Genomic DNA, 44,016 nt, shown 5'->3' with positions numbered 1-44,016 from the left:
GCTGGTTCGGCCACCAGTCACGGTTCGAGCGAACCTCAAAACCGGGACGCGATCCATGCGCTACCGGGCACTTGCCGATATTGGCGGCTTCGTTTCCATCCATGATTGTCTCCGTGCTTGTCATCGTTCGAATTGAAGTGGGCCGGCGCCAGGCCGAATTCGGCCTGGCCGGACAAGGCGTGTCGCCCTCTCCGGTTCTCGATGTGATGCCAACCCTCATAAACCTTGACCGGTGCGTGTAGATAGAACGCTGTCATTCCCGGCGCCGCCGAAGGCGGCGGGAAGGGAATCCAGAGCCAAATCTGTACTCGCTGGCTCCTGGATCCCCTTCCCCTCGCTACGCTCGGCCGGGGATGACAGGTCACGTATTCTGTCGGTTGGGATGAAAGATCCTTGCGTATTCCGGCCCGACGGCCGCGCGCTCAGGCACGGCCGAGTTTCTCGGCACCGCCTCCGAGGGCCGGGCCGGCGGTCGGATCCTCGTCCTCGGCGAGATCGCCCACCAGGGTCTCCGTGGTGAGGATCAGCTTAGCCACCGAGGCGGCGTTGGTCAGGGCCGCGCAGGTGACGCGGACGGGATCGATGATGCCCGCCTCGTACATGTTCTGGTATTCGCCGAGAGCGGCGTTGTAGCCGAAGCCGCCATTGACGCTCGATACCTTCGCCACCACCGCCTCGGGATCGCCGCCGGCATTGGCGACGATGCGCCAGAGTGGGCGCGTCAGCACCGATTTCACCAGGCGGACGCCCGCCGCAACGTCCCCGTCGAGCCTGGCAAGCAGGGGGTCGAGCACCGGCCCGATCTGGGCCAGGGCCGAGCCCCCGCCGGCGACCACCCCTTCGTCGAGCGCGGCCCGCACGGCGGAGAGGGAATCCTCGATCAATTGGATGGTGCGCTTTTGCTCGACCGGTGTGACGCCGCCGGCATAGAGCACGGCCGTTCCGCCGGAAAGCTTGGCGAGGCGTTCGCGCAATTTGTCCTGCTCGATATTGGGCGGCGCGTTTTCGAACTGATGCTGCACCTGGGTGCGGCGCGCGGCGATTTTCGCCTTGTCGCCGCCGCCATGGATGATGGCCGTATGGGTGGCGCTCGTGCGCACCCGTTCCGCGCTGCCAAGATCCGCCGCCTCGATCTGTTCGAGCTGGCCGCCAAGGTCACGGGCGACGACGCGCCCGCCGGTGATGATAGCCAAATCCTCCAGCAGAGCCTTGCGCCAATGGCCGTATTCCGGCGGATGCACGATCAGATATTTGCCGGCGCCGCTGCGCCCGAGCAGCGTCACGACCACCTCGGGCGAAACTTCCTCGGCCACGATCAGCAGTGGCCTGCCGGCCTTGTCGGCGATCGCCCTGACAGCATCGAGCGAGGCGGGATCCTTGATCTTCAGGTCGGTCAGCAGGATCAGGGGGCGCTCCAGCACCGCCTGCATCTTCTCCACATCGGTGACCATGTGATGGGAGATATAGCCACGGTCGAAGGACATGCCCTCGACGACATCGAGCGTGGTCTCGGTGGTGATGCTGAAATCGGTGGTGATGATGCCGTCGGCGCCCACCTTCTCGAAGGCTTCGGCCACCAAGCCGCCGAGCCGGGTATCCGTGGCGGCGATGTTGGCGACGGCCGCCAGGGCGCCGTTTTCACGGGCCGGGCGTGCGCTGGATCTCAGCGAAGACACCACGGCATCGACGGCGAGGTCGATGCCCTTCACCAGATCGACAGCCTTGGCGCCTTGCTCATTGGCCTCGACGCCCTTCTGGACCAGGGCATTGGCGAGCACGATGGCGGTGGTGGTGCCGTCGCCGGCGATCTCGTTGGTCTGCATCGAGACCTCGCGTACCACCTGCGCACCCATATTCTCGAAACGATCGTGCAATTCGATCTCCGAGGCGATGGAAACGCCGTCGCGCGTCACCATCGGGGTGCCGATGGGCCGGTCGATCATGGCATTCATACCCTTGGGGCCGAGTGTCGGCTCCACGGCGGCTGCGAGCTGGTGAACGCCACGGGCAAGGGCCCGACGGGCGTGCGAATTGTGAAGCATCAATTTGGGCATGGCTCCTCCTTCCGCCCTTGCGGGCGGTTGTTGTCGGCCTCGGGCGGCGAGGCCTCGGTTCAGCTGTTGACGGCGGGCGCGTTTCCGGCGGCGGGCGGCACGCGGTCGAGGATAAAGTCGACCAATGTCGGTTCGCCGTCCGTGAACTCGGCCTGCTTGTACCGGGTCTGCTTGAGGCCACGACACAGGGCCCCGTTGAACTCCATGTTGATCCGCAGGCTGCGCAGGTCTCCCAGATAGGAGGCCAGCGTGGCGGCGGCGAGGGGAGTGCCTTCCCAGGTCAGGAAGACGCCATCTCCGCGGCCGATATGGGGATGGCGCTCGAGCAGGGCCTGACGGTAGCGCGGCTTCTGCGCCACTGCGTCCTCTCCCGCGGGCTGCGCGGCATCGAAGGCCGGAAGATCCATGGCGAGGATGGCGTCGTCGCCGAGGCCGGCCTGCCGCAATCCTAGAAGCACGGCTTCCTGACGCCGCTTATAGGCCTTGGCACGAAAGGTCTCGCGCAGGGCCGTGAGATCGAGATCCCCCGTCATCTCTCCGAAGACCTGGCCGAAGCTCTTGCCCGCCGCGATGCCGCGATTGACCTCGTCGGCGAACATGTGATCCTGGAGCTGGATCCGGTAGGCCGGTTTCCAGGACAGTGCCTCGAGCGCTTCGCGCACACCATCGAGCATCAGGAAGGCGAAGTTGGGCGAGCACCAATAGGTGGGCAGCCTGAATTCGACCTCCACGCCAGCATGGTCCAGGATCTCGGCACGCTCGACGAAGCCCATATTGGTGACGGGTTCGTCGAGTTCGGGGTCGTTGACCTCGGACAGCCGCCGCCAGAGTTCGGCCTGGCGGCGACCGCGGAGCGGCGCGCTCATCATGCCCCTCACTCCGCCGCGATCGACAGCGGCGCCTTGGCCAGGGCCGCCTTCTTGGCCGCGATGTCGATGTCGTAGAGCCGCGCCGCGTTGAGGCCCAGGATCTTCTCCTTGATCTCGGGGGTGAGATCGACCCCGCGTTCGCGCTTGATGTCTTCGGGCAGTTCGAAGGCCCAGAATTTCTCCACCAGCCAGCGCGGCGTCCAGATCGCATAGTCGGAGCCGAACAGGATCTTGTCCGGGCCGAGCCAGAACAGGAGTTCGGCGATCACCTCGGCGAAATAGCGAGGGCGCGAATGGATGAAGGGCAGGGCAACGGCAAGCCCGCCATAGACATTGGTCTCCTGCACGGCGATCCAGCAGAAGTCGTCGAGGCGAGGCAGGCCGCAATGCTCGACGATCCAGTTCAGGTTCTGGAAGTCGGTGGCCGCGTCGTCGACGTCGCCCACGTTGAAGGCGTCCTTGCTGAGCGGGATGATCGTCGGGCCCTTATGCACGTGGACGTTGCGGATGCCGAGCTTCTCGCACAGTTCGAAGCAGCGATAGGCGTTGGGGTCGGTCAGTTTCCAGCCCCTGGAATCCCCGTGCCATTCGGCCGTGTACATCTTCACGCCCTTGATGTCGTAGGTCTCCTTCATGAAGTGGATGTATTCGAGGGCCGCCTCGCCGTCGCGCGGGTCGAAGGAGCCGTTGACGATGAAGCGTTCGGGATAGCGCTTGGCCATCTCGGCGTTGCGCTCGAGGGTGTTGAAGCCCTGCTTGTAGAAATCCTTCAGATAGGTCGACTGCACGATGGCGACGTCATCGGGGCCATCGACGAACAAGTCGCGATAGAGATCGTCGGCGCTGTATTTCTCGAACTTCTCCTTCGGCCAGAGCTGCTCCTTGGGGCTGAGCGCGGTGTGATAGGCATAGAAGCATTCCACGAACTGCTTGCCATGGATGTTGCGCTGGTTCTCCGGGCTGCCGTCCCAGAAATGGGTGTGGCCGTCGACGACGAAAATTTCCTTGCCTTCGGGCGTGATATACATGGCTTCCTCCGTTGGTATTTCGCTCTAAGATTTTGTTTCAACTCGATTGTTTCAGTATTTTCCGCGAGGTCAGGTCGGTGGCGCCGCGGCTCTGCCAGGTGTGTGGAAAGGCGGCAGCCGGGCCATCCGCGCGTTGCGCAACGGGCATCCCGTACATCCCTCGGATGCAGTGTCGCTGCAGGTGCGACCGTCCCGCGCGGCTGCTTCCGCATCTTCCGGACCGGCGCCTGGCTTACCCCTTTGCCCGCCCATTCTCGCGGTCGGAATGCCGGCTTCGGAACAGGGGCCAAATGAAGCATCGAGCATTGTTCTCTCTCCCATCGCTGCCGTGGTGGCCGGCGCTCCTCAGGTCGTGATGGCGACCTTCAGCACGCCGTCGCGCTGATTGGCGAAGAGGTCGTAGGCCTCCTCGATCTGGTCGAGCTTGAAGCGGTGGGTGACCAGCCCGCCCAGGTCCACCCGCCCCGAGCCGATGACGTCGAGCATGCGGCGCATGCGCTCCTTGCCGCCCGGACAGAGCGAGGTGCGGATCGATTTCTCGCCGAGGCCGGCGGCGAAGGCGTCGAGCGGGATCTTCAGGTCCGACGAGTAGACGCCAAGGCTCGACAGCACGCCGCCGGGCCTGAGAACCCGCAGGGCTGCTTCGAAGGTCGCCTGGGTGCCGAGTGCCTCGATCGCCACGTCGACGCCGCGGCCGTCGGTCAGGCGCATGATGGCTTCGACGGGATCTTCCTGCTTGAAGTCCACCACGATGTCGGCACCGAGGCGCCTGGCCATGGCCAGGCGGGCCGGCACCGTATCGACGGCGATGATGGTGGTCGCGCCCATCAGCTTGGCGCCGGCCGTGGCGCACAGGCCGATCGGGCCCTGCGCGAAGACGGCGACGATATCACCGATCCGGATGCCGCCGGTCTCGGCGCCGGCAAAGCCGGTCGACATGATGTCCGGGCACATCAGGACCTGTTCGTCGCTCACCTCGTCCGGAATGGGGGCGAGATTGGCCATGGCGTCCGGCACGCAGACGAATTCGGCCTGGCAGCCATCGATGGTGTTGCCGAACTTCCAGCCGCCGATGGCCTTCCAGCCATGCTTGGTGCCGGCGCCGTCCTGCGAACCGCAACCGCACAGGCAGGCATGGCTCCAGCCCGAGGGGGTGATGGCGCCGGCGACGACGCGCTGGCCCTCCCTGAAGCCGCGTACCGACGAGCCGAGCTTCTCGATCACGCCGACGGGCTCATGGCCGATGGTCAGGCCCTTGGCGACGGGATATTCCCCCTTCAGGATATGGACATCCGTTCCGCAGATCGTCGTGGTCGTGACCCGTATCAGGGCATCGTCAGGGCCGATCTCGGGGATCGGCTTGTCGTCGAGGACGATGCGCCCCTTCTCGACGAAGATCGCGGCCTTCATTTTGCTTGGCATGACTGGCTACTCGTTTTCGGCTCTGCATGGGCGGGAACGGGCGATACGCCGCTGCGTATCGCCCAAGACTTGCCGTCGCGCTCAGATATATTCGAAGACCTCGTCCATGTTGCCGAACAGGATCACCGTGTTGTCGTCGATCCTGACCATGCGGCCGTAATGGGTGGAGGTGTTGACTTCGAAGATCTCGGCCGTCATCTCGCGGCCGAGATACTCGCTGATCTCGTCCATCTTGAAGATGAGCTTGCCGTCGCCGTCGATGCGGATCAGCGCCGGCTGATAGGTGACGATCACACCTTCCTTCTTGCCCATGAATTCCGCGATGGCGCGAGCCTCCACCGAGTCGTTCATGGTGACCCCGCATTGGTGCGAGATGGTCTGCTCGAAGGTGATGTCCTTCATCGACTTGAAGATATTGGCGTGCGAGGAATCGCGTGCTGCCGTGGACATGGTCGTTTCTCCCTTGAGATGGTTGCCGGCCGGTCAGTCGTCGAGGCCGAGTTCGCGCAGGATCTGGCCGATCCGCTCCTGCGAGACGGCGCGGACATCCTCGAACGAGACCGGCTTGGAATGCGGCATCGACCAGATCGGCTGCAGCCCCAGCGCCGCCTTGTCGGCCAGGGCGCGGTGCTTCTTCAGCCAGCCCTTGAACAGCTGGCGGTTGGCCGCCGCATGTTTCTCGTCATGGGCGAGCAGGTAGATCAGGTCGATGGTATTGGCGAGATTGCGCTCATAGTCGGCTTCGGCGGCCGAGATCACCGGCGGGGTGATGAAGTCGTGGTTGGCGGCTGCCACCTGCATCAGGAAGCCCGAGCGGAAGAGCTCGCCCACCAGAGGCTCGAATACGATGTTGATGGCGAAATACTGCTCCAGATAGTCTTCGGAGCCCATGATGGTCTCGATGGCTTCACGGGTGCCTTGCCAGGCGCCGTCCTCCAGCCAGGTCTTCTTGCCGAGCTCGTCGTTCCAGCCGGGAATATCCATGCCGATCTCGGCCAGATAGAGCGTGATGTCCTGGGCCAGGCGCAGCTTGTAGGAGGAATTGGTCAGCGTGGCGTTGTTGATCATCTGGGTGTAGCCGTAGCGCTGGGCCTGCATCAGCGAGGTGCCCAGGCCGAATTCGGCGTGCTTCCAGGCACCCAGATGGTGCTGCAGGATGCTGATCCAGACCTTGTCGAAGCTCTTGGGGGCGCCGGACTTGCGGCCATTGGCGATCACGCTCTGCACCATGGTCTCGATCTTGGACTGGCGCTGGTAATGGGTGCGCTCCCATTCCTGGTCGGGCGCCCGGAAGGCATGCCAGTTCGAGCTCTGGGCCAGCGTGTTGCCCTTGACATAGGCGCCGTTGCCGTCAGCGAAATTGATGATCCAGTTCTGGATCAGATAGCGCTCGGGATCGGGCTGCACATCGACGGTGACGTCCTCGTAGTGGGTGGCGCGCTGCCCCCTGGGGTCGAAATAGCGATATTTGCGGCTGTCGGAATCGACGAAGATCGCCGCACCGGCTGCGCCGGACCCGACCGAACTCGAAATGGCAGGCATGGTATTCACTCCCTGGTTGTGGTGCGTTTCGACGATCCGCCCCTGGTGAGGGCGGTCCTTAGAGCGTTTTCCAGGAAATTTGACAGACTTTTCCATTAAGAAAACGCGTTAAAACAAAGACTTAGAGAGGAATTGCGGTTCAGAGAAATTGCACTTCCTCTAGTGGCCGGGCGAGGTCGCGCCCGACGAGGTGGTGAACTTGTCGAAGAAGACGTGCTCGGACTCGAAGCCGTTCATGAAGAGAACGGGCTGCAGCGCGTCGATCATCGGGGGCGGACCGCAGGCATAGACGTCGCCCTGTCCATCGATGGCGAGTTCCTTGAGCTTGGCCCCCACGCTTTCGTGCACGAAGCCGCGCTCGCCCTGCCAGGCGCCGTCTTCCCCGGCATGCGAAAGCACGGGGATGAAACTGACTTCCGGATGACGTTCCACCAGGGCCGAGATCCGGTCGAGATGGAAGAGGTCGTCCTGCGTACGGGCACCGTAGAAGAAATAAACCGGCCTTTGCTCGCCACTGGCCAAGTGGTCGTTGAGGATCGACCAGACCGGCGACATGCCCGACCCGGCGCCGACCAGGATCAGGGGTCCTTCGCGTTCTTCCCGTCGAAAGCAGGTTCCGTAGGGGCCGACGATGGCAACCTCGGCTCCGACCTGGATTCCCCCGGCATCGAGTTCTCCGGAGAATTTCCCCTCGGGGTATTTCTTGATGATGAAGGACAGGGCCTGGGTTTGGTCCGGCGTATTTGCCATGGAGAACGAGCGCGTAAGCGTCTCCCCCTTTTGCGTGGTGACCGTGATGTCGACATATTGGCCGGCCCAGAATTTCATCGGCGAATTGAGGCTGATCTCGATGCCACGGATGTCGTGGGTCAGCCGCTCGATGCGTGTGATGCGGCCCTGATAGGTCTTCACTGCGATCGATTTCGCCAGCACCTCCTCATCGTAGTTGAGGAGCTCTACCTCCATGTCGGAATAAGCGATCGTCCGGCATAACAGGACGTGGCCGCTGTCCTTCTCCATGTCGTTGAGCGCGAAGGTCGAATATTTGAGCATGTCGACTTCGCCATCCAGCAGGACGCATTTACAGGCCGAGCATTGTCCCTCCTTGCAGCCATGCGGCAGCGCTATGCCTTGACGGAATGCCGCATTCAGCACCGTCTCGCCGTGTTCCACTTCGAATTCGACGCCGACCGGCTCCAGACGCACAGTGTGGGCACCGCTCATCGGTCTTCTCCTCCCAATACTCTCCCGTTCCCCTTCCCGGCGCGGGAAGGGGGCAAGCGGGCCCAGTGGAGGCCGGTTCCCGGCCTCCATGGGGTTCGTTTCGTCAGTTGAACGGCGTGATGGTGAAGCCAGCGCGGTACTCGGCCAGGTGCTTCTCGCGGTCGGCCGGGTTCATCTCACGCAGCAGCGTGAGCGGAGACTGCAGGGTGTGGCCGCGTACGTCGTCGAGCGTCCACATGTCCTTGCTGTCGAAGCGCAGATGCGGCTGCGGCACCAGGGTCTTGCCGTCGGAGCGCACGAAGTTGAGATCCTTGATGGCATCGGCCAGGTCCCAGCCGTGATAGAGCGTTTCCCATTCGCGCTTGCCGCTGAAGCGGCCCATCGCCGGGGTCGGGCGGCCCTGATATTCGTCGGAGAAAGCCTCGACGGCGGTCCAGCGGTCGAGTTCATGGGCGAAGGTGTGCAACTGCCCATCGATCTCGTCCACCACCATGTCCTCGCGGATCAGGCAGGGCACCAGGCAACTCCAGCAGCGATGGGGGTAGACGTAGCCAACCTGCTCGTTGAACACGAGAACCTTCTCGCCGCGGTGGCTGAGCTTGTCGTACCATTTCCAGAAATCGCCGAACTGGGCATACCAGCCGGGATATTTGTGCTCGAACCACTCGAAGTCCTGCTCGCGCTGGGCCTCGATACGCCAGAAGTTCACCGGCCAGCCCACCGCGAAGAACTGCGCCACCTTGTGGACATAGAACTTCTCGGTGATGCGCTTCCAGGCCGTCTGCACGTCGTCGTGGTGGATCTTGATGCCGTATTTTTCCAGCGGCAGCATGTAGGTGCGATAGTAATCCTCGAAGATCCAGCGGTGCCACATTTCCGCGTAGGATTCCTTGTTCTTGTCGCGATTGGTGGTGCCGTATTCGATGAAGGTGCCGATGGCGGCATCGACGATGGCGTGGTTCTGCCAGAAGGCGTAGCGCAGGTCGCGCTCGAGCAGCAGGTGGTTTTCCGGCTCCTTGAGGGCGGCCATCAGCAGGGAGTGGCCGTTGCCGATATGGCGGCTCTCGTCCGACTGCACCGAAAGGAACACCGTCGGCAGGGCATAGTCGCCATTGCGGGCGGCCTCGGAGGGCATGGCGACGAACAGCGTGTTGGTGAAGGCCGTCTCGGCGACGACGGTCAGGTACATGCAGGCCGCGGTCATGGTATCGCCGGTGATGAAACCTTCACCGAACTGGCGGCCGATCGTGGTGGCGTAGCACTTGCCGAAGGCCTCTTCGGTGATGTCGAAGCCGGCCGGATCGATATAGTTCTCCATGTACCACTTCTTCAGATTCATCTGAATGGTGGAATGGCGGAACTCGTCGACCATCTGCATGGTGAAGCCGGTGCGCAGGTCCTCGCCGGGCGCCAGCCTCGCCACCATCGCCATCGAGCGGGCGGCCGAGATTTCCGGGAAGGGAATGATGGCGAGGAAGAGCTTCATCCACTCCACCCAGCGCGGCTCGACATTGCGGAACATGTCGCCGCGCAAGGCAGCGTCCAGCGCGCCGTAGACGCGGTTGTCCTTTTCCTCCTGCATCGGGAAATAGGAGCGCAACACCTGCTTCATCGGATCGCGCGGCGCCTTGCTGATCTTGTAGTCCGTCGGGAAGGTCATCGCTTCCTGGACATAGGTCGGGTTCCAGCCGAGATCGGATATCTTCTTGGTCGCCTCGCCGACGGAAATGCCGCGCTGCGAGGTTATCTTGTTGAGCGTCAAAGACGTCATAGCCATGAGCCTCCACCAGATTGCGCCACGAACCCCCATGGTCCGGGCGGGGAGCGGCAGGTATCGCCGCCGATGAGTGCGGGCGGTCCGCCTGGAAGCATGGATGCCTCCATCCGGCCGCTCGAGTGGATCACGGCAAAGGTATCTGGAGCGGTGCTGAAAGCCCGGTGCGCGCTGCGCAAGGCACGCGCGCCATGGCATTCCGACCTTGGGTTCCCCATTCCTTCGTTCTTTTGGCATCGCGCCGAAACGCGATGGGCTTCTTATGGAGAACGATACAGCAAGGACCGTGCCAACTCGCGACAAGCTCTAAATTGTGCAGCTTCAGGCGTCCTGAATGGCGTTGATATTCGCGCGGACGTCATTGGTGTAACATTATTTTACAGCTGTAATTTACAAATGTAATGCTATTTATCTATTTTGATATTTAACACATTTATTGATATCATTGATATTAGAACTTATAGACAACTTACTTTCATGGGTTATCCTGTCGGCACTATGACAACCCAATCATTCGGGGTCATGCCGATGTCTTCTTCCGACGATCCTCGATCACCATCGGCTTTCGAGGGGCCGGGCGAGAGCGAGGTCATCACCGACCTGCTGCGGCTGATGCCGCGCGACCTGATCTTCTCCATGCGCTTTCTGGGCGAAAGCCAGTTGCGCCTGCAGCGCCATTTTCAGGCGTTCATGATCGCCGAGCTGACAAAGGCGGGGATTACGGAGGAAACCCATCCCCTGCTTCATGCCTTTGTGGAACGGCATGCCATCACGCTGCGCGACTTCGTCTTCTCGGGTGTTTCCCTGTCCCGGCAGTTTCGGGTGGAGGACATTGAACGCCTGACCGGCGATACCACTTGCCTGTTGCGCGTCGACATCTGGGACCAGCTCAGGAGCCATGTGGAGGCGGCGCAACGCCAGTTCAAAGCCCAGCTGCCGGAGCTGCCGAACCTCCTATCCGGCTGGGAAAGGCCGGAGGTCGTCGAGGAGAAGAGGCGGCCATGACCCATGCGAATCCCGAGCGTCAGGATCTGCTGACACGCCGGCTCGGCTTGGTTGCCGGTCTGTCCGCGCTCAATGCACAGGCCCTCAAGCTCACCCAGCTCCTCGCCGGCCTCGACATGGAGGTCCTGCGCCTCGAGCTGGCTTTGAAGCAAACACCGGCTGACGGGGAGTTGGCGCGGGAATTGCAGGACGAACTGCGAACGGCACACAAAAGCGCCGAAGCTGAGATCGAGCGGCAAAGCCAATGTGCCGAGCGCATCGAAACAGCCGAGCAGGAAATCGAGGCGCTCGATCGTCTGCTCCAGCAGGCCATGGAGCGGGAAGGGAGGACATCATGAATCAGCAAAGCAGACAGAACCCGACGCTGTTCGACCTGCTGGGACGCTGCTGGCAGCGACCCGCACCCGTCGCGAGCGTAAACTTCGATCGGCAGGGCAGTTCTGTCGCCTTCACGACCCTCGATGGGACGCTGGCCCTTGCTGCCGTGGCGGAAACGGAGGGACCGGAAAGCCGTATCCGGGTCAGTGGCGATCTCGGCCAGATGAGAATATTGCCGCGTACCAGTCCGCCAGTGCCCCTGACCGCGGTCGCAGTTGAGGAGGGCCAAGCTCCTCTTGTCGTTCCCTTCCATGCAGGCGGCTTCCTCGTCGGGACCGGCCATGGTGCGGTCAGGAGGGTTTCGGCGCAGGGAGACTTGAGCGAGGATTTCTTTCGTCTTGGCCTCTCCATCCGGGCGCTCGACCATGCGGTGCAATCGGGAATGACCGCTCTGTCGGACGGCGAGGAACTCTGCGTCCTCGACCAGGAGGCAAAAATCGTTGGTCGGTCGAGGGCGACACTTCCCGACACGAAAGCCCTCAAATTCTCCCCCGATGGCCGGTATCTGGCGGGATTGAGTGGAGAAAGCCTCGTCATCCTGGGGTTGGACGAAGAAATGCCGGTCGAAGGCGTGGTCACGCTGCCCTCGCGGCCAACGGGCCTCCATTGGAACGAGCAAGGCGATCGCATCGCCTGTGGTCTAGAAATTGGTGGCCTCAGCATCGTCGACGTCCCGCTTGGACGGACCGACACCATCCTCGACTTTCCCGCACCGGTGCGGGGGCTGGCCTGGGGCGTGGGAGGGCAGTTGGTGGCATCGGGTGCCTATCGCATCGCGGCCTGGGGCATGCCCGAAGCCGCCAGCCAGGCCTTGCTCACCGGGCATACCGGCCTGATCCTGGTGGAGGCGGTTGCCGCCCATCCCAGGCGCGATCTGGTCGCGGCCGGCTATGCCGATGGCCGCATCGTGGTGGCGCGGCTCGGCGGGCGCGACGAACTGTTCGTGCGGCCGTTCGGCGGCGCCGTCACTGCGCTGGCCTGGTCGGCGGACGGGCGCCATCTCGCCGTGGGCGATGCCGAGGGCCAGGCCGCATTGGTTACCTTCCCGCCTCAACTCTTCAAATAGACGCAGCAAAGCGCCCATCACAGGAGGACGACATGCCGACAGAGCAGACCCGCGAGGAAGAGAGCAAGGACCTGTTCTTCCAGAAACTGGAAAATCTCGCCCGTGAGATGATCGACACCCATGACAAGGATTTTGCCATGGGGGCCCTGATCCTGACGGCGCGCTGGATCGCCGAGGACCGGATCGTCAAGATCGCAAAGGCGAGTTGAGACGGTGGGTGAGGAGGCCGGAGCGATCCGGCCTCTCTCGGCGTATCAGCTCTCGGGCGGAATCATCCCGCGATAGAGCAGGCACACGGTGCGCAGGAGCGAAGCGAAGTTTGGCGCGGCGCCATGGCGTTCGAGTGCTTCCTCATAGAGCACCGAAATCAGGCGGGAGGTCGAGAGCCCTTCCCGCAGCGCCATTTCGTCGAGGACCTGCCAGAACGCCTCCTCCAACCTCACCGTCGTCGAGTGCCCGGCGATACGCATCGATCGGCTCGCCTTGCGAAAGTGGAGCGGGCTCTGACTTGTGAGGACCTTGCACATGGCTCGCCCTTTCAGCCTTGCCGCGCCCCTGCCGTCCCGGTCGCCCGGGTGCGGCAATGGGAGTGCCCGGCCCCCGCCGATCGGGGGGAGGCCTGGGCTTTTCTCTTTACGGAATGAGGACAGCGCGACCATGGATCCTGCCGGCGTTGAGATCCTGGAGAGCCTTGTTGGCATCGGCCAACCGGTATTCCACCGTGGTCAACTCGACCAGGCCGCGATCGGCCAGGGCCATGAGTTCGACGAGCTCGGCCCAGGTTCCGACCAGATTGCCGATGATGTTCTTTTCCGTGATGACCATGTCGACCGTGGGGACCCGGATATCCTCACCATAGCCGACGACGTAATAGCTGCCGGCCGATCGGGTCATGGCAAGGCCCTTGGCCGTGGTGCCCTTCTCGCCGACGAAGTCGATCACGGCTTCGGCGCCGGCCCCGCCGGTGAGCGCCAGCACGGCCTCCACCTCGTTGCCGTCGGCCTTCACCAGCTTGTCCGCTCCGATCTTGCCCGCAAGGGCCAGGGAGGCGTCGGACTTGTCGACCACGATGACGTCGGCGGCGCACATGGCCTTGAGGCATTGGATACCGATATGGCCGAGGCCGCCGGCGCCGATCACCACGCAGCTCTCGCCCGGCAGCAGATGGCGGGTCGCCTTCTTGGCGGCGCGATAGGCGGTCAGGCCCGCATCGGCATAGGGCGCGACTTCCTTGGGCGCGAGCGTCTTGGGAAGCGGGACGATGTTGCGCTCGGAGGTGCAGAGGAATTCCGCATAGCCGCCATTGCAGTCGAGTCCCGGAAAACGGCCCGGGCCGTGCATGTCCATGCCGCGGCGGCAGGCCAGGCAGGTCCCGCCGGAGATCTTGGGATGCACGATGACGGGATCCCCGACCTTGATGCCCTCGACCTCCTTGCCGATTGCTTCGACCCAGCCGGCATTTTCGTGTCCCATGATCAGCGGCAGCAGCTGGTCGCCATTGGGGTCCATGTGCGGGCGCCAGACACCCTCGATGATGTGGAGATCGGTGCGGCATACACCCGCTCCGCCGATCCGCACGATGACGTCGTTGGATTTCTCGATCCTGGGATCGGGAACTTCCTGGAGATCGACCCACTGGCCGGCTTTCAGGTCGTCGTCATAGCGGGTGAGTACTTGCGCCTTCATTGTCATTTCCTCCGCGAGCCCGGTCTTGTCCGTGCTTCGCAAGAGACATGGCAATCCGCATGCCAGGAAAAATATGCAAGCTATCTCAGTGTGTTGATTGAATCTTTGAAGCCGGTTCTGTCGTTGGGTTGAACATTTGCGGGGGCCGGGTGTCCAGTTCGCGTACAGCGCCCTCGGCATTGCGTCGCCGGCCGGAAGGCCAAATCGAGGAGTAGGTCATGCAGACCCAGTCGGGAATGGACCGGGCCCGAAATGCGCTCGAACGCGGCGATCGCCTGCCCGGCGGTACCCTGCCGGTGCCGATCGCCGAAAGCTGGCAGCGTTGCCGGGAGCTGGGTCTCGACCCCGGCCTCCAGCCCCGCGGCGAGGTGGTGCCGTTTGCGACGGTGACGCGTCGGCGCCAGAAAATGGAAGGCCTGCGCCGGTTGGCCCTCGCGGAGATGCAGGTTCTCTACGCCCAGATCGCCGGCTCCAATCTGATGATCGCGCTGGCGGATGCGACCGGCATGGTGCTCGACACCATCTCCGATCAGGCCTTCACGGAGAGCACGGCGGGGCGCGCCATCCTTCCCGGCAGCCTGTGGGACGAGGCACGGCGGGGCACCAATGCCCTCGGGCTGGCCGCGGACAGCAGCCAGCCCGTCGGCGTCTTCGGCCGGGAGCATTACTTCACCTGCCACGCCCATCTGAGCTGCATGGCGGCGCCCATCCTGGATTCACATGGACAGGTCCTGGGATTGCTCGATGCGTCCTGTGCCAATGAGGCGCGTCAGCAGCATACACATGCGCTGGTGCGCATGGCCGCGGCCCAGATCGAGAACGGGCTGATCTTCCAGGAATGCGCGGACAATTTCATCCTGGCCTTCCATCCGCGTGCCGAATATCTCGATACGCTATCGGCGGGATTGCTGGCCCTGTCGCGCGATGGTGTCGTCACGGCACTGAACCGTCCCGGCTCGGTCCTGCTGTCCGGCCTGCCGACCGGGGCGGGTGTGAGTTTCGACGCCCTGTTCGAGATACCCTTCGCCAGAGCGCTGGATGGGCTTCTGCGGGGAGGCGTCATTCCCATACGCGATGCGGTTGGCAGCCAGGTCCTGATGGTCTGTCGGCAGATCGCTCCCGGCCTGGCGGTCCGCAACCTGCGCCAGGGCTCGCGGGAGATGCTCCATGACAAGGTTGGCTCCGCGCCGGAGTTCGTCTGTGCGGACGAGGCGTTGAAGGCCGCGATGGCCGATATCGGGCAGGGCGTCGCCATGGGCATGCCCATTCACCTCACGGGCGAGACGGGCACCGGCAAGGAATTGATGGCACGCCATATCCATGCGGTGAGCGGCCGGTGTGGGGAATTCGTTCCCGTCAATTGCGGTGCGTTGGCCGAACAACTCTTCATTGCCGAGATCTTCGGCCATGAGCAGGGCGCCTTCACCAATGCCCGGACGGAGGGATCCATCGGGCTGGCCCGGCAGGCCGACGGCGGCACCTTGTTCCTCGACGAGATCGCCGATGTCCCGCTTTCCGCCCAGACGGCGTTGCTGCGTTTTCTCGATGCCATGGAAGTGCGGCCGGTGGGCGGACTGAAGATCCACAAGGTCGATGTCCAGATCATCTCCGCGACCAACCGCAATCTGGAGGAGATGGTGGCGGAGCGGGCCTTCCGGGCCGACCTGCTTTACCGTCTCAACGGTCTCGTCCTGCATCTGCCGCCCCTGTCTGCCCGCACCGACTTTGCGCTCGTGGTCAAGCACCTGTTGCAGGAACTGGCCCCGGGGCTGGCGATCACGGATGCTGCCATCGCGAGGCTGGCGCAGCGCACATGGCCCGGCAATATCCGGGAGCTTCGGAGCGCGCTCCAACGTCTAATCATGCGCCAGCAGGGAGCAGCCATCGACGAGGCCTGCTTCGTCGATGGTGTGGAAGATCTCGGTGACGTCTGCGCCGCCTGCCGGGACCGTGGCCTGGCACGCCGGATCTGCCGGGAGATCCGGGCGACATATCGCTCCTGCCGAAACGTCACGCATACGGCGCGCGTTCTGGGATTGTCACGGACGACGATATACAAGCATTTGTGAGCCGGGTGCGGAGTGACCCGCATTCGAAGCGCTCCGTGCGCATCGCCCTATCGAGGAGATGGCCCAGCGGCTTACAATCAGTGGCCTGGCTTGGTTCGATTCCAAGGGGCACTGCGATATCCAACGGCTGGGGGGCGTAAATTGCCGCCCCGATTATAATTTCGTTACTTCGGGCTGGATCATGACACCTCGGGTCAGCCATTGTGGCGGCCTGCAGCGCATCGGACCTGATCATGGAATTGGATGCGGTGTTCTGGATCGCCGAAAACAGGTGCCTGGGTCGTCGTCGATCCCTGGTTGGATCAGAGCCGCGAAAGGACCAACTGCCGGCGGTTGCATGCCAGATCCATTCTGGAGGTCATAGGGCGAGGGCCTTCCTGAGGGTTTCCAGCCTTTCCATGGCAATCACCCCGTCCCGAATGCTCGGGGCCGGGGTGTCTTCCCCCTTGAGTGCTGGTACGACATCGGCGAGGAGGGCATGGTAGCCCTTGAAATCCTCGTTGGCGGCGGCCGTGAAATTGGGTTTCCAGGTGAGGCTGTCCTGGCTGTCCGCCAGGGTTGCCGCGGCATCGGCCGTCTTGAAGGGGGGATCGCGATGCCAACGCACCTCCACCACGTCTTCGATCTCCAGGCGTTGGTGATCTCCCATCAGTTCGATGCGCTCGACGGGCGTACCCCGGGATTGAATCGTGCCCATCGCTATGGTGCCGATGGCGCCGCAATCGAAGTCCAGGGCGATATGGAAGAGTACGCGGCCTGGCGTCTTCTCCACCTTGCGCGCCGTCAGGGCGGTGACGGGTGAGACCAGGTGGGAGACGAGATCCATGTAATGCACGCAATGATGCAGGAAGAAGCCGGTATAATCGACGTTGCCGACAAAATAGCCGGGTGCCGTCATGTAGTAGCCGGTGAGACCGAGCACGGGGCCGAACCGGCCGGACTTCAAGATGTTATGCGCGATCTTGTTACCCACCGAATAGCGCTTCATGAAGCCGAGGAGCAGTGGCTTGCCGGCCTTCTCGGATGCTTGACGCAACAGGCGAGCCCCCTCGGCCGAACCAGAGGGGGGCTTTTCCATGAAAACGGGCAGGCCGTGCTCCAGCGCGGCCTTGCCGAAGGCGAGGTGCTGGTCGGGGCCGACGGCCATGCCGACCGCATCGATCCCGGGCGTGCGGATCAGCTCCATTGCATCGGTGAGCAGTGTCGAGACGCCGAACTGGCGGCCGGCATCGGCAAGGCGCTTGCCGTCGATGTCGCAAAGGGCTGCGATCTTCACGTCATGGCGCAGGAGTTGCGGCAACAGCATCTGGGTGGCGTGCACGCCACAGCCGATCCAGCCGATATTCAAGGTCATCTGCGAAATTCCGTCAGCGAGATGTGGGAGCGGATGAAGGAGGCGGAGGCGGCGAGGCGCTCGCTCTCGTCCTCATGGGGCGGGCGCCATTGCGCGAAGGGCACGCCGAAGCGATCGTCGTTGCGCCGGAAGGGCTCGAGCGAGATGGGCCCGCTATAGTCGATGTCATGCAGCGCGCGGCAGACGTCGACCCAGTCCGTGGCACCGGTTCCCGGAAAGCCGCGATGGTTCTCATTGGCCTGGAAATGCACGAGGAGCGATCCGGCAAGGCGGATGGCTTCGGAGATGGAGGCTTCCTCCATATGCATGTGGAAGGTGTCGAGCATCAGCCGCACGGCGAGGTGATCGACGGCCTGGAGCAGTTCCATCGCCTGCTGCGTGGTGCACAGCACGTCGCTTTCGAAGCGGTTCAGGGGTTCGACGGCGAGGGTGATGCCAAGACCGGCGGCATGGTCGCCGGCTTCCCTCAGGCCGACGACACAGCGCTGCTTGCGGGCGAGGCGCTCGGTCTCCGACACCGGCTGGGGTGCGCGGCCGGCAAAGACGAGCGGATTGCCCGTCAGGGGGCCACCCACCACTGTCGCGCCGAGCGCGGCCGCGCAGTCGGCGGCATATTTCAGATAGTCGATGCCGGCCCGGTGGCTGGCTGCATCCTCCGAGGACAGGTTGCGCTGCAGATTGACGCGAGCCGCCAACACCACCCCGAGGCCCGCGTCGGCCAGGGCTGCGCGGGCCGCCGCCAGGTCCATTTCTCCGGGCTCGGGCACCAGGAGCTCGACGAAATCGTAGCCGAGTTCCTTCATGCGGGCGAAGAGGGGAAAATGCTCGGCGGCAAAGGGCCGGGCATATTGCATCGATATCAGGCCGATAGGATTCATTGCTTGGCTTCACAGTTTGCAGAGGGCAGGCAGCGGTGCAGGCTTCGTCATCCCTTCACCGCTCCTTGGGTCAGGCCGCCGACCAGGCGTTTTTGCACGAGGAGAAAGAGCAGTGTCGCAGGCAGGGCGCCGACCACGCCGCCGGCAGCGAGCAGCCCCCATTCGATCTGGTATTCGCCGATCAGGGTCTGGATCGCCACGGTCACCGTGCGCACGTTCTTGCCGCCCAGAGTGAGCGCGTAGAGATACTCGTTCCAAGAGGTGATGAAGATATAGATGCCGGTGGAGATGATGCCGGGCATGGCTAGCGGCAGTACCACCCGGCGCAGAGCCGCCAGGCGCGAGCAGCCGTCGATCATCGCTGCCTCGTCGAGGCTTTTGGGAATGGCCGCCACATAGCTCGTCAGCATCCACACCGCGAAGGGAATGGCGACGGTCGCATTGGCCAGGATCAGGCTGAGATGGGTGTCGAGCAGGCCGAGCCGGCGCATCAGCACGAAAAGCGGCAGGATCAGCAGCACCACCGGGAACATGTTCACCAGCAGGAACTGCAGCATGATCGCCCGGCGGCCGAGGAAGCGGAAGCGCGAGAAGGCATAGGCGGCCGTGACCGAGACGCCGAGGCCGACGACCACCGTGCCGAGGGCGATGATCAGGCTGTGGCCCATATTGCCGAGGAAGGAAGTCTGCTCGAACAGGCGGGTGTAGTTGTCGAGGCTCCAGCCAATGGGCGAGAGCGAAACCCCACTCGCCGCAATGCGCTCGGACGGGGTAAGCGAGGTCAGGATCATCCAGGCGAAGGGCCCGAGCGCGAAGAGCACGATCGCTGCCACCGGCAGGTCTGTCGTGATGATGCGCCGGAGGGTCGATGGCTTGTTCATCGCTCGACCTCCTTCATGGTGCGGATGATGTAGATGGCGACGAAGGCTCCGAGCAGGACGGTGAAGGTCACCGCGACTGCCGTGCCGTAGCCGAAATCGAGGTTCTGGCGCGCCTTGATGAAGGCGTAGAGGGGGAGCGTATGCGTCGCGTAACCGGGACCGCCCCCTGTCATCACGAAGATGACGTCCATGGAATTGGCGACCCAGATCACGCGAAGCAGCCCGGCCGTGGCCAAGACCGGTGCAATGCCGGGCAGGGTGACGTTGACGAACTGGCGCCAGGGCGTGGCACCGTCGATGGAGGCGGCCTCGTACTGGCTGCGCGGAATGCCCTGCAGGCCGGCGAGGATCATCACGGCGAAGAAGGGAAAGCCCTGCCAGGTGAGCGTGGCGATCACGGCATAGAGCGCGACATTGGGATCGGCGAGCCAGGGCACCGCGCTCTGGATCAGATGCACGCTGAGCAGCATGTCGTTGAGCACGCCGGTGTTGGGATCGTAGATCCAGCGCCACATCAAAGCGATGACCACGCTTGGCAAGGCCCAGGGGATGATGATCAGGGCGCGGGCAAGGCCCCGCCAGGGAAAGTCGCGGTTGAGCAGCAGGGCGGCAACCAGGCCGAGCCCCATCTGCAGCGGTACCGTGAGGCCGATCCAGATCACGGTGTGCCAGAGCGCGGTCCAGAACACCGGATCGGCGAACAGCTTGATGTAGTTGCCCAGGCCGACGAATCTGGCGGCGTTGGGCTTCCACAGCACCAGATCGAACAGGCTCGTATAGACGGCCTCGATCATCGGGACGAAGACGACGACGAACACCACCAGCAGAGCCGGCGCCAGCAGGGCATAGGGCATCAATCGCGTCCGCAGGGGGACCGCGAATTCCCGATCGAGTTCGGAGGTGGACGAATGCAGCGACATGGCCCGGCGTCGTGGTGAGAGGAGAAAGAGGGGCTTTCTGCACGGGGCGCAGAAAGCCCGGCGCCCTTGCCTAATTTGCAAACAGCGTCTGCAATTGCTGCATCATCTGCTCGGGCGTCGCCGCGCCTGTCAGGGCCTGCTGCATGTTGGTCTGCCAGGCCGTGTTGACGAATTCGGTCGTGGCCGGGGTCTGCGGCAGCACCGAGGCGAAGGGCAGCGACTGCACGGTGGCATCCACGAAACGCCGCTGGTGCAGCGTCCAGTTGGCCGAGCCCGACTTGGTCACCGTCATCTGGCCCGTAGCCTTGTTGAACTCGACGTTGTTCTGTCCCTCCGCCAGGAAGGAGATCCATTTCCAGGCGGCGTCCTTCACCTGCGAGGAGGAGAAGATCGCCAGCGATTCATCGCCATAGGAGGTCCACTGCTTGCCGTTGCACGCCGGAGCGGGGACCGCCGAGACCTTGTCGCCCAGGGCTTTGACGAGATCGTTGGACGAGCCGACGTGGTGGATGGTCATCGCCGTCTTGCCGGCCTTGAAGGCCGCGATGATTTCCTGGAAGCCGTCATTCGGCGCGGAGGGCGGAATCGACTTGTCCTCCCGGAACATGTCGACCAGCCATTTGTTGGCGGCAATCGCTTCGGGCGTGGTCAGGCCGCCCGGCTCGAGCTTGGCGCCCTTGGAAAAGACGAAGGTGCCCCACTGGTCCCAGCCGCCCTTGCCGCCGCGCAGGCCGAAGCCATAGGTGTCCGGCGTCTTGGTGAGCTTCTTGGCATCCTCTCGGAATTCGTCGCAGGTCTTGGGCGGTTCCAGGCCGGCGGCCTTGAACAGGTCGGTGCGATAATAAAGATAGAGAACGACATATTGGATCGGCAGGTAATATTGCTTGCCCTCAGGTCCCTTGTTGAGGTTGAGGAGATTGTCGAGCAGGTCCGCCTTGCCCGGCCAGGCATCGATGCGTTCGCCGATCGGCTCCAGGGCTCCCATTTCGACGAGGCGGGGCTGGGCGAACAGCTTCACCATGGCGGCGTCGGGCGCATTGCCGCCGACGATCGCCGTGTAGAGATTGTCGTAATAGGAGTTCCACGGCACGTTTTCGGCTTCGACCTTGATGCCGGGATTGGCCGCCTCGAACTTCTTGATGAGATCGTCCATCGGGTTGGCCGGATTGTCGAAATGATACCAGAAGCGCACGGTCTGTGCCTTGGCGGCCCCGAGCATCATGCTGGCGCTCAGGGCGCAGGCGACACCGAGCGCCTTCAGCGTTTTCTTCAGTCCTGTCCTCATCGTCTCCTCCCGAAGATGTGTTTTGGGTGCCGGTTCAGGCCGGCTTGATCATTGACTTTGCCGCTTGAGCAGCGGTCTTGAGGGCGTTGCGGGCCGCGCTCAGCCCGATGCTCATCTGCAGAAATCCGTGCGTCACACCCTTGACGACGTGCATGTCGGCCGGCCGTCCCGCCGAGCGCAGGCGCGCTGCCAAATTGAGCGTATCCGACAAGAGCGGATCAATCTCCGCCGCCAGAAGGAAGAGAGGCGGCAGGCCACGCAGGGCCTCGTCACTGGCATGCAGGGGAGAGGCGAGCGCCGCCCGTCGTGCCTTCGGATGGGGCAGATACCAGTTCCAGTAACGCTGCATCCGCGCCGTTGTCAGGCCGGGCCCCTCGGCAAAGCGTCGATAGGAGGGGGTCTCGAAATCCGCGTCGTAGACGCCATAGAAGAGCAGGGCACCGTCGACGGCCTTGTATCCGCCGGCCTGTCCGTGAAGCATGGCGGCGAGGGCCAGATTGGCGCCGGCGGAGTCGCCAGCCAGCAGCAGCGGTCCTGGACGGATGCCGAGTGCAGCCGTGTGTTCGAAAACGCGGTGGAGACAGGCGATCACATCATGCAGCCCCGCCGGAAAGGGGTGTTCCGGTGCCAGGCGATAGTCCGGCAGGAGAACGGGCAGGCCGGTTTCGAGGGCGAGGACTCGGGCGCACCGTTCATGGGTCTGCGGGCTGCAGAAGGCAAAGCCGCCGCCATGGATGAAGACCAGGGCACCGTCTCCCGCCTGCGGTGGGATCAGCACCTTGACGCGGCAGTCGGCGGACGAGAGCGTCGGATCGGCAGGAATGACGATGTCGTCAGCAAAGGCCATTGCCGGCAGGTCACGGTTCCAGCGCTGGTTGAGTTGCGCGGCGAGGGCCCGGCCCTCGGCCGGTGGCAGCAGCGTCGTGTCGGGCTGCGGGCCGATTTCATCGTCGATGGCGGCCAGGAGACGTGCCAGTTCCGGATCGAGCCGACCGGTCAACTCTTCGACCTGCACATCGGGGATAGGAACGTTCATTGCCCCGCTCCCGGAAAGACGTTGGGCCCGAAATCAACGATGGTCGCGATGTGGTGCTCGAGGGAGGTCACGGCCGCGGCGCTGTTGCCGGCTTCGATTGCCGCCACCAGCGGCCGATGACGCTGGGCCGTCAGCACGAGATCGCGCTGGCCTTGCGTGCGCGAAATCTTGAAGCGATGGTTGTGGATCAGGCAGCGATGCAGGATCGGATCCAGGGCGGGCAGATCTGCATCGTGGAACAGACGGCGGTGGAAGTCGCGGTCGAAGGCGGCGAGCCCCATCTCGTCATCCTCCCGCGCGGCCTCCTCCATGGCCTCGACCAACGCCTTCAGATCGGAAAGCAGGCCGCGGCTGGGGTTGCGCAAGGCGCGCAGCACGCCGGCACATTCGATCTGCTTGCGGACGCGGAACATCTCGACGGCTTCGTCCGCCGTGCAGTCCGAGACCTGCGTGCCGCGATGGCCGCGCCGATGCACCAGCCCTTCCTCCTGGAGCTGCAGCAGGGCTTCCCGCACCGTGCCCTGGCTGCAGCCGAAACGGGCGGCAAGTTCCAGTTCCACCAGGGGTTCGCCGGGAGCGAGCTCGCCGAGCATGATGTCGTGCTTGAGGGCGTCGAAGGCGATCGCCGAGCGGGCGACAGGGCTCGGCCGGGCGCCCTTGGCGCGCAATGCCGGGTCGAAACGCCGAGATGCTGGCCGCTCGCTCATGCCTCCCCCTTGTGCTGGCGCCACCTTCCGGGTGTTCGCATGCCTCTTGCAATTATCATTATTGATATTGATAATTAGGTCAAGGGCTGGAAAGAAGCCTCGCTTGTCGCAGGCAGCATCGGGGAGAACGCAATGGCGGGCATTGGCCTCAGGAATATTCGCAAGTCTTACGGCACCCATACGGTGATCCATGGTGTCGACCTCGATATCGCCGAGGGCGAATTCCTGGTGCTGGTCGGTCCGTCGGGCTGCGGCAAATCCACCTTGCTGCGTATGGTCGCCGGGCTCGAAGAGATCACCGGTGGAGAGATGCGCATCGGGGACAAAGTGGTGAATGCGCTTGCGCCCGCAGAGCGCAACATCGCCATGGTATTCCAGGATTACGCGCTCTATCCGCATATGACGGTCGCCGAGAACATGGGGTTTGGGCTGCGCATGCGCGACCATAACGCGCAAATGATCGACCAGCGCGTGAGGCAGGCCGCCGAAACCCTGAAACTGGCGCCCCTGCTGGAGCGTCGGCCGGGACAATTGTCGGGCGGGCAACGCCAGCGCGTCGCCATGGGGCGGGCCATCGTTCGCGATCCCCAGGCTTTCCTGTTCGACGAACCGCTGTCCAATCTCGATGCCGGCTTGCGGGTGGAGATGCGGCTCGAAATCGCCAAGCTGCACCGGCGCATCCAGGCAACCACAGTCTATGTCACGCATGACCAGGTCGAGGCGATGACGCTGGCCGACCGTATCGTCGTGATGAATGCAGGCCGCATGGAACAGGTTGGCCCGCCGCTCGATCTCTATCACCGTCCGGCAAGCCTGTTCGTCGCGCGCTTCATCGGCAGCCCGACCATGAACACCGTGGAACTGAAGCTGAATGGCGATGGCGAACTGCCGATCGGCGGGGCCAGGATCGCCGTGCCATGGCTGTCGGGGGCAGCCGGGACCCCGATCATTCTGGGCATCCGGGCAGAGGACCTTTCACCCTGCGATGCCTCCCAGGCCTGGTTCACCGGCGAATTGGCGATGGTCGAACGTCTCGGCGGGCAGACTTTTGGCTACCTGGATACTGGTGGGAAACGCATGGTCACCGTCGAATTCCCGCGTCATAGCGCCGTGAAGGTAGGAGACCAGGTTTCGGTGAGGGGCGAGGCGAACGTGCTGCACCTTTTCGACGGAAAGAGCGGCAGGCGGCTGGAACCGGCCTGAATTGATTACCGGCCTGCCCGCCGCTATTGCGGCGGTTGAATGTCCTTGCCGATATCGACCGAAGAGAGTCCATCTGTAGGGAAGACCTCAGGCCGCGAGCAATTCGTCCGCCGGGCCGAAGAACTCGTAGTGGATGCGGTCGGATCGCACGCCTGCGAGCGACAGTGCCGAAACCGCCGCACGCAGAAAGGGCCTTGGTCCGCAAATATAGTAGTCTGCCTCACTGGCCGGGGTATTGGCGATCAGCCAGTTGTCCGTGATGAGGCCGGCGCGATCATAGTCGCGTCCGGCGGTTTCATCGGCGAGCGGCGTCTGGTGAAAATCGGTGACGCGCACCGCCTTGCCCCGGGAGGCAAGCGCCCGAACATGCTCGCGCATCGCATGGGTCTGGCGATTATGCGTCCCGTGGATGTAGTGGACAGGAACGTTGCTGCCGGCGGCGACCAGCGCCTCCAGCATCGCCACCATCGGCGTGAGGCCTACGCCGCCGGACAGGAGGACCACAGGGCGTTCCGGACGGTCGGCAAGAAAGAACTCGCCCGCTGGCGCCGCCACCTTGAGGATCGTTCCCGCGGCGGCGTGGTCGTGGAGCCATCCCGACGCAAGGCCGTGGGGCTCGCGCTTCACCGATATGCGATAGGTCTGCCCATTCGGTGCAGCCGAAATCGAATAATTGCGCTTGATCGGCGGGTGGCCGGGGATTTCGAACCAGAAGGTGAGATATTGCCCTGCCTTGTGGTGCATGACGCCCTTGCCATCGGCCGGCCGCAGCACGAAGGATTTGATGACGCTGCTTTCGCGCACCACGTTCTCCACGCGAAAGTCGCGCCAGCCGTTCCAGCCGCCGATGGCATTCATCTGCTCGGCATAGATGCGTTCCTCGCGGGCGATCAGGATATGGGCAAGGAACCAGTAGGCCTCTCCCCATGCGGCGAGGATTTCGTCGGTCGCGGCATCCCCCAGCACGGCCTTGATCGCACCCAGCAGGGCATCGGCGACATGGGGGTAGTGCTCGGGCAGGATCTGGAGCCCGACATGCTTTTGCGCGATCCGCTCGACTGCAGGCACGAGCGCGCTCAAATTGTCGATGTTGCTGGCATAGGCAAGGATGGCACCGGTCAGCGCGCGCGGCTGCGATCCCGCATCGCCATGATGGGACTGATTGAACAGATCCCGAATGTCAGGGTTCCTGAACATGCGCGAATACATTTCGTGGACGATGTCGAGGCCGTGGGCCTCGAGGGCGGGAACTGTGGCTTTGACGAGCGCGATGGTTTGCGCACTGAGCGGCTGCGGCATGACATCTCCTGTAATTTGGAGGCTTTCGGGACAGGGTTTGATCGAGACAAAACATGTATTCTGGACGCATCTATACCGGCGAAATAAAACATGCAACAATGATGCATATTTTTTTGGAGCAAATCGGTGCGATTGACGCGCTACACCGACTACGCCATGCGCGTGCTGCTGTACCTTGCCAGGAAGCCGGACACGTTATGCTCGATCGGCGACATGGCGCGCGCCTATGCCATCTCGCAGAACCATTTGATGAAGGTCGTCAACGATCTGGTAAATGCGGGCTATCTGGAAAGCGTGCGCGGCCGCCATGGCGGCATACGCCTGGCCAAGCCCGCTGCCGACATCAATGTCGGCGCCCTCGTCCGTCATACCGAGGACGATTTTGACCTGGTCGGCTGCGGTTCCTGCATCATCGCGCCAGCCTGCGGTCTCACAAGCGTGCTGGACGAAGCGCTGCAATCGTTCCTGGCGACACTCGATCGCTATTCCTTGGCGGACATCGTCGCCCGCAAAGGCGATTTCGGCTACCTGCTGAGAGCCTCGTAAGACAGCGGGCTTGCCCCGCCTTTGTAACAATCCTCGCGTCGACCGACCAGAATCCCAAAGGCGAGCCCATTCTCGGAGGCCGGCCGGGAGAGCGAGGTCTGAAGTGTCCCGCGGGGGGCTTGGAGGCTCATTCCGAGGCAGGACGCTCACGGACGTCTGGGCAGAGCTTTTTTCAAGCTCATCGCCTCTTCCGGCCCCACTTATCTTCGCAAACGGGGAGTCTTCGGCCCAAGCCAGAGATCCGTAAAAAAACGTTTGGCGAATTCAGTATTTTGTGCGTATGCTACCAGTTACGTTCAACAGAGAACGCGGTCACGGCACGTTGCGCAGCGCGCAGTAGGTACTGTGCGTGACCATCCCCCCAAACATAAAAGATAATCGTACAGCACGACATGCGTTGTGCTGTCCGGATCACACTGTCCAACGTAAATCTGGAGGAGTCCGCCTATGAATATAGACGGAAGACTGAGCAGCTATGCGTCTAATGGGTCACGTGTTCGAGTTGCCATAGACGTTGGAGGAACATTCACCGACGTTTTCATTCTGGACTCCAACGGCAACCAGACCGTTGCAAAAGTCCCAAGCACATCCAATCCGATTGATGCCGTCATGAATGGCGCTGCCGCGGCTCGGATCGATTGGCATGACGTGGAACTGTTTACCCACGGCACGACGATCGCCACCAATGCGCTGATAACCCGCAATTTCAAGCCCGCGGCAATGGTGACGACCAAGGGTTTCCGCGATGTTCTCGAAATCGGGCGCGGTACCAGAGAAGACCCCTGGGATGCCTACAAGGAAGGCACTCCGCCCTATGTTCGCCGGCGCGATCGTTTCGCCGTTACCGAACGCATCAACTATCGCGGCGAGGTCATCGAGCCATTCAACGAGGCCGAGGCTCGCGAAGTAGCGCGCATCCTGCACAAGCGGAAAGTGACCGCTGTCGCAGTGTGCTTCATCAACGCCTATGTCAACGGCGCTCACGAACTGCGAATGGCCGAAATTCTTGCCGAAGAGCTCGGGCCGGATGTCGCAATCACGACCTCGCACGAAACCCATCCGGAGATCTTCGAGGACGACCGGTTTTCCACGACGGTCGCCAATACGATCCTGGCGCCGATCATCCGGCCCTATGCGCGCGATATCGACCGCAGAACCACTGAGGCCGGGTATGAGGCCGACGTGCTGCTCCTGCATTCCGGCGGCGGCGTGATAACGCCGGCGACGGCGGAAAAATATGCGGCGCGGCTTGCGGCTTCAGGCATCGCGGCAGGAGCGATCGCGAGCAGGCATTTCGCCGGCCTGTGCGGCTACAAGAATGCAATCGGCCTGGATATGGGTGGAACATCGGCCGATATTTCGCTCGCAGCAGACGGCCATCTGCGGATGACCGACAAGTGGGAGGTCGACTGGGGCCACCCGATCTGCTTCCCCTCGGTCGAGGTTCTCACCATTGGCGCAGGTGGCGGCTCGCTCTCCTGGCTCGACAAGGCCGGGTCGCTGCGTAACGGCCCGCAATCGGCCGGCTCCGTGCCCGGTCCCGCCTGCTACAAGGCCGGGGGCACCGAACCGACCAACACTGATGCGAACATCATCCTGGGACGCGTTGGTACCGAACTGGCAGGTGGCACGATGAAGCTCGATCGTGATGCCGCCCTGGTGGCAATGACCAAAATCGCCGAGCCGCTCGGGCTCAATGTGATCGAGGCCTCGCTCGCCACGCTGCGGGTCGCAAACGCCAATATGGCCGATGCAGTTCGCCTGATCTCCATTGCCCGGGGCCACGATCCGCGTGATTTCGCGCTGGTGGCCTTTGGAGGTGCTGGCCCCCTGCACGGCGTCGACATCGCGCGCGAGCTCAACATTCCGGTCGTGGTGGTGCCGCCAAACCCCGGCGTGACCTCCGCAGTCGGCTGCATGCTCGTCGATGTCCAGCACGACGTGACCCGGATGTTCTTCAAGGATGCCGTCGAGGCCGATCCGGCCGACATCGAGGCGGCGTTCAGGGAGATCGAAGCCGAAGGGCGCCAGCGACTTGAAACCGACGGCGTCGACGAGAAGGACATGACGTTCCAGCGTCTCGTCGACATGCGCTATCGTGGCCAGTGGCGTTCGCTGGCGGTGCCGGTTTCCGGCCAGATCAAATCGATGAAAGAGGCGATCGCGATCTTCCACAACGAATATCAGAAGGCGCACAACTTCCGGCGTGAGGACTTTCCGGTCGAAATCTATCGTCTGACCGTTCGCGCCATCGGCGTCACCCCCAAACCCTCCTTCCCGAAAGTCAAGATCGACAAGGATGCCCAGGCGACGCCCAAGGGAACGAGGCAGGTCTGGTTCCACGGACAGGCCGAGGCGATGACCACCAACCTCTATGACCGCGATCATCTGGCGGCCGGGGTCACGATCAAGGGACCCGCCGTCATCGACCAGCTCGACTCGACCACCGTCATCCCGCCGGACTGCGTCGCCCATATCGACGAGTGGCTCAACATCCAGATCAAGCTCGACGCCGCATAAGCGATGCCAGGCATAGGAACATGGAGAGGAAGAACAGCATGAGCAACTCCGACAAATATGCAGGGCTGTCCGACAAGGGCATCCAGCATCCGCCCCTCCCTGCGGATCGGAAGACGGTGTTCAAGACCACACTCGACCCGATCACATTCGAGGTTCTGCGCAACGCCTTCGTCAACATCGTCGACCAGATGGCCGAGCAGCTGCTGAGAACCTGCTATTCGTTCGTGATCTACTGCCGCGACTTCTCGTCGGGGCTGAGCGATCCCCAAGGCAACCTGGTGATGCAGGGAACAGGCGACATCGCCGCGCATGTGGGAACGCTCCACTATACCTGCAAGGCGGTGATCGAGGCGTTCGGCGACGACATCCACCCCGGCGACGTCTTCATCATCAACGACCCGTTCCGCGGCGGCAGTCACTTCAACGACACGCGGATCCTGCGCCCGATGTTCTACAAGGGCGAGTTGATCGGATACTCGCAGGCGAATGGCCATTGGGCCGACATGGGGGGCGCAGCGCCGGGGTCCTTCAACATCACAGCGCTCGACCACATGGGCGAAGGGCTGCGCATCACGCCGGTGCGTGTCTGGAGCAAAGGCGTCTGGCTCGAAGACGTGGCCCGCATGATCGCCGCCAATACGCGCAACCCCGGCGATGTCATTGGTGACATGCAGGCGCAGGCCGAGGCGACCGCCGTCGCCGAACGCGAGATCATCAGGCTCTGCGAAAAATACGGCGTCGAAACGATCAAGACCGCGTTCCAGGAGGTGCAGGACTGGGTGGAAGTGCTCATGCGCGCGCGTCTGGCTGAGCTGCCGGACGGCACCTGGTACGCCGAGGACTATATCGATCAGGATCCCAAGCTTGAGGAGGGCCTGATCCCGATCAAGATCAAGTTCACGATCGATGGCAATCATGCGCATTACGATCTGTCGGGATCGCATCCGCAGATTTCCACCTTCCTCAACGCGGCCTATGGGGGTTCGTTCGCGGGTATCGTGGCGGGAACCAAATATCAGTTCCCGGACCTGCCGCTGAACTCCGGCCTCTACCGAGCCGTGACGGTGAATGTGGGAGAGCCGGGGACCGTCGTCAACGCCGATTGGCCGAGCCCCTGCGCCGGCTTTTGTTCAGGCCCGTTCGAAAAGCTGATGAACTCGGTGTTCGGCCTTTGGGCCGAGATCCTGCCTGAACGCACCATGGGTTGCGCCTTCAATCTCGAATATCTGCTGGTTGGAGGGCGCGACACCAGGATCAAAGGGCGTCCCTATTTCATGTGGTATGACTGGATGGCAGGAGGCTGGGGCGGTCGCAACGGCCGAGACGGCTTCAATGCCACGGCCCCGGTGTTCGGCGCGCAATATGGCATCCAGCCCCTCGAGGGCCAGGAGCGCCTCGCTCCCGTGCTGACGAAATGCCATGATTTCGTTCAGGACTCGGCCGGTCCCGGGGAGTCCCGAGGCGGGCTTGGCGCCGAGAAGGGGGGCTCCGTCTTCGAGGGCGAGCGCATCGTGGTGTCCTATTGCTGCGATCGCGAGCGCTCCGTCACATGGGGTATGTGGGGCGGCCTGCCCTCGATCCCGCACGGCGTCTGGCTCAACAAGGGGACGGAGAAGGAGCGCTATCTCGGGTCCATCTTCTCCAACCTGCCGATCGAGCTGGACGACGTGTTCACGCGCCCATCCGCCGGTGGCGGCGGCGTCGGCGACCCCTTGCTGCGCGACCCGCAACTGGTTTGCGAGGACGTGGCCGACGAATATGTCAGCCTTGAGCGCGCGCGGATCGACTATGGTGTCGTCATCAGGGTGATCGACCGCGACCTGGCCCAGTACGAGGTCGATGTCGAGGCAACCGAGAGGGAGCGCCAGCACATCGCCGCGGCTCGCCTGGGCTGGCTCGATGCGGATGCCGAGACGATTGCCGCGGACTATCGCGCCGGAAAGCTCAACGAGATGGATTGCGTCCGGCAATATGGCGTGATCCTCGATTGGGGTGATGGCACCCTCCTGCCCAACACGACCAGTCAGTTTCGCCAAATGCTCAAGCGCAGGGTCGTGCCCTATTGGGGCAAGACGCTGGCGGTCCTGGGCCAGGAAGCGACCCAAAGATCCCGGGCTGCCTGAGGCGACCGCGGAGGGGAGGCGGAGCACGGAACGCTCCGCCTCCGCACTGGAGCAAAGCGCGTTTAGACCCAACCGCTGCATTGCCCTCACTCTTTGGTTCGACGCGTCTTTGCGGTTCTTGGTGATTCCACCAGATCGCAAAACGCTTTAGTGCCGCTCCTTGGGGCGGTCTGCAGTCGCGCTGGGTTGGCTGGGAACGCCAACGCCATCGTGTTCAGGGCAACGCGCACATCTTCGATGATATGGGCTTCCATCGCTTCGCCTTCTGCGCGAGCAGGCCCGCGCATGCACCTGCTGAAGGTAGTTCTCGCGTGTAGGGAAACAGCCAGCCGCGCCAAGAGACGGTTGGAATTTCACATCCTGCGGACCGGCCACTGATCCCTGGTTCCCCAGCCGTCATTGGTGCGACCGCGACCACAGAGGGGACATCATGGACCAAGCCAGTAGCGTTCCAAAACCTGACATCATCTACCAGGACGAGCCTGGAGTCTTGCGCCAGGCGGCCGCCGAGGATTTCTCTTTGCATATCGTGCCGCCGACCTGGCGTAGCTCGCGATTTTCGCTTGCGATGGCCTGGTTCGGCCTGATGAGCGCCATGTTCTGGGTCGTCGTCGGCAGCACCGTCGCATTGTCGGTCGGCACGGTCGATACGCTGATCGGCATTGCGCTATCGACCGTGGTCTACGGCGTTCTGTGCAATGTCGCCGCCCGCTTTGCGGCACGAAGCGGTACGAATGTGGCGCTGTTTTCCCGAGCGGTTTTCGGGCAGGTCGGCGCAACGTTCGCCGCGCTGCTGTTCGGGGTGACGATCACCTATTACGCCATTGCCGAGGGCACCATCGTTGCGATCGCTCTTCAGGACTATTTCGGCGGACCGATGAGCCTGTGGTATTTCATCGTCTGCTGCTACAGCGCCCCTCTGGTCATGCGCGGCGTCCGCACCTGGCTGGACCGGATCAACGGGGTTTTGCTTCCTCTCTATGTCCTTGGCCTCATCGCCTGCGTCATCTGGGCGATCGTTACACATGGATATTCAAACAACTGGCTGACTCATCTTCCAGCAAAGAGCGCCGACATGGGTGTTCCTGGCTGGTGGTTCGCCTTCACGGTCTATATGGGCGTGTGGGTCGTGGTGATGATGACGTGGGACGTAGCCCGCTTCGGCCGCAAGGAGGATGCGATTGCCAACGGCAATACGAGCTTCGGCATTCCCTTCTATGTCGTCACACTGCTGATCAACGGCGCAGTCGGGATCTTCATCGCCGAGACCATTCCGATCGTGGGGCCGTTGTCGGAGACGTCGGCGATCATTGGCATCGTGGCGCTAATGGGGCCTTTCGGCGTGCTTCTGGTCTGGGTCAGCCAGACCAGGATCAACACGATCAACTTCTATCTTTCATCCACCAACATGCAGAACTTCTTTGCGCGGGCATTCAAGATCTCTTTGCCCCGCACCGTGTGGGTGGCGATCATGTCGGTCGTGATCTTCCTGGTGATGCTCACCAATGTCTTCGGCTACCTGCTGCAGACGCTGCAGTTCCAGGGCGTGATCATCGTCGCCTGGGTTGGCGTTGCCATGACCCATGTCGGCTGGTGCTATCTGCGCGGGATCAAGGCCGACATGCTGGAGTTTCGTCCCGGCCGGGTTCCGCTGGTCAACCCGGGCGGACTCGGAGCCTGGGTGGTGGCATCGGTAGTCGGCTGCCTGCTCCTGGTATTCGGCGGCAGCTTCGGCGGCATCTGGGCACCGCCGATCACCCTTGCGATAGCCGTCGTCATCTATGCGGCGTCTCTGGGGATCGCGCGCGCGAACTGGTATATCGTGGAGCGGCCGCACGACCCCAGACGCGAGGTCGACGATCCCTGGACCGCAAGGATCCGCTGCAGTCATTGTTCCCAGGCCTATATTGCCCACGAAATGGATCGCGACCCATCATTCCGTCATGAACCGATTTGCCTGGCATGTGCCTCCGACCGCCGCGAATTCCTGGTGGCAGCCCGGGCGGAGGCGAGAACCTATGTCGGGAACTGCGAGCCGGTCATGCTCGACTCCAGGCGCAGTTCGGCAACGTAGAACACCATTGCGGGCTGCGCCTTCGGTGCAGCCCGGCTTGCATGACCGCCCTGTCTCAGGCGTCGCCAAGGCGGCATCTTCGATAGATCTCGCCAGAGCCGGTCGGGCTGTGCCCGCATTCGTCATGGAAGTTCAGGATCGCACCATTCCCTGGGGGATGCCGGCAGGTCCTCATCGTCGCTCCAATCGAGGGCGCTCAGGATTTCCCCGGAAACGACCTCCACCGTGGTTCGCCGTCTCATCGCCAAATGGCGCAGCATGCCATAGGCTTCCTGCTCCGAACGGCTGTTTGTAAGCATCATCGCGAGCTTGGCGCGTTCGATCGTGCGGCAGGTTTCGAGCTTGGCCTGCATGCGGAGCAGGTTTGCGCAAAGCCGCTTTTCGCGCCGGAAATTATTCACCGTCACCAGGAGATTGGTGAGAATCCCGAAGGGTCGGATCGGCAACCCGATGACGGCATTCGCTCGAATTCGCAGCAGTCTGTCGATCGCGAGGGGATTTTCATAGTCGATCACCCCGATCAGGACCGCAGGGGGATCGTCGGCCTGCCATTCAAATGTCAGCTTGTGTTCTATGATCTGGTCGAACATTGCGAAAACGATATCGATGTTCTCGAAAGTGCTCGGCGGTGGCCAGATTTCTTCCACATGACAGCCGATCCGCATGAGATGAGACCGTAGAGCCGCGCCTTCGCTGTTCTTCGGCTGGACGAGCAGGACACGCAAGGATCGCAGGTCCTTGACCGAAACCATCTGATCCCTGTCCTTGCCACTGGAGGAATGGGAACCCCGCATGATCAGATCCTCTCACCGGCATCCGTTTGTCGCGAGCGGCCTGCCTGTCGAAGCGCATGGGGCTTCCCAGGCATCACTGGATCACTCCTGAGTGCCGAAAGAGTCGGCGCGAAGCGTTTTCGGCAGGTCGGGAGGCTGCAATGGCGTGTCCTCGTCATCCAGGAAATAGGCGGCCCGATACGGGTCGGGGGGGATGGCGTGGCTGGTCTCGGCCACGATGTCGAACTGCCCGTCCTCTCGCACGACTCCAATCTTGGGCCAGACATGCGCGTGGGAATTCAACGGGTCGATGGCGATCACACCCTGCGGCGCGTCGAAGGTCGAACCGAGGATTTGCGCGCGTACGAGATTGACGTTGTCGGAATCGCACTGCCGCATCGCCTGCGCGACCACATGGGCCTGGGTGTAGGCGGCCTCCCAGCCCATGTTCGCATTTGGCTGTTCGCCATGCACGGCCTGGTACCGTTCGAGGCACGACCTGTTTGCCAAGTTGGTTTGCGACTGGAAATAGGTGGCCGCGGTAATATGGCCGGATGCTGCACCGATGCCGATTTCCCGGATGTCGGTTTCGCTGGTCGTCAAGCTTGCCACCGGCATCTGATAGGCGTCGAGGCCGTTGTCGGCATAGGCCTTGTAGAATTTCACATTCGAATTGCCGACGAAATTGTTGAACACGATATCCGGTTTGCGGCTTTTCATGTCCTTGATCAGGGCGTCGAATTCTTCAATCGACGCTTCTTCTGGAAGGTAGCGCTGGCCAACGATCTCGCCATCGCGGGAGCTGATCAGATCTGCCATGATCCTCCCGGATTCACGCGGCCACACATAATCCGAACCAACGATGTACAGTCTCGGCGTGAAGTTCTCCAGAAGATAGGATCCTAGGAAAAAACTATTCTGATTAGGAACTGCGCCAAAATAAACGATATTCCTTGAATATTCGAAGCCTTCATATTGCGCCGGGTAGCACAATAATCCATGCTCCCGGTCCAGGACACTCAAGACGGCCTTGCGTTGGCTGGAAGTATAGCATCCAAGGATAATGCTTGCCTTCCTTTCCGACAAAAGTTCGCGGGCCATATCCTGATATGCTGATGGCTTTCCCTCGGGATCGCCATAGATCGGAACGAGCTCGCGCCCGTTTATGCCCCCTGCCTCATTGATCTCGTCGATGGCGAATTTGGTCGCGGACAGCATGCTGCGCTCGGTTGCCGCGGTCCAACCCGTTTTCGAGAACAGCACCCCAATATGGATTGGTCGATCGCTTGTCATTATTGCGCAAGACTCCATCAACACGAGAATGCGGCACCCTGCTCTTAGCCAGCAAACTTGCCATTCGAGTGGCGCTGCCGTCGCAGGTGATCTCAAACGCTAGAGGAGCGGATCTGGTCGGTCAATGCTTGTTCAAGGCTGGATTATAAGGCTGTACGCGGATGCTTGCGAGGCCATTGCTCGTGCAAAGTCTTTTTCGGCTTCCCCGGGCATAGCCGACGCGCTCGCTGTCAAGCTGACGTGGCTCGGGTCGGCCCCGCTTCGGAGCAGCGGGCGGGTGCATCATCCAATCCATCGTCGCGCATGCCCGGGCGCTCGGGGCGGATGAACGGGTGCGCTCTGCTCCGTTGCTTTGGGAGCGGAGGATCGGCAATCCGGCCCGGCAGGGGATCGGCTCCTCTCAACGAGGCTTCTCCAGCCCGCCTCGCCCCCGCTCCGAAATGCGCAGCAAGGTGAATGTTGAGTCGGGCTCGCGATATTTACGGCAGCGAGCGCCGGCTATTATCGGGCACCAAGAAGCCTTTTCCACTCGAACAGGAGACGCCGACCGATGGCGAATGCCCAGACGCTGAAGGCACAACGCGACAAGACTCTCGAACTGACGCGTTCGGGGCCGCCGGCGCGCACCTCCAATCCCTTCTTCGGCGTTGGGCCGATCACCGACGGCACGCTGGACGAGGTCGATGCCCGTCTCCTGCGCTTCGAATTCGATAGCTGGCTCGAAAAGAACTATCGGAAGCTCGACGACCGGGGTGCCGATCTCGGCCCCTTCACCACGGCCGAGGTCGGGCGGAGCATGCATCGGGGCTATCCCGCCGACAAGTTCCTGACCGACATGATGCGGGAGATCCATCGCTATTTCGAGTTCCCCAAGGCGAACAAGATGGCGGTGGGGCTCGGCGGTGGCCATAGCGGTTTCACGGTCTGCGCCCTCCACCTGGTGACCGCCAGCGATCCCGGCCAGCATGTCTATGTCGACACGCTCCGGCCGGAGTCCGAAGCCGCCAAGGCCGGCGGCTTCTTCCGCCAGTCCTGGGGGGCGCAGCTCATCGAGATGCACCGCTACGCCCGCAATGGCGATGAGTCCCGCATCCACTTTGCCGAGGAAGAGGGCGCCATTCCCAGCGCCGACGCGCTCGAAAAGATGGGCGTCAAGCTTTTCATCGGGGTTGGGCATGAGACCACCGGCGCCACGACCTATACCGCCCAGGACATCGCCAATCTGCTCGAATGGCTCGACCGCAATCCGGCCGAACACCATGCCGTGCTCGACGCCACCTCGATGCTCGGCGCCATGCCCTGGGGCGAGGAGGCGGTGAAGAGCGTCATTGCCAAATGCTGCCTGTTCATGCCGTTCCAGAAGGCGATCGGCGGTATCTCGGGCTACTTCGTCGTCTCCTTCACGCCGCAGGCGCTGGATCTCATCGAGAGGAACCAGAAGTCGCCGTCCTGGGCAATCCCGCGCCAGCTCAAGATCGTGGCGCCGGTCGATCCCAAGCGCCCTCTCACCGGCGAGAGGACCGTCAATGTCGGGCCGATCTATGACCCGGCGCAGGACAAGATGCTGGGTGGCGTGATCAACACCTACTCCACCCTTGCCTTTGCCGAGACCACTTTCGGCCTGCTGCGCTCGGAAAAGCGCCTCGGGTCGGTTCAGGATCTCTACAAGCGCTCGGTGCGCAACCGCGCCGCCGTGAACCAGTGGGTGGCCAGCCATCCCCTGTTCGAGCTCGGCGTCGCCGATCCCGAGCGGCGCGGTGCGGCGGTGACGCTGCTGCGCATCAGGGATGCCGACATCACCGACGCCGCCATCCATGCCCGTATCATCGCCCGTTCCAAGCAAATTCTTGCCTATGAAGGCATCACCCATCCCAATGGCGAGCATGAGCGCGGTCTCGACGTTGCCCGCTATGTCAACGCCTTCCCCGGCACGCCCGGCGATTATCGCGCCTGGATCGGCGGCATCCGGCCGGTGGAGGACATCGATGCCCTGCTCGACAATCTCGAATACGCCTATCTGCGTGCCAAGATCGTGGTGCTCGAAGAAGAGCTCGCCAGGCTTGGCGAGACCTTCCCGGCCAGTGCCGATGGCGGTGGCGAGCGTGTCAGGCGCGACGATCCGAACCGGGCCTACAAGGTATTGGTGGCCGATCTCATCGGCATGCGCTTCGACGGTGAGGGAGAGCCCGATCACCAGGAAGTCCGCCGCCACATCGAAGCGAAGGGCGGCGTCTTCCATCTCGGGCCGATCCGGGACGAAGGCGCGTTGGAGAAGGGGCGCATCCACTTCTTCTACCAACCCAATCTCAGCACCGAGGCAGAGCTCCTGCCGCAGACCGACAAGGGCCAATATGATGCGGTGATTGCCGCGGCCACCTTCCTGCCGAAGAATTCGGTGTTTCCGCTCGGCGGCGTGCGCATCGGCGCCGGCACCGGCAATATGGGCTCGGTCTCCTGGGGTGGCGGCAGTGGCGTCGGCGGCGAAGCGCCCCTGATGAACACGCCGAGCTTCAACAGCCGGGCGACGGCCCAGATGGCCTTCAAGGCCCTGCTCAAGGTGGCGCCCGACCTCAAGGTCGACGAACTGCATCGGCGCGTCGTCGCCGGCGAGTTCGATACCGGCAAGCATTTGCGCGACTTCCCGACCGAAAAGCTGGAAGGGCGGCGCATCGCGGTGATCGGCTATGGCAATATCGGCCGCGAGCTCGCCAAGCTCGCCAGCGCCTTTGGCATGCAGGTGGCCATCCATGCCCGCGAGCGGCACAAGGATTGGATCGAGTCGGAAGGCTTCGAATACGCTCCGACCGCCGAAGCTGCGGCGGAGGGGGCCCATGTCCTCACCGTGCATACCGGCCTCGGCCCGGTCGATGCCAAGAGCGGACGCTTCGCCAACCAGTCGCTGATCGGCAGCGATATCCTCAACCGCCTCGCCGATGGCGCCGTGCTCATCAACTATGACCGTGGCGAAGTGGTCGACGCCGACGCCCTCGATGCGGCGTTTGCCCAAGGCAAGGTCTCCTATGCCTGCATCGACGCCGATCTCTTCCGCAATGCGGCCGACGGCACGTTGTCGGGCCCGATGGTGCCCTATCGCGCGCTCGAAAGCCGGCATCCAGGCAAGCTCGAACTTTTGCCGCATGCCGCCGCCGACACCGATCATCCCTCGCGGGTGGAGGGGGCCAGGCAGGCCGTCGACCAGATCTTCGACGTCATCCAGTATGGCGTCGTCACCAATCTGAAGGGCGATCTGCCGCCGGGCTACCGCAATGCCGGCGCCCGCACCGTCAATGGCATAGGTGCCGTGACAGGTGGCACGCTTGCTCGCGCGGTCGCCGATGAAGCAGTCCTGCGCCAGGCGCGCGAGGCCGTGGAATCCCTCGCCGCGATCTGGGGAGCGCTGTCATCGACCACCGATCCGGACCGTCGCGCCACTTTGCTGCAGCGCTATGGCGCCGCTCTCGTGCGGGACACCAACCGCTACACGGCGCTGACCGAAAAGCTCGGGTTGAGGGGGCCTTATGCCGAAGGCTAAAGGACCTGGTTTGGCCGGGCGGGACCGCCGTGGATAGCACCAGTAGGACATGAGCCAGCGATCATGCTGGCTCCGATTGGATGGGGGTCTCGCAACACCTCCATCCAGCCTACCGGTGGCATCGGCACCCCAGAAAGTGGCTCGACAGGATGAAGTTGATCCTGGACGGATTGGGCAGGGCTCCCTCAGTCGGGCGGTCCAACAATTGGGGGATCGGAGCCCCAGAAACCTCCAGCACTCGCGGGCATAAATCGGGGAGTACTTCTCGTAGAAGCCCGGAGCGTCCATAGCGGGCTTCTTTCTGTCATATTCACCGCCCAAGGTGACCGGGACGACAGCAATAGGTTTCCCTGCAGACTTTTGAATCAAGATGGCCGCTGAATATCCCAATGGCCTGGCTCAGGCGATGAACCAGGCTGGTATGGACCCTTCATGGCTTGCAAGGCGGGTGGGCGTGGATCTTACCCAGCTGGAGGCATGGGCGGCGGGCCGGGAAGCGATCCCTCCCGACGTTGCGGTGAAGTTGGCCGCCAAGCTGAAGACCACTGTGGCGGACATTCTATACGGGTTGGGACAGATCGAGGACGATCGGCCCTCGAGATGGCAGATGCGGCGGCGAGGCCGATAGCCCCGGTGGCTCTGTTCCGCCAGATCCCGATTCATGCCGTGGCGCAGGAAGACGGGACGTTCGGAACTCGCTTCGAAATAGAGATTCTGGGGTCATGGCAGTCCTTGAACGGTCGATGATGACGAGGGCCGTCTCCCATTTCGCGGGCCTGCTGCGGATTGGACGGGAGAATGGGCTTTTCGTGGAAAAGACCCATTTCAGGATACGCAGACGAGGTTATGATCCCGGTGCATGCGCCGCCCGAGGGCGGCGCATGTCTTTTCTTGTGAATGAATATTGAAACCAGACAAAAGGGGAGGGATCGCGATGACCACGGAACTGGATGGCGGTATCACGCGGCACGGCGAGGGCTATGAGCAGGTCGAATGGAACATTCTTGGCCAACGCTATTTCCCGAAGGCCGATTGCGGGTCGACCTTCGCCTTCGAGGCGAATTCCGAACCCGGCCAGTTCGTGCCTGTCCACATCCATCCGACTCAGGATGAATTCATCTTCCTGCTGGAAGGCCAGCTGGAGCTGAAACTCGACGGAAAGTGGCAGACAGCCAAGCCTGGCGACCTGGTGCGCATGCCGCGCGGCATCCCGCACGGCTATTTCAACAAGACGGACAAGCCGGCTCGCGCGCTTTTCTGGGTGTCGCCCGCCGGCCGGCTGCGGGACCTGTTCAAGACCCTGCACAACATGTCCGATGTCGAAGCCGTCATACGTGCTTCCGCGGAACACGACGTCGATTTTCTGCCTCCAGAGGCCAATGACTGAGACCAGGGCTTTCCGGAAAGCGGGAGCGGGGTGAGGCGAGCCCCGCTTTGCGAGCGGCAGGCCTGAAAGAGAGAGTAAGATGCGATATCGGGTGGTCGACTGGACCTGGGCTTACGACAACGCAGCGAACATCCCCGGGAGCGCGGCGTGGCCGAATGCCTGGGTCGAGCCCGCCCGGATTGCCCGCGAGACGCTCGTCGCCGATGACCGGGCGCGGCTGGAACTTGCCTATGGCGACGATCTTCGCCAGCGCTTCGACCTGTTCCATCCCAAGGGGAGCCCGGCCGGTCTGGTCGTCTTCGTCCATGGCGGATTTTGGATGGCGCTCGACAAGAGCTTCTGGTCGCATCTCGCGCAGGGGGCGCTGGCGCATGGCTATGCAGTGGCGATACCCAGCTACCCGCTTGCTCCGGAGGTGCGCATCGCCGACATCACGAAGTCGATCGGCCAGGCCATCGTGGCGGCTGCGAGCATCGTGCCGGGCCCGATCCGGTTGACCGGCCATTCCGCCGGTGGCCAGCTGGTGACGCGCATGATCAGCCAAACGACGCCGCTTCCCGGTGAAGTCCAGGACCGGATCGCCGGAACACTCTCTGTTTCGGGCCTGCACGACCTTCGGCCGTTGATGAATATTGCGCGCAATGCAACGCTGAAGATCGATACGAACGAAGCCAAAAGCGAGAGCCCGGCCCTGCTCGATCCTTTGCCCGGCAGCCGGCTGATCTGCTGGGCCGGTGCCCGGGAGACGTCCGAGTTCCTTCGCCAGAATGCGCTCCTCGGTAATATCTGGCGCGGTCTCGGCATCGAGACGGACGTCGTCGAAGAACCCGATCGCCACCACTTCAACATTCTGGATGGGCTTGTCGATGCCGACCACGCCTTGACGCGCGCCTTGTTTTCCATGTGAGGCTGACGGCGCGTCGGGTCAGGGGTGCGTCCCCGATTCAGGCCGGAGGCCGCTCGCCGCCTTGCCTTCGGACCTTCGCACCCTGATCTCGATCCGGCGCCGTTCCTTGACGTCGCCCCTGACGGATCCATCGGTCACCTTGTCACCCGGCAGGATCATCTGGCCTCCGGAGAGAGGAAGAACCGTCACGCCCTTGAGGCGCGGGTCATTCTCCAGGACCCTGGCGACGGACACGGCCCGGGCCATGCCCAGACCCGCATTGTCCGCGGGGGTGAGACCATCGATCTGCACCTTGCCTGCCAGGGCAGGGATGAGCTTGCCATCCAGATTGGAAGCGCGGTTGTTGACGGCCTGTTCATCCGTGTGGCCGATCACCTCGACGACATCGACATCATATTCGGCGACGATCTTCGCCACCCGCTCGACCACGTTCGTCTTGAGCTTCTTGTCGAAATCCGGCGTGAGGTCGGCCCGGCCGATCGCAAAATTGTAGCCACTGGCTTCGCTCAAATTGATGATCGGTGGCCAGTCGTGCTCGCCGCGCCCCTCTCGCTCGGCCTGCTGTGTCTTGGCGCCCTTGACGATGAGGTCGGCCACCTCGGACACCGACAAATTCCCAAGCTCGGTGGTTGTCATTCGGCTTTTCGCTTCGGCAATCTGGAGCCATGCCGTTGCCAGATCGGTTCCTGTGACGTCGGTGGTCAGCGTGGGCAGGATGTCCTTGAGTTTCGAGGCATATTGTTTCAGCTGATCCGGATCGACACCGCTCTTCTGCAATCTGTCGACGAGAGCGCGCGCTTCGACCAGTTTGCGCCAACTATCGTCGACTTGTTGGGGAATTGCTCCGGCGCGTTTGAACTCGTCGAGGAGAGTGGCGAGATCCTTCGACGTCTGCTGCTCCTTTGCGAACGCCGCTTCGGCGTGCTTCAGGCGGGCGGCAAGAAGGTTGGCACGCTCCTGTTCCCGGCTGAACATGACCGTCAGGGCGATCAGCAGGCAGAAAACCAGCAGCAGCATGATCTCCGCCATGGTCAGGCCGAGGACGATGCCGCGCCGATAGGCCGCTCCATCCGAGCCGATGGAGGTTGCTCTACGCATCGGCCGCTGCCGATTTGCGCAAAAGGCGCCTGATATATCGCAGCGGCCTGCTCTGCTTGGCTGCGGCAGCCTCTTCCATCTGCCTGGTCAGACTAGCAATCGCCTCCGCCAGATTGTCGATGCGGGCATTGCGCTTGGCTTCCGTGTCGAGAAGCTGGGTCGGTGTCATCGGCGAGTTGTGCTCGATGAAGGTTGCCACGCTGTTGCTCAACCGGGAGACGGCCTGCGTCAGTTCACCGACCGAGGGCTGCAGCTTTTCTTCGATGACGTTGGCGGGCACCTGCAGGCTTTTGAGATGGTCCGACACCGCTTCCAAGGTCGCCGTGAGCCTGTCCGTGCCTTCCGACAGTTTCGCCGTTTCCGCGGCGAACTTTGTATTGGCCGCCTCGACACTCTCGAATGCGGATTTGGCAAATGCCTTCAGGATCGTGGTGCTGGCATCGGCACTCGCCTCGATCGGCCCGGCGGCCTTCCGGGTCAAATCCTCGAAGTCGCCGAGCGCCCTGCTGGTCGCATCCCGCACACCCTCGCGGGCTTCCCCAAATCCCTCGATGATCATCTGCTGGGAAGAGCGGCGGAAATTCGCGATTTCGATCACGATGGTGTCCAGCTCCCGGCGAACCCGCCGGGTGGCTTCCGACAGTTCCAGGCGCGAGGCCAGCTCGACCTCATAGGGATCCTGCCGCATCTGGCCGAACAGCACGCGAAGGGCGACACCGGCGATGGTCGAGGCGATGGCGACGCCGAAATTGCGGACGATTTCCTCCACCGCACCCTCGGCCTGAAACTGATAGAGCGATACGCCGAGGCTGGTGAGGGTGAAGAGGAAACCCATATAATAGATATTGTCACCCGCCTGGTCCAAGCGCAGGCGGAAGCGCCGCAGCACGACGATGACAAGCGCATAGACCACCATCACCGCCACCGGCACTGACGTCACCAGGAAGGCCGGATAGTGCAGTAGCTTGGCGGCGATGATGTAGACACTGCCCGCCAGAACGAACAGGCTGAAGACGCTGGCGCTGATGGCGTTGTCGGTCGTCGACCAGGCCTTGTCCTGGACCATCGTCAGTTCACTCCCTGCAACCGGTCGGCGCCGTCGAACCTGCCGTTATTGTCGGCGATCCACGCCTGCCAGAACCGGATATGCGCAACGCTGTCGATCGGTGGCTTCTGGCGCTGTACATATTTGATGCCCACGTCGGCGCCGTGAAGATCGGTCCTGAATTGTTTGTAGGCGATCGACTTCCTGAAGCGGGCGAAGGAGAGGTCGCCGCGATACTGGCTGTAGTCTCGTCCGTTCTCGATCATGTCGGAGACGACGACCAGCTTCTTGGGAACGCTGTCCGACTTGGCGCCGGTGAATCTTTCGACGGCAATCGCCTGGATGGTCGCCATGATCGGAGAACTGTCGGAGGGAATGCCGGCCAGATCCGTGGCCAGAGCCCGTTCGAGTGGTTGCTTGAACCCCTGCATCCATTTCCGCCTGGCAAGCTCCTTGTTGCCGGTGAGGGCGTCCACGCTCGAACCGTCTCCCGGATTGCAGGCCCGGAACTTCACGGCACCGCCTGATGCATCGGGCTCCAGGATGCGCAGTTCGAACAGGCCGTAGTCGGGTGTCGCCTCGGCCAGATCGGTGAGCTCCGTCATCAATTGCTGGCGGCCGATCGGCGGCAAGGCGTCCGAGGCATCGAGCAGGACGATGGTCATGGAGGTCGGCCCATCGACGGGACACAAATCGGCGGCGAGTTTCGGCGGAGCCTGTGTCGTCAGCTTGAGATAGGCAAAACCGGTTGCCACCGCTGCAGCCGCCAACAGCAGGAGGCCACCCAGGATGTAATGCGACAAACCGCTCGTGGCGCGCGAGCGCCTACGCCTGTTTCGGGCCATCACCCATCCCCGGCTCGGGAACGACGTCGTCGAGCTGCTGATATTCGTCCATGGTGGTCTGGTAGGCGGTATGGATCTCCTTCACCTCGGCCGTCAGCATCGCCTGGATCTGTTCGATGCGGGATCGCAGGTCGCGCAGGCTCCATTCGCCCTCGGTGTTGGCTTCCACGCTGATCTTTAGGAGCGAGAAGGC

At 62.8% G+C, this 44,016-nt stretch carries 37 protein-coding genes (1 of these 37 cut by a window edge); 13 read left to right on the top strand and 24 right to left on the bottom strand.

Features of this window, described 5'->3' with window-relative positions; translation table 11 throughout:
• Positions 1–422: 422 nt before the first annotated feature.
• From U1R88_RS16965 to U1R88_RS16930, 8 genes are all read right to left on the bottom strand, one after another.
• Entirely contained in the window at positions 423–2,054 is a 1,632-nt protein-coding gene (locus tag U1R88_RS16965; RefSeq protein ID WP_322432285.1) for a molecular chaperone GroEL, read from the bottom strand.
• Positions 2,055–2,113: 59 nt separating this feature from the next.
• The gene (locus U1R88_RS16960; RefSeq protein ID WP_322432284.1) at positions 2,114–2,923 is read right to left on the bottom strand and encodes an iron-sulfur cluster assembly protein; all 810 of its coding nucleotides are present in this window, start codon (positions 2,921–2,923) and stop codon (positions 2,114–2,116) included.
• 5 nt (positions 2,924–2,928) lie between these two features.
• On the bottom strand, positions 2,929–3,951 hold the full coding sequence (locus U1R88_RS16955; RefSeq protein ID WP_068297695.1) for an amidohydrolase family protein: 1,023 nt from the start codon (positions 3,949–3,951) through the stop codon (positions 2,929–2,931).
• 345 nt (positions 3,952–4,296) lie between these two features.
• Positions 4,297–5,373, bottom strand: coding sequence for an NAD(P)-dependent alcohol dehydrogenase (locus U1R88_RS16950; protein WP_068297698.1), 1,077 nt, complete (start codon positions 5,371–5,373; stop codon positions 4,297–4,299).
• Between the two features lie 81 nt (positions 5,374–5,454).
• Positions 5,455–5,823, bottom strand: coding sequence for an MmoB/DmpM family protein (locus U1R88_RS16945; RefSeq protein ID WP_068297706.1), 369 nt, complete (start codon positions 5,821–5,823; stop codon positions 5,455–5,457).
• 33 nt (positions 5,824–5,856) lie between these two features.
• The gene (locus U1R88_RS16940; protein WP_322432283.1) at positions 5,857–6,915 is read right to left on the bottom strand and encodes an aromatic/alkene monooxygenase hydroxylase subunit beta; all 1,059 of its coding nucleotides are present in this window, start codon (positions 6,913–6,915) and stop codon (positions 5,857–5,859) included.
• Between the two features lie 159 nt (positions 6,916–7,074).
• Positions 7,075–8,139: an NADH:ubiquinone reductase (Na(+)-transporting) subunit F gene (locus tag U1R88_RS16935; protein WP_322432282.1), complete on the bottom strand. Its 1,065-nt coding sequence runs from the start codon at positions 8,137–8,139 to the stop codon at positions 7,075–7,077.
• A gap of 103 nt (positions 8,140–8,242) precedes the next feature.
• Positions 8,243–9,916 (bottom strand): aromatic/alkene/methane monooxygenase hydroxylase/oxygenase subunit alpha, encoded by a 1,674-nt coding sequence (locus tag U1R88_RS16930; protein WP_202908554.1) that lies wholly within the window; start codon positions 9,914–9,916, stop codon positions 8,243–8,245.
• 525 nt (positions 9,917–10,441) lie between these two features.
• Between U1R88_RS16930 and U1R88_RS16925 the strand changes: the two genes are divergently transcribed.
• From U1R88_RS16925 to U1R88_RS16910, 4 genes are read left to right on the top strand one after another with little or no spacing between them, the layout of a single operon-like run.
• Positions 10,442–10,918 carry a hypothetical protein gene (locus U1R88_RS16925; RefSeq protein WP_322432281.1) on the top strand — a complete coding sequence of 159 codons (477 nt, stop codon included), beginning with the start codon at positions 10,442–10,444 and terminating at the stop codon, positions 10,916–10,918.
• Positions 10,915–11,256 carry a hypothetical protein gene (locus U1R88_RS16920; RefSeq protein ID WP_322432280.1) on the top strand — a complete coding sequence of 114 codons (342 nt, stop codon included), beginning with the start codon at positions 10,915–10,917 and terminating at the stop codon, positions 11,254–11,256. Before U1R88_RS16925 ends, U1R88_RS16920 begins: the two co-directional genes overlap by 4 nt.
• A complete protein-coding gene (locus U1R88_RS16915) occupies positions 11,253–12,362 on the top strand; it encodes a WD40 repeat domain-containing protein (RefSeq protein WP_322432279.1) in 1,110 nt (369 codons plus the stop codon). Before U1R88_RS16920 ends, U1R88_RS16915 begins: the two co-directional genes overlap by 4 nt.
• A gap of 32 nt (positions 12,363–12,394) precedes the next feature.
• Entirely contained in the window at positions 12,395–12,571 is a 177-nt protein-coding gene (locus tag U1R88_RS16910) for a hypothetical protein (RefSeq protein ID WP_202908555.1), read from the top strand.
• Positions 12,572–12,616: 45 nt separating this feature from the next.
• Here the strand turns inward: U1R88_RS16910 and U1R88_RS16905 are convergent, their stop codons facing one another.
• Together U1R88_RS16905 and U1R88_RS16900 are read right to left on the bottom strand one after the other, a co-directional pair.
• A complete protein-coding gene (locus U1R88_RS16905) occupies positions 12,617–12,832 on the bottom strand; it encodes a ribbon-helix-helix domain-containing protein (protein WP_322432278.1) in 216 nt (71 codons plus the stop codon).
• Between the two features lie 163 nt (positions 12,833–12,995).
• The gene (locus tag U1R88_RS16900) at positions 12,996–14,048 is read right to left on the bottom strand and encodes an NAD(P)-dependent alcohol dehydrogenase (protein WP_068297724.1); all 1,053 of its coding nucleotides are present in this window, start codon (positions 14,046–14,048) and stop codon (positions 12,996–12,998) included.
• A 218-nt stretch (positions 14,049–14,266) separates the two neighbouring features.
• On the opposite strand from U1R88_RS16900, the gene U1R88_RS16895 reads away from it, so the two are divergent.
• A complete protein-coding gene (locus U1R88_RS16895) occupies positions 14,267–16,117 on the top strand; it encodes a sigma-54-dependent Fis family transcriptional regulator (protein ID WP_322432277.1) in 1,851 nt (616 codons plus the stop codon).
• Positions 16,118–16,475: 358 nt separating this feature from the next.
• Here the strand turns inward: U1R88_RS16895 and U1R88_RS16890 are convergent, their stop codons facing one another.
• From U1R88_RS16890 to U1R88_RS16860, 7 genes are all read right to left on the bottom strand, one after another.
• Entirely contained in the window at positions 16,476–17,471 is a 996-nt protein-coding gene (locus U1R88_RS16890; protein ID WP_322432276.1) for a Gfo/Idh/MocA family protein, read from the bottom strand.
• Positions 17,468–18,349 (bottom strand): sugar phosphate isomerase/epimerase family protein, encoded by an 882-nt coding sequence (locus U1R88_RS16885; RefSeq protein WP_322432275.1) that lies wholly within the window; start codon positions 18,347–18,349, stop codon positions 17,468–17,470. Before U1R88_RS16885 ends, U1R88_RS16890 begins: the two co-directional genes overlap by 4 nt.
• Before the next feature lie 47 nt (positions 18,350–18,396).
• Positions 18,397–19,230: a carbohydrate ABC transporter permease gene (locus tag U1R88_RS16880; protein WP_322432274.1), complete on the bottom strand. Its 834-nt coding sequence runs from the start codon at positions 19,228–19,230 to the stop codon at positions 18,397–18,399.
• Complete coding sequence (locus U1R88_RS16875; protein WP_322432273.1) at positions 19,227–20,150, bottom strand: carbohydrate ABC transporter permease; 924 nt, start codon at positions 20,148–20,150, stop codon at positions 19,227–19,229. Before U1R88_RS16875 ends, U1R88_RS16880 begins: the two co-directional genes overlap by 4 nt.
• A 70-nt stretch (positions 20,151–20,220) precedes the next feature.
• Complete coding sequence (locus U1R88_RS16870; RefSeq protein WP_322432272.1) at positions 20,221–21,435, bottom strand: ABC transporter substrate-binding protein; 1,215 nt, start codon at positions 21,433–21,435, stop codon at positions 20,221–20,223.
• Between the two features lie 34 nt (positions 21,436–21,469).
• The gene (locus U1R88_RS16865; protein WP_322432271.1) at positions 21,470–22,471 is read right to left on the bottom strand and encodes an alpha/beta hydrolase; all 1,002 of its coding nucleotides are present in this window, start codon (positions 22,469–22,471) and stop codon (positions 21,470–21,472) included.
• Entirely contained in the window at positions 22,468–23,178 is a 711-nt protein-coding gene (locus U1R88_RS16860) for a GntR family transcriptional regulator (RefSeq protein WP_322432270.1), read from the bottom strand. The genes U1R88_RS16865 and U1R88_RS16860 overlap by 4 nt, the downstream gene beginning before the upstream one ends.
• A 132-nt stretch (positions 23,179–23,310) precedes the next feature.
• Here U1R88_RS16860 and U1R88_RS16855 point away from each other — a divergent pair, with 132 nt between their 5' ends.
• Entirely contained in the window at positions 23,311–24,381 is a 1,071-nt protein-coding gene (locus tag U1R88_RS16855; RefSeq protein WP_322432269.1) for an ABC transporter ATP-binding protein, read from the top strand.
• Positions 24,382–24,468: 87 nt separating this feature from the next.
• Here U1R88_RS16855 and hmpA read toward each other — a convergent pair whose 3' ends face one another.
• A complete protein-coding gene (gene hmpA, locus U1R88_RS16850) occupies positions 24,469–25,680 on the bottom strand; it encodes an NO-inducible flavohemoprotein (RefSeq protein ID WP_322432268.1) in 1,212 nt (403 codons plus the stop codon).
• A gap of 126 nt (positions 25,681–25,806) precedes the next feature.
• Between hmpA and U1R88_RS16845 the strand changes: the two genes are divergently transcribed.
• The 4 genes from U1R88_RS16845 (at position 25,807) to U1R88_RS16830 (ending at position 32,943) form a co-directional block, all read left to right on the top strand.
• Positions 25,807–26,226 carry an RrF2 family transcriptional regulator gene (locus U1R88_RS16845; protein WP_322432267.1) on the top strand — a complete coding sequence of 140 codons (420 nt, stop codon included), beginning with the start codon at positions 25,807–25,809 and terminating at the stop codon, positions 26,224–26,226.
• A gap of 447 nt (positions 26,227–26,673) precedes the next feature.
• Positions 26,674–28,746 (top strand): hydantoinase/oxoprolinase family protein, encoded by a 2,073-nt coding sequence (locus U1R88_RS16840; RefSeq protein ID WP_082979494.1) that lies wholly within the window; start codon positions 26,674–26,676, stop codon positions 28,744–28,746.
• A gap of 38 nt (positions 28,747–28,784) precedes the next feature.
• Positions 28,785–30,869, top strand: coding sequence for a hydantoinase B/oxoprolinase family protein (locus U1R88_RS16835; protein ID WP_322432266.1), 2,085 nt, complete (start codon positions 28,785–28,787; stop codon positions 30,867–30,869).
• A gap of 430 nt (positions 30,870–31,299) precedes the next feature.
• Positions 31,300–32,943: a purine-cytosine permease family protein gene (locus U1R88_RS16830; RefSeq protein WP_322432265.1), complete on the top strand. Its 1,644-nt coding sequence runs from the start codon at positions 31,300–31,302 to the stop codon at positions 32,941–32,943.
• 122 nt (positions 32,944–33,065) lie between these two features.
• Here U1R88_RS16830 and U1R88_RS16825 read toward each other — a convergent pair whose 3' ends face one another.
• Together U1R88_RS16825 and U1R88_RS16820 are read right to left on the bottom strand one after the other, a co-directional pair.
• Positions 33,066–33,737: an ANTAR domain-containing response regulator gene (locus U1R88_RS16825; RefSeq protein ID WP_322432264.1), complete on the bottom strand. Its 672-nt coding sequence runs from the start codon at positions 33,735–33,737 to the stop codon at positions 33,066–33,068.
• An 81-nt stretch (positions 33,738–33,818) separates the two neighbouring features.
• Positions 33,819–35,009: a transporter substrate-binding domain-containing protein gene (locus U1R88_RS16820; protein WP_322432263.1), complete on the bottom strand. Its 1,191-nt coding sequence runs from the start codon at positions 35,007–35,009 to the stop codon at positions 33,819–33,821.
• A 550-nt stretch (positions 35,010–35,559) separates the two neighbouring features.
• Here U1R88_RS16820 and U1R88_RS16815 point away from each other — a divergent pair.
• The 3 genes from U1R88_RS16815 (at position 35,560) to U1R88_RS16805 (ending at position 40,835) form a co-directional block, all read left to right on the top strand.
• Entirely contained in the window at positions 35,560–38,541 is a 2,982-nt protein-coding gene (locus U1R88_RS16815) for an NAD(P)-dependent oxidoreductase (protein WP_322432262.1), read from the top strand.
• Positions 38,542–39,475: 934 nt separating this feature from the next.
• The gene (locus U1R88_RS16810) at positions 39,476–39,928 is read left to right on the top strand and encodes a cupin domain-containing protein (protein WP_322432261.1); all 453 of its coding nucleotides are present in this window, start codon (positions 39,476–39,478) and stop codon (positions 39,926–39,928) included.
• Between the two features lie 79 nt (positions 39,929–40,007).
• Positions 40,008–40,835, top strand: a complete 828-nt coding sequence (locus U1R88_RS16805; RefSeq protein WP_322432260.1) for an alpha/beta hydrolase — start codon at positions 40,008–40,010, stop codon at positions 40,833–40,835.
• An 18-nt stretch (positions 40,836–40,853) separates the two neighbouring features.
• Here U1R88_RS16805 and U1R88_RS16800 read toward each other — a convergent pair whose 3' ends face one another.
• The 4 genes in view from U1R88_RS16800 to U1R88_RS16785 are tightly spaced (at most 2 nt apart) and all read right to left on the bottom strand, a layout consistent with a single transcriptional unit that may run on beyond the window.
• Positions 40,854–41,933, bottom strand: a complete 1,080-nt coding sequence (locus U1R88_RS16800; RefSeq protein WP_322432258.1) for an OmpA family protein — start codon at positions 41,931–41,933, stop codon at positions 40,854–40,856.
• On the bottom strand, positions 41,926–42,999 hold the full coding sequence (locus U1R88_RS16795) for a hypothetical protein (RefSeq protein WP_322432257.1): 1,074 nt from the start codon (positions 42,997–42,999) through the stop codon (positions 41,926–41,928). The genes U1R88_RS16800 and U1R88_RS16795 overlap by 8 nt, the downstream gene beginning before the upstream one ends.
• Before the next feature lie 2 nt (positions 43,000–43,001).
• Positions 43,002–43,823, bottom strand: coding sequence for a hypothetical protein (locus U1R88_RS16790; RefSeq protein WP_322432256.1), 822 nt, complete (start codon positions 43,821–43,823; stop codon positions 43,002–43,004).
• On the bottom strand, positions 43,804–44,016 hold the end of the coding sequence (locus U1R88_RS16785; protein WP_322432255.1) for a hypothetical protein. 1,239 nt of this gene lie beyond the right edge of the window; the window shows 213 of its 1,452 coding nt (coding positions 1,240–1,452); its start codon lies off the right edge, out of view; the stop codon is at positions 43,804–43,806. Before U1R88_RS16785 ends, U1R88_RS16790 begins: the two co-directional genes overlap by 20 nt.

Source organism: Labrys sedimenti, from assembly GCF_034424805.1.
Classification (GTDB): Bacteria; Pseudomonadota; Alphaproteobacteria; order Rhizobiales; family Labraceae; genus Labrys; species Labrys sedimenti.
The sequence above is the reverse complement of the archived record's forward strand: the minus strand, read 5'-3'. Positions and strand labels throughout refer to the sequence as shown.

Excerpts from the sequence above, each read along its gene's own strand:
- U1R88_RS16965 (WP_322432285.1), bottom strand. The coding sequence starts at position 2,054 with ATGCCCAAATTGATGCTTCACAATTCGCACGCCCGTCGGGCCCTTGCC.
- U1R88_RS16960 (WP_322432284.1), bottom strand. The coding sequence starts at position 2,923 with ATGATGAGCGCGCCGCTCCGCGGTCGCCGCCAGGCCGAACTCTGGCGG.
- U1R88_RS16955 (WP_068297695.1), bottom strand. The coding sequence starts at position 3,951 with ATGTATATCACGCCCGAAGGCAAGGAAATTTTCGTCGTCGACGGCCAC.
- U1R88_RS16950 (WP_068297698.1), bottom strand. The coding sequence starts at position 5,373 with ATGCCAAGCAAAATGAAGGCCGCGATCTTCGTCGAGAAGGGGCGCATC.
- U1R88_RS16945 (WP_068297706.1), bottom strand. The coding sequence starts at position 5,823 with ATGTCCACGGCAGCACGCGATTCCTCGCACGCCAATATCTTCAAGTCG.
- U1R88_RS16940 (WP_322432283.1), bottom strand. The coding sequence starts at position 6,915 with ATGCCTGCCATTTCGAGTTCGGTCGGGTCCGGCGCAGCCGGTGCGGCG.
- U1R88_RS16935 (WP_322432282.1), bottom strand. The coding sequence starts at position 8,139 with ATGAGCGGTGCCCACACTGTGCGTCTGGAGCCGGTCGGCGTCGAATTC.
- U1R88_RS16930 (WP_202908554.1), bottom strand. The coding sequence starts at position 9,916 with ATGGCTATGACGTCTTTGACGCTCAACAAGATAACCTCGCAGCGCGGC.
- U1R88_RS16925 (WP_322432281.1), top strand. The coding sequence starts at position 10,442 with ATGTCTTCTTCCGACGATCCTCGATCACCATCGGCTTTCGAGGGGCCG.
- U1R88_RS16920 (WP_322432280.1), top strand. The coding sequence starts at position 10,915 with ATGACCCATGCGAATCCCGAGCGTCAGGATCTGCTGACACGCCGGCTC.
- U1R88_RS16915 (WP_322432279.1), top strand. The coding sequence starts at position 11,253 with ATGAATCAGCAAAGCAGACAGAACCCGACGCTGTTCGACCTGCTGGGA.
- U1R88_RS16910 (WP_202908555.1), top strand. The coding sequence starts at position 12,395 with ATGCCGACAGAGCAGACCCGCGAGGAAGAGAGCAAGGACCTGTTCTTC.
- U1R88_RS16905 (WP_322432278.1), bottom strand. The coding sequence starts at position 12,832 with ATGCGTATCGCCGGGCACTCGACGACGGTGAGGTTGGAGGAGGCGTTC.
- U1R88_RS16900 (WP_068297724.1), bottom strand. The coding sequence starts at position 14,048 with ATGAAGGCGCAAGTACTCACCCGCTATGACGACGACCTGAAAGCCGGC.
- U1R88_RS16895 (WP_322432277.1), top strand. The coding sequence starts at position 14,267 with ATGCAGACCCAGTCGGGAATGGACCGGGCCCGAAATGCGCTCGAACGC.
- U1R88_RS16890 (WP_322432276.1), bottom strand. The coding sequence starts at position 17,471 with ATGACCTTGAATATCGGCTGGATCGGCTGTGGCGTGCACGCCACCCAG.
- U1R88_RS16885 (WP_322432275.1), bottom strand. The coding sequence starts at position 18,349 with ATGAATCCTATCGGCCTGATATCGATGCAATATGCCCGGCCCTTTGCC.
- U1R88_RS16880 (WP_322432274.1), bottom strand. The coding sequence starts at position 19,230 with ATGAACAAGCCATCGACCCTCCGGCGCATCATCACGACAGACCTGCCG.
- U1R88_RS16875 (WP_322432273.1), bottom strand. The coding sequence starts at position 20,150 with ATGTCGCTGCATTCGTCCACCTCCGAACTCGATCGGGAATTCGCGGTC.
- U1R88_RS16870 (WP_322432272.1), bottom strand. The coding sequence starts at position 21,435 with ATGAGGACAGGACTGAAGAAAACGCTGAAGGCGCTCGGTGTCGCCTGC.
- U1R88_RS16865 (WP_322432271.1), bottom strand. The coding sequence starts at position 22,471 with ATGAACGTTCCTATCCCCGATGTGCAGGTCGAAGAGTTGACCGGTCGG.
- U1R88_RS16860 (WP_322432270.1), bottom strand. The coding sequence starts at position 23,178 with ATGAGCGAGCGGCCAGCATCTCGGCGTTTCGACCCGGCATTGCGCGCC.
- U1R88_RS16855 (WP_322432269.1), top strand. The coding sequence starts at position 23,311 with ATGGCGGGCATTGGCCTCAGGAATATTCGCAAGTCTTACGGCACCCAT.
- hmpA (WP_322432268.1), bottom strand. The coding sequence starts at position 25,680 with ATGCCGCAGCCGCTCAGTGCGCAAACCATCGCGCTCGTCAAAGCCACA.
- U1R88_RS16840 (WP_082979494.1), top strand. The coding sequence starts at position 26,674 with ATGAATATAGACGGAAGACTGAGCAGCTATGCGTCTAATGGGTCACGT.
- U1R88_RS16835 (WP_322432266.1), top strand. The coding sequence starts at position 28,785 with ATGAGCAACTCCGACAAATATGCAGGGCTGTCCGACAAGGGCATCCAG.
- U1R88_RS16830 (WP_322432265.1), top strand. The coding sequence starts at position 31,300 with ATGGACCAAGCCAGTAGCGTTCCAAAACCTGACATCATCTACCAGGAC.
- U1R88_RS16825 (WP_322432264.1), bottom strand. The coding sequence starts at position 33,737 with ATGCGGGGTTCCCATTCCTCCAGTGGCAAGGACAGGGATCAGATGGTT.
- U1R88_RS16820 (WP_322432263.1), bottom strand. The coding sequence starts at position 35,009 with ATGACAAGCGATCGACCAATCCATATTGGGGTGCTGTTCTCGAAAACG.
- U1R88_RS16815 (WP_322432262.1), top strand. The coding sequence starts at position 35,560 with ATGGCGAATGCCCAGACGCTGAAGGCACAACGCGACAAGACTCTCGAA.
- U1R88_RS16810 (WP_322432261.1), top strand. The coding sequence starts at position 39,476 with ATGACCACGGAACTGGATGGCGGTATCACGCGGCACGGCGAGGGCTAT.
- U1R88_RS16805 (WP_322432260.1), top strand. The coding sequence starts at position 40,008 with ATGCGATATCGGGTGGTCGACTGGACCTGGGCTTACGACAACGCAGCG.
- U1R88_RS16800 (WP_322432258.1), bottom strand. The coding sequence starts at position 41,933 with ATGCGTAGAGCAACCTCCATCGGCTCGGATGGAGCGGCCTATCGGCGC.
- U1R88_RS16795 (WP_322432257.1), bottom strand. The coding sequence starts at position 42,999 with ATGGTCCAGGACAAGGCCTGGTCGACGACCGACAACGCCATCAGCGCC.
- U1R88_RS16790 (WP_322432256.1), bottom strand. The coding sequence starts at position 43,823 with ATGGCCCGAAACAGGCGTAGGCGCTCGCGCGCCACGAGCGGTTTGTCG.